The 56,555-nt window shown below is 66.8% G+C and carries 53 protein-coding genes and 1 pseudogene (2 of these 54 running past the window's edge); 28 read left to right on the forward strand and 26 right to left on the reverse strand.

All coding sequences use genetic code 11. The features are described from left to right. The 5 genes in view from F5544_RS08515 to F5544_RS08535 are tightly spaced (at most 41 nt apart) and all read left to right on the forward strand, a layout consistent with a single transcriptional unit that may run on beyond the window. Positions 1 to 372, forward strand: the 3' portion of a protein-coding gene (locus tag F5544_RS08515) for a roadblock/LC7 domain-containing protein (RefSeq protein ID WP_167472679.1). The gene continues 45 nt to the left of window position 1, outside the view; only the last 372 of its 417 coding nucleotides appear in the window; its start codon lies off the left edge, out of view; it ends in the stop codon at positions 370 to 372. Between the two features lie 13 nt (positions 373 to 385). Continuing rightward, a complete protein-coding gene (locus tag F5544_RS08520) occupies positions 386 to 763 on the forward strand; it encodes a DUF742 domain-containing protein (protein ID WP_167472680.1) in 378 nt (125 codons plus the stop codon). Further along, complete coding sequence (locus F5544_RS08525) at positions 744 to 1,364, forward strand: GTP-binding protein (protein WP_167472681.1); 621 nt, start codon at positions 744 to 746, stop codon at positions 1,362 to 1,364. Before F5544_RS08520 ends, F5544_RS08525 begins: the two co-directional genes overlap by 20 nt. After that, positions 1,361 to 2,641 (forward strand): cytochrome P450, encoded by a 1,281-nt coding sequence (locus tag F5544_RS08530; protein WP_167472682.1) that lies wholly within the window; start codon positions 1,361 to 1,363, stop codon positions 2,639 to 2,641. The genes F5544_RS08525 and F5544_RS08530 overlap by 4 nt, the downstream gene beginning before the upstream one ends. Positions 2,642 to 2,682: 41 nt before the next feature. Next, positions 2,683 to 3,870: a cytochrome P450 family protein gene (locus F5544_RS08535; RefSeq protein WP_167472683.1), complete on the forward strand. Its 1,188-nt coding sequence runs from the start codon at positions 2,683 to 2,685 to the stop codon at positions 3,868 to 3,870. On the opposite strand, the gene F5544_RS08540 is transcribed toward F5544_RS08535, so the two are convergent. The 3 genes from F5544_RS08540 to F5544_RS08550 form a co-directional block, all read right to left on the reverse strand. After that, entirely contained in the window at positions 3,867 to 4,577 is a 711-nt protein-coding gene (locus F5544_RS08540; protein WP_167472684.1) for a Mut7-C RNAse domain-containing protein, read from the reverse strand. The genes F5544_RS08535 and F5544_RS08540 overlap by 4 nt on opposite strands. 56 nt (positions 4,578 to 4,633) lie before the next feature. Continuing rightward, positions 4,634 to 5,947, reverse strand: a complete 1,314-nt coding sequence (locus tag F5544_RS08545) for a hypothetical protein (RefSeq protein WP_167472685.1) — start codon at positions 5,945 to 5,947, stop codon at positions 4,634 to 4,636. A gap of 175 nt (positions 5,948 to 6,122) precedes the next feature. After that, positions 6,123 to 6,872 carry a hypothetical protein gene (locus F5544_RS08550; RefSeq protein ID WP_167472686.1) on the reverse strand — a complete coding sequence of 250 codons (750 nt, stop codon included), beginning with the start codon at positions 6,870 to 6,872 and terminating at the stop codon, positions 6,123 to 6,125. A 242-nt stretch (positions 6,873 to 7,114) separates the two neighbouring features. On the opposite strand from F5544_RS08550, the gene F5544_RS08555 reads away from it, so the two are divergent. Both F5544_RS08555 and F5544_RS08560 read left to right on the forward strand, forming a co-directional pair. After that, positions 7,115 to 7,720: a ClpP family protease gene (locus tag F5544_RS08555; RefSeq protein ID WP_167472687.1), complete on the forward strand. Its 606-nt coding sequence runs from the start codon at positions 7,115 to 7,117 to the stop codon at positions 7,718 to 7,720. Next, positions 7,717 to 8,313 (forward strand): ClpP family protease, encoded by a 597-nt coding sequence (locus F5544_RS08560; RefSeq protein ID WP_167472688.1) that lies wholly within the window; start codon positions 7,717 to 7,719, stop codon positions 8,311 to 8,313. Before F5544_RS08555 ends, F5544_RS08560 begins: the two co-directional genes overlap by 4 nt. Positions 8,314 to 8,353: 40 nt before the next feature. On the opposite strand, the gene F5544_RS08565 is transcribed toward F5544_RS08560, so the two are convergent. Next, positions 8,354 to 8,770 carry a helix-turn-helix domain-containing protein gene (locus F5544_RS08565; RefSeq protein ID WP_167472689.1) on the reverse strand — a complete coding sequence of 139 codons (417 nt, stop codon included), beginning with the start codon at positions 8,768 to 8,770 and terminating at the stop codon, positions 8,354 to 8,356. 171 nt (positions 8,771 to 8,941) lie between these two features. Between F5544_RS08565 and F5544_RS08570 the strand changes: the two genes are divergently transcribed. Next, a complete protein-coding gene (locus F5544_RS08570) occupies positions 8,942 to 10,435 on the forward strand; it encodes a flavin-containing monooxygenase (protein WP_167472690.1) in 1,494 nt (497 codons plus the stop codon). An 89-nt stretch (positions 10,436 to 10,524) separates the two neighbouring features. Here the strand turns inward: F5544_RS08570 and F5544_RS08575 are convergent, their stop codons facing one another. Continuing rightward, a complete protein-coding gene (locus F5544_RS08575) occupies positions 10,525 to 12,102 on the reverse strand; it encodes an ATP-binding protein (protein ID WP_203217502.1) in 1,578 nt (525 codons plus the stop codon). Between the two features lie 206 nt (positions 12,103 to 12,308). On the opposite strand from F5544_RS08575, the gene F5544_RS08580 reads away from it, so the two are divergent. Continuing rightward, the gene (locus tag F5544_RS08580) at positions 12,309 to 13,016 is read left to right on the forward strand and encodes an MBL fold metallo-hydrolase (protein ID WP_238847155.1); all 708 of its coding nucleotides are present in this window, start codon (positions 12,309 to 12,311) and stop codon (positions 13,014 to 13,016) included. A gap of 3 nt (positions 13,017 to 13,019) precedes the next feature. Here F5544_RS08580 and F5544_RS08585 read toward each other — a convergent pair whose 3' ends face one another. Further along, positions 13,020 to 13,940 carry an LLM class flavin-dependent oxidoreductase gene (locus F5544_RS08585; RefSeq protein ID WP_167472692.1) on the reverse strand — a complete coding sequence of 307 codons (921 nt, stop codon included), beginning with the start codon at positions 13,938 to 13,940 and terminating at the stop codon, positions 13,020 to 13,022. A 237-nt stretch (positions 13,941 to 14,177) separates the two neighbouring features. Between F5544_RS08585 and F5544_RS08590 the strand changes: the two genes are divergently transcribed. Further along, positions 14,178 to 15,527, forward strand: coding sequence for an extracellular catalytic domain type 2 short-chain-length polyhydroxyalkanoate depolymerase (locus F5544_RS08590; protein ID WP_167472693.1), 1,350 nt, complete (start codon positions 14,178 to 14,180; stop codon positions 15,525 to 15,527). Positions 15,528 to 15,574: 47 nt separating this feature from the next. Here F5544_RS08590 and F5544_RS08595 read toward each other — a convergent pair whose 3' ends face one another. After that, on the reverse strand, positions 15,575 to 16,921 hold the full coding sequence (locus F5544_RS08595; protein ID WP_167472694.1) for a tannase/feruloyl esterase family alpha/beta hydrolase: 1,347 nt from the start codon (positions 16,919 to 16,921) through the stop codon (positions 15,575 to 15,577). 271 nt (positions 16,922 to 17,192) lie between these two features. On the opposite strand from F5544_RS08595, the gene F5544_RS08600 reads away from it, so the two are divergent. Both F5544_RS08600 and F5544_RS08605 read left to right on the forward strand, forming a co-directional pair. Next, positions 17,193 to 19,154 carry a helix-turn-helix domain-containing protein gene (locus F5544_RS08600; protein ID WP_203217503.1) on the forward strand — a complete coding sequence of 654 codons (1,962 nt, stop codon included), beginning with the start codon at positions 17,193 to 17,195 and terminating at the stop codon, positions 19,152 to 19,154. Between the two features lie 60 nt (positions 19,155 to 19,214). After that, the gene (locus F5544_RS08605) at positions 19,215 to 20,810 is read left to right on the forward strand and encodes a carboxylesterase/lipase family protein (RefSeq protein WP_238847424.1); all 1,596 of its coding nucleotides are present in this window, start codon (positions 19,215 to 19,217) and stop codon (positions 20,808 to 20,810) included. Between the two features lie 5 nt (positions 20,811 to 20,815). Here F5544_RS08605 and F5544_RS08610 read toward each other — a convergent pair whose 3' ends face one another. The 3 genes from F5544_RS08610 to F5544_RS08620 form a co-directional block, all read right to left on the reverse strand. Then, a complete protein-coding gene (locus F5544_RS08610; RefSeq protein ID WP_167472696.1) occupies positions 20,816 to 22,042 on the reverse strand; it encodes a cytochrome P450 in 1,227 nt (408 codons plus the stop codon). Between the two features lie 109 nt (positions 22,043 to 22,151). Beyond that, on the reverse strand, positions 22,152 to 23,342 hold the full coding sequence (locus F5544_RS08615) for a S1C family serine protease (protein WP_167472697.1): 1,191 nt from the start codon (positions 23,340 to 23,342) through the stop codon (positions 22,152 to 22,154). Between the two features lie 66 nt (positions 23,343 to 23,408). Further along, a complete protein-coding gene (locus F5544_RS08620) occupies positions 23,409 to 24,245 on the reverse strand; it encodes a phosphatidylinositol-specific phospholipase C domain-containing protein (RefSeq protein ID WP_167472698.1) in 837 nt (278 codons plus the stop codon). A 262-nt stretch (positions 24,246 to 24,507) separates the two neighbouring features. Here F5544_RS08620 and F5544_RS08625 point away from each other — a divergent pair, with 262 nt between their 5' ends. The 3 genes from F5544_RS08625 (at position 24,508) to F5544_RS08635 (ending at position 26,459) form a co-directional block, all read left to right on the forward strand. Continuing rightward, positions 24,508 to 24,966 (forward strand): DUF2231 domain-containing protein, encoded by a 459-nt coding sequence (locus F5544_RS08625; protein ID WP_167472699.1) that lies wholly within the window; start codon positions 24,508 to 24,510, stop codon positions 24,964 to 24,966. Between the two features lie 67 nt (positions 24,967 to 25,033). Then, positions 25,034 to 25,468, forward strand: a complete 435-nt coding sequence (locus F5544_RS08630; RefSeq protein ID WP_167472700.1) for a MarR family winged helix-turn-helix transcriptional regulator — start codon at positions 25,034 to 25,036, stop codon at positions 25,466 to 25,468. A gap of 13 nt (positions 25,469 to 25,481) precedes the next feature. Next, the gene (locus F5544_RS08635; RefSeq protein ID WP_167472701.1) at positions 25,482 to 26,459 is read left to right on the forward strand and encodes a zinc-binding dehydrogenase; all 978 of its coding nucleotides are present in this window, start codon (positions 25,482 to 25,484) and stop codon (positions 26,457 to 26,459) included. Here the strand turns inward: F5544_RS08635 and F5544_RS08640 are convergent. The 3 genes from F5544_RS08640 to F5544_RS08650 form a co-directional block, all read right to left on the reverse strand. Then, entirely contained in the window at positions 26,456 to 27,535 is a 1,080-nt protein-coding gene (locus F5544_RS08640; RefSeq protein ID WP_167472702.1) for an alpha/beta hydrolase family protein, read from the reverse strand. The two genes, F5544_RS08635 and F5544_RS08640, sit on opposite strands and share 4 nt — an antisense overlap. Positions 27,536 to 27,801: 266 nt before the next feature. Beyond that, a complete protein-coding gene (locus F5544_RS08645; protein ID WP_238847156.1) occupies positions 27,802 to 28,548 on the reverse strand; it encodes an LGFP repeat-containing protein in 747 nt (248 codons plus the stop codon). Positions 28,549 to 28,700: 152 nt separating this feature from the next. Next, positions 28,701 to 28,949, reverse strand: a complete 249-nt coding sequence (locus F5544_RS08650) for a hypothetical protein (RefSeq protein WP_167472703.1) — start codon at positions 28,947 to 28,949, stop codon at positions 28,701 to 28,703. 223 nt (positions 28,950 to 29,172) lie between these two features. Between F5544_RS08650 and F5544_RS08655 the strand changes: the two genes are divergently transcribed. Continuing rightward, on the forward strand, positions 29,173 to 29,433 hold the full coding sequence (locus F5544_RS08655) for a hypothetical protein (protein WP_238847157.1): 261 nt from the start codon (positions 29,173 to 29,175) through the stop codon (positions 29,431 to 29,433). 1,006 nt (positions 29,434 to 30,439) lie between these two features. Here F5544_RS08655 and F5544_RS08660 read toward each other — a convergent pair. The 7 genes from F5544_RS08660 to aguA form a co-directional block, all read right to left on the reverse strand. Beyond that, positions 30,440 to 33,043 (reverse strand): DUF5682 family protein, encoded by a 2,604-nt coding sequence (locus tag F5544_RS08660; protein WP_238847158.1) that lies wholly within the window; start codon positions 33,041 to 33,043, stop codon positions 30,440 to 30,442. Continuing rightward, positions 33,040 to 34,152, reverse strand: a complete 1,113-nt coding sequence (locus F5544_RS08665; RefSeq protein ID WP_167472705.1) for an ATP-binding protein — start codon at positions 34,150 to 34,152, stop codon at positions 33,040 to 33,042. The genes F5544_RS08660 and F5544_RS08665 overlap by 4 nt, the downstream gene beginning before the upstream one ends. A 10-nt stretch (positions 34,153 to 34,162) precedes the next feature. Further along, complete coding sequence (locus F5544_RS08670; RefSeq protein WP_167472706.1) at positions 34,163 to 35,599, reverse strand: vWA domain-containing protein; 1,437 nt, start codon at positions 35,597 to 35,599, stop codon at positions 34,163 to 34,165. Next, positions 35,596 to 36,978 (reverse strand): hypothetical protein, encoded by a 1,383-nt coding sequence (locus F5544_RS08675; protein ID WP_167472707.1) that lies wholly within the window; start codon positions 36,976 to 36,978, stop codon positions 35,596 to 35,598. Before F5544_RS08675 ends, F5544_RS08670 begins: the two co-directional genes overlap by 4 nt. Then, the gene (locus F5544_RS08680) at positions 36,978 to 37,481 is read right to left on the reverse strand and encodes a hypothetical protein (RefSeq protein WP_167472708.1); all 504 of its coding nucleotides are present in this window, start codon (positions 37,479 to 37,481) and stop codon (positions 36,978 to 36,980) included. Before F5544_RS08680 ends, F5544_RS08675 begins: the two co-directional genes overlap by 1 nt. A 68-nt stretch (positions 37,482 to 37,549) precedes the next feature. Continuing rightward, the gene (locus tag F5544_RS08685) at positions 37,550 to 38,155 is read right to left on the reverse strand and encodes a VC0807 family protein (RefSeq protein ID WP_167472709.1); all 606 of its coding nucleotides are present in this window, start codon (positions 38,153 to 38,155) and stop codon (positions 37,550 to 37,552) included. Continuing rightward, on the reverse strand, positions 38,152 to 39,249 hold the full coding sequence (gene aguA / locus F5544_RS08690) for an agmatine deiminase (protein WP_167472710.1): 1,098 nt from the start codon (positions 39,247 to 39,249) through the stop codon (positions 38,152 to 38,154). Before aguA ends, F5544_RS08685 begins: the two co-directional genes overlap by 4 nt. Before the next feature lie 113 nt (positions 39,250 to 39,362). On the opposite strand from aguA, the pseudogene F5544_RS47450 reads away from it, so the two are divergent. Together F5544_RS47450 and F5544_RS47455 are read left to right on the forward strand one after the other, a co-directional pair. Then, positions 39,363 to 39,758: pseudogene (locus F5544_RS47450) on the forward strand (TetR/AcrR family transcriptional regulator); the annotation flags it as partial. Further along, positions 39,722 to 39,922 (forward strand): TetR family transcriptional regulator C-terminal domain-containing protein, encoded by a 201-nt coding sequence (locus F5544_RS47455; RefSeq protein ID WP_428847168.1) that lies wholly within the window; start codon positions 39,722 to 39,724, stop codon positions 39,920 to 39,922. The pseudogene F5544_RS47450 and the gene F5544_RS47455, both read left to right, overlap by 37 nt. 6 nt (positions 39,923 to 39,928) lie before the next feature. Here F5544_RS47455 and F5544_RS47460 read toward each other — a convergent pair whose 3' ends face one another. Beyond that, on the reverse strand, positions 39,929 to 41,188 hold the full coding sequence (locus F5544_RS47460; protein WP_428847127.1) for a helix-turn-helix domain-containing protein: 1,260 nt from the start codon (positions 41,186 to 41,188) through the stop codon (positions 39,929 to 39,931). A 202-nt stretch (positions 41,189 to 41,390) separates the two neighbouring features. Here F5544_RS47460 and F5544_RS08700 point away from each other — a divergent pair, with 202 nt between their 5' ends. Next, a complete protein-coding gene (locus F5544_RS08700) occupies positions 41,391 to 42,386 on the forward strand; it encodes a DMT family transporter (RefSeq protein WP_167472712.1) in 996 nt (331 codons plus the stop codon). A gap of 9 nt (positions 42,387 to 42,395) precedes the next feature. Here the strand turns inward: F5544_RS08700 and F5544_RS08705 are convergent, their stop codons facing one another. Next, positions 42,396 to 43,397 carry an LLM class flavin-dependent oxidoreductase gene (locus F5544_RS08705; protein WP_167472713.1) on the reverse strand — a complete coding sequence of 334 codons (1,002 nt, stop codon included), beginning with the start codon at positions 43,395 to 43,397 and terminating at the stop codon, positions 42,396 to 42,398. A gap of 20 nt (positions 43,398 to 43,417) precedes the next feature. Between F5544_RS08705 and F5544_RS08710 the strand changes: the two genes are divergently transcribed. Next, positions 43,418 to 44,080: a TetR/AcrR family transcriptional regulator gene (locus F5544_RS08710; protein ID WP_167472714.1), complete on the forward strand. Its 663-nt coding sequence runs from the start codon at positions 43,418 to 43,420 to the stop codon at positions 44,078 to 44,080. 16 nt (positions 44,081 to 44,096) lie between these two features. Here the strand turns inward: F5544_RS08710 and F5544_RS08715 are convergent, their stop codons facing one another. Both F5544_RS08715 and F5544_RS08720 read right to left on the reverse strand, forming a co-directional pair. Further along, positions 44,097 to 44,606 carry a dihydrofolate reductase gene (locus F5544_RS08715; RefSeq protein ID WP_167472715.1) on the reverse strand — a complete coding sequence of 170 codons (510 nt, stop codon included), beginning with the start codon at positions 44,604 to 44,606 and terminating at the stop codon, positions 44,097 to 44,099. A gap of 158 nt (positions 44,607 to 44,764) precedes the next feature. Further along, positions 44,765 to 45,292 (reverse strand): phosphatase PAP2 family protein, encoded by a 528-nt coding sequence (locus tag F5544_RS08720; protein ID WP_167472716.1) that lies wholly within the window; start codon positions 45,290 to 45,292, stop codon positions 44,765 to 44,767. Between the two features lie 229 nt (positions 45,293 to 45,521). Between F5544_RS08720 and F5544_RS08725 the strand changes: the two genes are divergently transcribed. From F5544_RS08725 to F5544_RS08745, 5 genes are all read left to right on the forward strand, one after another. Continuing rightward, entirely contained in the window at positions 45,522 to 46,475 is a 954-nt protein-coding gene (locus tag F5544_RS08725) for an ABC transporter ATP-binding protein (RefSeq protein WP_167472717.1), read from the forward strand. Between the two features lie 138 nt (positions 46,476 to 46,613). After that, complete coding sequence (locus F5544_RS08730) at positions 46,614 to 49,022, forward strand: phosphoketolase family protein (RefSeq protein ID WP_167472718.1); 2,409 nt, start codon at positions 46,614 to 46,616, stop codon at positions 49,020 to 49,022. A 106-nt stretch (positions 49,023 to 49,128) separates the two neighbouring features. Further along, a complete protein-coding gene (locus F5544_RS08735) occupies positions 49,129 to 50,061 on the forward strand; it encodes a phosphotransferase (RefSeq protein ID WP_167472719.1) in 933 nt (310 codons plus the stop codon). A 350-nt stretch (positions 50,062 to 50,411) separates the two neighbouring features. Beyond that, positions 50,412 to 50,810 carry an STAS domain-containing protein gene (locus F5544_RS08740; protein ID WP_342760415.1) on the forward strand — a complete coding sequence of 133 codons (399 nt, stop codon included), beginning with the start codon at positions 50,412 to 50,414 and terminating at the stop codon, positions 50,808 to 50,810. Between the two features lie 192 nt (positions 50,811 to 51,002). Continuing rightward, positions 51,003 to 51,758, forward strand: coding sequence for an ATP-binding protein (locus tag F5544_RS08745; RefSeq protein WP_167472721.1), 756 nt, complete (start codon positions 51,003 to 51,005; stop codon positions 51,756 to 51,758). Between the two features lie 23 nt (positions 51,759 to 51,781). Here F5544_RS08745 and F5544_RS08750 read toward each other — a convergent pair whose 3' ends face one another. Continuing rightward, positions 51,782 to 53,644, reverse strand: coding sequence for a CheR family methyltransferase (locus F5544_RS08750; protein WP_167472722.1), 1,863 nt, complete (start codon positions 53,642 to 53,644; stop codon positions 51,782 to 51,784). A gap of 22 nt (positions 53,645 to 53,666) precedes the next feature. Further along, on the reverse strand, positions 53,667 to 54,680 hold the full coding sequence (locus F5544_RS08755; RefSeq protein WP_203217504.1) for a chemotaxis protein CheB: 1,014 nt from the start codon (positions 54,678 to 54,680) through the stop codon (positions 53,667 to 53,669). Between the two features lie 209 nt (positions 54,681 to 54,889). Between F5544_RS08755 and F5544_RS08760 the strand changes: the two genes are divergently transcribed. The 3 genes in view from F5544_RS08760 to F5544_RS08770 are tightly spaced (at most 6 nt apart) and all read left to right on the forward strand, a layout consistent with a single transcriptional unit that may run on beyond the window. Continuing rightward, entirely contained in the window at positions 54,890 to 55,228 is a 339-nt protein-coding gene (locus F5544_RS08760; RefSeq protein WP_167472723.1) for a WXG100 family type VII secretion target, read from the forward strand. Continuing rightward, a complete protein-coding gene (locus F5544_RS08765) occupies positions 55,225 to 55,524 on the forward strand; it encodes a WXG100 family type VII secretion target (protein WP_167472724.1) in 300 nt (99 codons plus the stop codon). The genes F5544_RS08760 and F5544_RS08765 overlap by 4 nt, the downstream gene beginning before the upstream one ends. Positions 55,525 to 55,530: 6 nt before the next feature. Continuing rightward, positions 55,531 to 56,555: the 5' portion of a hypothetical protein gene (locus tag F5544_RS08770; protein WP_238847159.1), read on the forward strand. It continues 280 nt past the right edge of the window; only the first 1,025 of its 1,305 coding nucleotides appear in the window; it begins with the start codon at positions 55,531 to 55,533; its stop codon lies off the right edge, out of view.

Consider the following 56,555-nt stretch of genomic DNA (forward strand, 5'->3'; position numbering starts at 1 on the left):
CTGCTGACCCGGACTCCGCACGCCCGGCATGCCCTGCTGCTATCCAGCGACGGCCTGAAGATCTGCCACACACCGGAATTGAGCGTCGACAAGGCCGACCAACTCGCCGCCATCGCGGCGGGCATCCAGAGCCTCTCGCACGGTGCGTCGGTGGAATTCGGCGACGGCCGCAGCGGTGTGCGCCAATCCATGACCGAGTTCTACGGCGGCATCCTGTTCATCGTCGAGGCCGGTAGGGGCGCGCATATCGCGGTGATCGCCGCCGAGGAGGCCGATGCGGGCCTGGTCGGGCACAACATGCGTGAGCTGGTGGAACAGCTCGGCGACCATCTGTCCGCCGCGCCCCGGGTGACCGGCGCGGGCACACGGTGACCGGGAGTAAGCCGTGACCAGGGGCAGACCCGGGCGCGACGACGACCCGGACCGGCTCTACACGCTGACCGGCGGCCGCAGCAGGCCGGACTCCGATGCCTTCGACCTGGTCACCCTGGTGGTCAGCGAATGCGAACCGGTGCCGGGCATGCAATCCGAACATGTCGCCATCCTCGATATGTGCCGGGCCCCGACGGCCGTCGTCGAGATCGCGGCCGAGCTGCGGCTGCCGGTCGGCATCACCACCATCCTGCTGTCGGATCTGCTGCACGCGGGCAAAATCTCCGCCCGCCATCCGCAGGCCCGGGTGAATTCACCGGGCATGCCGTGGGAGACGCTGCCCGACGCATCGACACTCGAGAAGGTGCTCATTGGACTCCGCAGTCTTTGATCCTCGGCCCGCCCGCGCCGACGCACCGCTACACAGCAGCACCAGCAATGGACTGAAGATCGTCATCGTCGGCGGTTTCGGCGTCGGCAAGACGACCATGGTGCGTTCGGTGAGCGAGATCCGGCCGCTGGACACCGAGGCGACGATGACGAATATGGGTGTCGGCGTGGACGATCCGACGGGTGCGCCGGGAAAGAACACCACCACCGTCGCTTTCGACTTCGGCCGCATAACCATCGACGCCGAGAACGTGCTCTACCTGTTCGGCGCGCCCGGACAGGAACGCTTCTGGTTCCTGTGGGACCGGCTGTTCGCCGGTGCGCTCGGCGCCATCGTGCTGGTGGATCAGCGCCGGATCGCCGACTCCTGGTACGCGATCGACCGGCTGGAGCATCAGAAGACGCGATTCATCGTGGCGTGCAACAACTTCGGCGATACGCACCGGCCGGATGAGGTGCGCGACGCACTCGACCTCGATCCGCAGGTGCCGCTGGTGGTGTGCGACGCCAGATCCCGCGAATCCTGCAAAGAGGTACTGATCACCCTGGTCGAACACATCTACGCGGCCCGCACCGACACCCGACCGGAGACGATTTCATGACAACGCCGAGCCCCGCGCAGGCGGGCGCCAAGCACTGCCCCGTCGCACCCGGGAATGCGGTGCCGTTGAGCGGCCCGCGCTTCCACACCGACCCGCATCACCTCTACCGCGAGATGCGCCGCGATCACGGACCCGTTGTCGCCGTTGAACTTCCGGGTGGCATCCCGGCCTGGCTGGTCATCGGATATCGCGAATTGCACCAGGTGACAAGCGATCCCGAGCTGTTCCCGCGCGATGTGGGCCTGTGGAATCAGTGGCCGAACATTCCGGAGGACTGGCCGCTGCTGCCGATGGTCGGCACGCCCCGGCCGTCGATCTACTTCACCGCGGGCGCCGAACATCGCCGGCATCTCGCGATGGTGGAGCCCGCGCTGGAATCGGTGGATCCGTTCGAATTGCGGCGCGACTGCGAGGAATTGGCGGATCGGCTGATCGATTCGTTCTGCGGCCGCGGCGAGGCCGACCTGGTCGCCGATTTCGCGGTGCCGCTGCCGGTGCTCACCCTGGCCAGGGTGCTCGGCTTCCCGGACGAGGACGGGCCGGATCTGGCCTGGTCGATGCAGGCGCTCGCCGACGGCGGCGCCGATGCGCACGCCGGTTACCTGCGCTTCACCGAACATATGCAGCGGCTGCTGGCGAGCAAGAAGGCAAGGCCCGGTAACGATCTCACCTCGCGGATGCTCGCCTATCCGGCGCCGTTCACCGACGAGGAGTACATGAACGACCTGCAGGCGATCACCGCCGCCGGTCATCTGCCGACCTCCGACTGGATCGGTAATTCGGTGCGGCTCATGCTCACCGACGATCGGTTCGCGGCCGCGCTCGGCGGCGGCAGGCGCAGCATCGGCGAGGCGATGAACGAGGTGCTGTGGGAGGACACCCCGACCCAGATCCTCGCGGGACGCTGGGCCGCGCGCGATACCCGCTTGGCGGACAAGGTGATTCGCGCCGGCGATCTGCTGCTGCTCGGCCTGGCCGGTGCGAATGCGGACCCGCATGTGCGCCAACATCTTTCCGGTAGCGCCGAGGCGATCAGCTCCGGTAACAGCGCGCATTTCGCGTTCAGCTACGGCGAGTACCGCTGCCCGTTCCCGGCGCAGCAGATCGCCGAGATCATCGCGCGCACCGGTATCGAGGTGCTGCTGGACCGGCTGCCCGATATCGATCTCGCGGTGCCCGCACAGAATCTGGTCCGGCGGCCGTCGGCCTTCCTCCGCGGTATGACTTCACTTCCCGTTCGTTTCACCCCTGTTCGTGCCGTCGGAGGTACACCGTGACTCAAAGTTGCCCACACGCAGAGCTGATTGCGATCGATCCGATGGTGGGTGATCTGGCGGGGGAGACCGCGCGACTGATCGCCGCCGGCCCCATCACGCGGATCGATCTGCTCGGTGTCCCGGCCTGGACCATCACCGAAACCGCCTTGGCCAAAGAGCTTTTGGTGGATCCCAGGCTGATCAAGGACATCAACGCCTGGTCGCTGTGGGCCAGCGGCGAGGTGACCGAGCAGTGGCCGTTGATCGGCATGATCAACGCGGGCCGGTCCATGTTCACCGTCGACGGCCCCGAGCACCGGCGACTACGCATCAAGACCACCCAGGCGCTGACGCCGCGCAGGCTCGAGGACATCCGCCCGGCCATCGAGCGGCTCACCGCCGAACTCCTCGACGACCTGGCCGCGGCGGCGGCCGGTGGCGAGGTGGTCGATCTCAAGACCGCATACGCCTACCCGCTGCCGATGCGGGTGGTCAGCGAGCTGATGGGGGTCGATCGCGCGGACCACCCGATGCTGCTCGACTCGTACAAGAAGTTCTTCTCGCTGCTCACGCCGCAGGACGAGCGGCTGGCGATCATCCAGATGCAGCACGAATATTTCACCGAACTGGTCCGGGCGAAGACCGCCGAACCGACCGACGATCTGACCAGCGCGCTCATCCAGGCCGAGGACGGCGGCGCGCGGTTGACCGAGGAAGAGGTGGTCGGCAACCTGAAGGCCATGGTCGCCGCCGGGCACGAGACCACCGTCGGGCTGATCCTCAACGCGGTGCGCGCGCTGCTCGGCGATCCGGCGCAGCTGGCCAAGGTCCGCGCGGGCGATGTCGAATGGAAGCAGGTGGTCGAGGAGACCCTGCGCTGGGATACGCCGACGACCCATCTGCTGATGCGCTTCGCCACCGAGGACATCACCGTCGGCGATACGGTGATCCCGAAGGGCGACGGCGTAGTCATGTCCTACCGCGCGATCGGCCGCGATGCCGCCGTGCACGGCGAGGATGCCGACGAATTCGACGTCACCCGGCCGACGGCCAACCGGCACTTGGCATTCGGCTACGGACCGCACGTCTGCCCCGGCGCCGCGCTGTCCCGGCTGGAGGCGGTCATCGCGCTGCCGGCGCTCTTCGAACGCTTCCCGGATCTGCGCTTGGCGGTGCCGGCCGAGGAACTGCGGAACCTGCCGGTGCTCACGCAGAACGACCTGGCCGCCTTCCCCGTATACCTCGCTTAGCTGCCGTATTTGGCCATGGCGCGTGCCACGATCGAGTCCAGGCTCGCGTGGTGTGCGCCTTTCCAGTAGACGTGGTCGCATTCGACGCATTGTGCGAAGGAGTCGTAGGTCTGGCCGGTTTGGTCGGGCAGTCGCAGGGTGTGTTTGTCGGCGGCGCGCAGGAGTCCGTTGCATGCGGTGCAGCGGGTCCACGGCCGTAGTTCCGGTGCGAATCGGGAGAGTACGTCGTCGAGCTGTTCGTCTGGGCGGTGACTGTAAACGTATGCGCCCGCGTGGATTTCGCGTCGGCGCAGCAGGCCGCGGTCGCGGGAGAGCAGTATTCGGTGCTCGGCGGCCGAGCGCTGTGCCAGCGCCGCGTCGCCGATATCCGGCTTCTCGTACGCCGCATCGATGCCGAGCAGCCGCAGCCGCCGCGCCAGCGTCCCGAGGTGGATATCGAGCAGGAACCGGATCGGTTCGGCATACCGCTGCGGGCGCACGACCGCACCGACCGTCACCTTCTGCCCGGCGCGCGGAATATGCGACACCGCGACCGCATCCCCGTCGACGGCGAGCGCGCCCACCTCGGTGAGCGGCATCCCCAATGCCTCGACGACATGCCCGAGCGTCGAAACCCCGTCCACCCGAGCGCCGAATCGCCCGCCCCGCTGCCCGACGAACACCAGCAACTCGTCCGCCACCTCGACTGTTATCTCCCCGGAGCCCACGCCGCCAGCATGCCAGGTGATGCGCCGGGCCGCCCGGGAGTTTCCCGGTGCCGGGATCAATCGCGATAGCGGAGCACCACGATGCCCTGCGCCGGATCCCCGGTGGACCCCGCCACGACGATGCGGCCGTCCGGCTGGATCGCCACGCCGTTGCCGTGTTCGGCCCGGCCGCCCGGATCGGTCGAAACCCGGCCGTTGTCACCGAAACCGGTGTCGGGTTTGCCGTCGGTGGTGTAGCGGGCGATGGCGATATTGTCCCCGGCGCCGTGGCTGGTGCCGACGACGACGATCTTGCCGTCCGCCTGTATCGCGACCGCCCGCGCGCTATCGGATTTGCCGCCGAAGTCGGTGGTCGCCTTGCCCGCGTCGCCGAAGCCGGGGTCGAGCTTTCCGTCCGGGGTGTAGCGCAGTACCGCGAAATCGTCGCCGTGCGCCGGATCCTGTGTGGATCCGGCGACGATGATGCGGCCGTCGGTCTGGACCGCCACCGCGTTGCCGCGATCCGCCTGTGTGCCGAGATCGGTGGAAACCTTTCCGTCGGTACCGAATCCGGTGTCGAGTTTGCCGTCCGGGGTGTAGCGGGCGAGCGCGATATCGTCGCCGGAGGTGGCGCCCTGGGTGGTGCCGACGGCCAGGATCCGGCCGTCGCTCAGCACCGTAACCGCCGCCGCCACATCGGATTTGCCGCCGAAGTCGGTGGAAACCCGGCCACCGTCGCCGAAGCTCGGGTCGGGTTTGCCGTCGGGGGTGTAGCGGACCAGCGCGAAGTTGTCGCCCTGCACCGGATCCCGGCTCGATCCCGCGACCACGATGCGGCCGTCGGGCTGGAGCGCGAGGGCGTTGCCGCGATCGGCCGGTGTGCCGAGATCGGTCCTGACCTTGCCGCCCGCGCCGAATCCGGTGTCCGGATTGCCTTCCGGGGTGTAGCGGGCGAGCGCGATATCCTCGCCGGTGTCGGCGCCCTGGCTGGTGCCCGCCACCAGGATTTTGCCGTCCGGTTGCGAGACCACCGCCGCCGCGGTGTCGGATCGGCCGCCGAAGTCGGTGGATACCTTGCCGCCGTCGCCGAAGCTCCGATCGAGATTTCCGCCCGCGGTGTAGCGGACAATGGCGAAGTTGTTGCCGTGCACCGGATCCTGTGTCGACCCGGCGACCACGATGCGGCCGTCGAACTCGATGGCCACCGCGACGGCACCGTCGGCGGGCGAACCGAAGCCGGTGCCGACCCGGCCGCGATTGCCGAATCCTGGGTCGAGCGTCCCGGCGACGGAGGCGGTATCGGTGGCGCAGGAACACAGGGCCGCCGCGAGAGCTGAGGCAAAGGCTATGTGGCGCAATGATTTTGCCGTCGACCGTGACGTGCGCAGCATTTGCGCTACCTCATTTCAAAATTTGAAGGGGTAGAACACAATTCGGCGGACCACGAAAAACGATCACAGTATGACCGCGGGTCACGCCCGGCACGCCGATTTGGCGGAGAATCGCGTCATCGATCGCGGCGACGTACCGGGCCGCCGGTTCGTAACGCGGACAATGGGTTTGCCGCTATTTGCGCGGCGGCGTCTCGGCGGTGCCGACCGTCCAGCCCGCGGCACGCAGCGTTTCGACACCCGCGTGGATCCGGGGGTGTCCACTGCCACCCGGCGCCCAGATCGACCAGTGGATCGCGATGCGCAGCGACAGTTCGAAGAACTGCCTGCCGAGCTGGAATTCGATCGGCGCGTCCAGGGTGTTGCGCCGCGGGCCGCACACCCAGTGCGCGCCGTCGAGGTTTTCGACCGGATGGTCCAGGGTCCAGATGCGGTCCTGTACCGAGATCGAGCCGTCCTCGTTCAATCGGCTGGTCGAGGGCAGGCGCACCATGCTGGCGCGGACCCACAGGTAGTCCCAGTTCATCCGGACACCCGCAGGATCGGACCCCACCGCGTTCGCGACGAAGCCGGATACCGTGTCGTAGTCCAATTCCTCGGCGACCGTGACCTGCTCGTCGGCCCAGAGCGGGCGGATCTCCAGCCCCTCCGGCGGCCGCGCGCTGCGCAGGACCCGGTACGGCGCAGCGGGTTTCGGTTTGTTCATCGGCCAGTCGAAATCATCCTCCCAATAGGCGGTGGACAGGCCGATCAGCAGCGGGCGGCAGAACAGCTCCGCGAAGTCGAATATCGCGCGCAGTGCGATGCGGGTGACCTCGGAATCGTCCGCGGCGTTCTGGGTGTCGTACCGCAGGAAAATCCCGTGTCCGGGTGACTCCAGCAGCCGCGGCAACCCTGCCGCGTCAGCGTTTTGCGCGATGTTCACTCGTCCAGCATGCCAGTGCCGTGCGGGGTCCGTCGCCGCGAACAGGTCTACCGACCGGGATGTAACGCGGTCCGACCGCCTGGTCAGCGGTAATAGCTGGGATGACTCGGTAAAAATTGGATCGATTGCGGCACAGGGTGATTGACGAATCGGACCGCGGTCCACCGGATTGCTGCCGTGAGCAGATCTGCTGTGGGCAGCGTGCCGAGATTTTCCAGGTGGAAGTACGGCACGGTAGGGGCATGGCTCAGGAAGATAAGACTCCGCTATTCAGTTGGCGCTCCCGCGAGCAGTTGCTCAGCCGCCGCATCCTGGTGCTCGACGGACCGCTCGACGACGACAACGGCACGCTGCTGATGACCCAGCTGCTCACGCTCGCCGCCGAGGATCCGGAGGCCGGGATCTCGCTGTGGATCAACTCACCCGGCGGCTCGGTGCCGTCGATGCTGGCGATCCGCGACATCATGCGCCTCATTCCGTGCGAGGTGTCCACGGTGGCGATGGGCACCGCCTACAGCGCCGGGCAGTTCCTGCTCTCCTCCGGCACACCCGGCAGGCGGTTCGCCCTCTCGCACAGCCGGATCCTGATGCATCAGGGCTCGGCGGGTATCGGCGGCGCCGCCGTCGATGTCGAGGTGCAGGCGGATGACCTGCGTCACACCGTGCAGACCGTGCTCGGCCTGATCGCCGCGGACACCGGGCAGACCTATGAGCGGATCTACGAGGATTCGCTGCACGACCGCTACTTCACCGCGGTCGAGGCCAAGGAGTATGGCTTCATCGATCACATCGTCGAATCGTTCGGGCAGGTCGTGCCCCAGCGCCACAAGATTGGTATCTCGGCATGAGCACTTACACCATTCCCAATGTCATCGCCCAGCATCGCGGTGGCGAGCGGATCACCGATATCTACTCGCATCTGCTCGCCGAGCGCATCATCTACCTCGGCACCGGTATCGATTCCGGTGTGGCCAACGCGCTGATCGCGCAGCTGCTGCACCTGGAATCGGAGAGCGCGGACCGGGAGATCAACCTCTATATCAACTGCGAGGGCGGCGATCTGTCGGCGGCGCTCGCCGTCTACGACACGATGCAGCACATCCACGCGCCCGTGCTCACCACCTGCGTCGGACAGGCCATCGCGGTCGGCGGACTGCTGCTGGCCGGCGGCGCGCCCGGACAGCGCGCGATGCTGCCGCATGCCCGAGTCGTGCTGCAGCAGCCCGCAGCCAGCGGGCGCGGCACCATTCCAGATCTGATCCTGGAGGCCGACGAGCTGGTGCGGATGCGCAGTGCGATCGAGGCGGTGCTGTCCAAGCACACCGGTCAGACGGTGGAGCGGCTGCGCCATGACACCGACCGGGACCGGGTGTTCACCGCGCAGGCGGCGGTGGAGTACGGGCTGGTGGACCGGGTGCTCGAGCCGCGGGCACTGGGCTGAGCGCCGACCAAGCGGGTACGGGACCGCTGGACTCGTCCGATCAGGCTGCCAGCAGCATGAGCGTCGGCGCGGTGCCGGATTGCGGTGCGCGCCGGGCGAATTCACGGTCCGTACCCGCCGCCATCGAGCGCAGCATGGCGGCCCGGCGGCGGCGCGCCCGCAGTTCGTCGGCCACCTGCTCGGTGAGCCCGCCGAGCGAGGTGCCGAGCGCACCCGCCAGCGCGGCGATCATCTCGCTGGACGGTTCCTTGCGGCCGCGCTCCACCTCGGACAGGTACTGCGGCGACACTCCGGCCCGCCCGGCCGTTTCGACCAGCGTTTCCCGCTGCTCCTTCCGCAGCGTTCGCAGCTGGTGCCCGAGTACCTCGCGCCACAGCGGTTCGCCGTCCTGGTCCGCTCGGCTCGGCCGGTCGTCGCGCCCGCCGGGGATCGAATGCAGTCGGGGATGCTCGGTCATGATCCGAGCCTAAATCCCCGGTCGTGCGGGCGGCCCGCCATTACGCTCTGGGCGTACACGCCGGCCCGTCGTAACCCAACAGCAACTAGACGTTACTTCTGATAACAGGTATTCTGCGTGTGTCCGCGGACACCGATGCCCGCGGTGTGACCAGACGAAACGAGTACCTCAATGACGCGGCATATCGACGTGCTGATCATCGGCGCCGGGATATCCGGTATCGGAATGGCCTGCCATCTCACCCGGGAAAAGACCGGGCGCGACTATCTGATCCTCGAGCGCCGCACGGCCATCGGGGGCACCTGGGATCTGTTCCGCTATCCCGGAATTCGTTCCGACTCGGATATGTACACCTTCGGCTACGACTTCCGGCCATGGCACGGAACCAAAGTGCTCGCCGATGGACCGAACATCCGGGCGTACATCGCCGATACGGCGGCGGAATACGGTGTCACCGAACATATTCGGTTCGGTCGTAAGGTCACCGACGCGAGCTGGTCCTCCGCCGAGAACCGCTGGACCGTCGAGGCACACAACGAGCAGACCGGCGAAATCGAGCATTACACCGCCGATTTCGTCGTCGGCTGCACCGGGTACTACGACTACGACAACGGGTACCGTCCGCGATTCCCCGGCGAGGAGAACTTCCGCGGACAGATCGTGCATCCGCAGCACTGGCCGGCGGATCTGAACTACACGGGTAAGCGCGTCGTCGTAATCGGCAGCGGCGCAACGGCTATCACGCTCGTCCCGGCGATGAGCCGCGACGCCGCACACGTGACGATGCTGCAGCGCTCACCCACTTACATCGCCGCGCTGCCCGCCGACGATCCGGTCGCCGTCGGCCTGAAGAAGGCGCGGGTGCCCGCCACGCTCGCGTACAAGGTCGGCCGCGCGCGCAATATCGCGTTGCAACGGGCCAGTTTTCAGCTTTCCCGCACCAATCCGGCGCTCTCCCGCAGGCTGCTGCTCGCGGCGGTGCGGGCGCAGGTCGGCCCCGGAATCGATATGCGGCACTTCACGCCCGACTACAACCCGTGGGATCAGCGGCTGTGCGTCGTGCCGAACGGCGACCTGTTCAAGGTGCTGCGCCGCGGTAAGGCCTCGGTCCTCACCGATCGGATCGAGACGTTCACCGAAACCGGCATCCGGCTCGCCTCGGGCGAGGAACTGGACGCCGACATCGTCATCAGCGCGACGGGGCTGACGCTGCAGATGCTCGGCGGCGCGACGCTGACCGTGGACGGCGCACCCGTCACCCTCCGCGACCACATCGCCTACAAGGGCGTCATGCTCGACGGCATCCCGAACGCCATGGTGGTGATCGGCTACACCAACGCCTCCTGGACGTTGAAGGCCGACCTGGCCGCCCAGTACTTCTGCCGCATCCTCAACCACATGCGGTCGCGCGGCTACACGAAATTCGTCGCGGTGGCCCAAGACGGCGACCGCTCCGACCAGTCACTGATGGGCGGCGCCCTCACCTCCGGCTACATCAAACGCGGCGAAGACGTGATGCCCCGCCAGGGCATCCGCGGCCCATGGCAGGTCATCAACAACTACTTCCGCGACCGAACCCTGCTGCGCAAGGGCCCAATCGAGGACGGCGTCCTCGAATTCACCACCGCCCACCACCAGTCACTCGCCGAATCCCGCATCGCCTAGGATTCCGGTCGGTCGCGGCAACCGCGTCTTTGTAAGGGACACAACTGAATTGGCGATGGCCGTGGTTGTCGTCAACTCGCACACTCGGTTCAGGCGCGCAGCAGGGTGACGGTGCGACCGCCGGGGGTGTGCGCTTGATCGAACCCGGTGCGGGTCGCGATCGGTGCGGCGGTGGGGCGGCGGTCGAAGATCACCAAAGTGCCGGTGTCCAGGCCGAGTCGGTCGAGGTAGCCGTCCAGCTGAGTCAATCCGTCGTTCAGCGGATCGGCCTGGTGATCGGCCCATACCTTCAGCTCGAGCGCTTCGCGTTGTTCGAGCTGGTGGCCTTGGTCATCCGAATATGGTTGGCGGACAAGAAGATCGATTCGGCCTCGGCCGACGCCGACTTCGCGGTCGATATATCCCGCGCCGTTGACGATCCGATGCAGGTATGCCATCAGCACCAGCTGCGCGGCGACTTCGTGATAGTTCTCTCTGGCGGCCAGAATGTCGCCATGCTGGATCCAGAAGGTGGTGAATTCCCTCAGCAGGCGCGGGAAGTCGATGCGGCCGTCGGGGAATCGGAAGCTCGACGGCTCGGCGGTGATGGACGCTTCCGTGGCGTCGCCGAGAACTCGGACGATTACTTCCTGATAGATCGGATTGGCGATCCGCAACTGCTTGCCCTGTGCGACCAATCCGAGATCTCGTACGTAAGTGATGTCGTCGTCGAACTCTGGGATCGGCTTGGGTATCGCGCCGACGAGGATCGGTGTCAGCACCCGCTGCACCCTCGGGTCGTTCAGCTTGTCGACCAGCGAATCCAAGTGCGTGGCTCGGCTCAGGATCAACCGCTCCTTGGCTTGTTCGACATGATCGATGGTGATCGTCTCCCGTACCCGCATCTTGCCGGTGATCTCCCAGGCAAGGGCGTTGACCAGCCACGGCTGGCCCTGGGTGTAGTAGAACGCCAGATCGAGCGCTTTGTCGTCGAACTCCTGCCCGGTCTCGGTGGTGTGCTGCCGATACAGTTGGCACGTCTCGGTTTTGGTGAAGTCCCCGACCCGGATCGACTCGATCTTTATGTTGAACGGGCTCGCGGTCCCCAACCGCTTGGGATCGCCGCCAGACGCGGCCTTGTACTCGCGGACATCGCGCAATCCGCACAGCACGACTGAATGGACGAAGTGCTGGCGGCTCTGGGTGTATCCCGCTCGCAACTGCCGCAGGACGCTGATCAGGCTGTCCCCGCGCAGCGCATCGATCTCGTCGAAGAACAGCACCAGCGGCCGTGGGCACTTGGTTACCCATGCAGTCAGGCCTGTTACGAGCCGAGAACCAGGTGCCGCCTCCGGCCATGGGTCCGGCGGCAGGAGCTCCGGAGCCCAGCCCTGCAATTCTGCGGTGCGTCGAATCTCGCTGAGGAGCACTTCCTCTACGGCGGTGTAATCGTCGCGGAGGGCCTCACCCAGTTCGCACGAGAATGACAATGCCAGAAAGTGGCCTTCGGCCGTCAACTCCCGCGCCAACCCGAGTAGCGCGGTCGTCTTCCCCGATTGCCGTGGCGCGTGCACCACGATGTAGAACCCGAATTCGATATACATCCGGGCATCGGGCAACCGCTCCTCGGCGGGAATCATGTAGTGCAGGTCCGGTAAACACGGACCCGCCGTGTTGAAGTACCTCACCAGCACACCGTACGTCGTGCGGTCTGCCATGGGGTGTGGGAGCTGATCACGGCGCGATCGTATCTGCCGCAACGGACGCCTAGGTCCCGAAATGTGGCGGCGAATGCTCTGGTGGGAGTGGGGTTCCGGGTGGATAGGGTGGCGGGGTGAAGGTGCATCACCTCAATTGCGGGTCGATGGTTGGTGGGCTTGTCGACCATTGTCTGTTGGTCGAGGCCGACAGGTTTCTGGTGCTGGTGGATACCGGGTACGGGCTGGACTGTGTGCGGCAGCCTGCGCAGTGGCTGGGGTGGACTCGGCATGTGGTTCGGCCGCGGTTGGCCGAGAGTGAGACCGCGGTGCGACAGGTCGCGGCGCTCGGCTTCGATCCCACCGATGTGCGCCACATTCTGCTGACCCACCTGGATTACGACCACACCGGCGGGCTGGCCGATTTCCCTTGGGCCACCGTGCACGTGCACGAGCCGGAGTTTCGTGCGGCGATGCGGCCGGATTTCGTCGGGCGCATCCGCTATCAGCCGCGGCACTGGGCGCACGGGCCGAAATGGGAGCTGAATTCCGTTGCGGGCGGCGATAATTGGTTCGGCTTCGAGTCGGTGCGGGAATTACCCGGCCTGCCTTCGGAATTCCTGGTCGTCCCGCTGATCGGGCACAGCAGAGGACATGCCGGGGTCGCCGTCGACACCGGCGACGGCTGGTTGTTGGACGCCGGGGATTCCTACTGGTCCGATGACGAAATCGGCCCCGCCCCTTCCCGTTTCGACCTGGGCGCACTGGCGCGGGTACCGATGGCGGCGCTGCCATCGGTGTATCGGGCGAATATCGCGCGGCTCGCGGAGCTGCGGCGGACACACGGTGGCGAGGTGACGATGTTCTCGGTACACGATGCGGCCGCCTATCATCGGCTGCGCTGAGCCTCAGAGCCGCGGCATGACCTCTGCCGCAAGGCGTTCCATTTGCTCGGCCTGCTGCTCCATGGGGTTGAGCAGGATCAGCTCGGCGCCCGCCTCGGCCACCGCGCGCAGGCCCGCCACCACATCGTCGGGTGTGCCCGCCACCGCGGCCGGCGCGAAAGTGCCCGGCGCGGCGAAGGTTCCGTACATGCGGTCCAGTGCGTCGCTGATCCGCCGTCGCGCGACCGCCGCGTCGTCGTCGACGGCGAGGTACACCCGTTTGGCGATCGGGAAATCGCGACGTCCGCTGTCCGCGAGCACCTTTCGCAATATTTGGACCTGCTCGGCGAATTTCTCGGTGGTCGTCGATCCCGCACCGAAGAACCCGTCGCCGTAGCGCACCGCGCGCCGGATCGCGTTCGGATGCGAACCACCCATCCACAGCGGCGGGTGCGGCCGCTGGAACGGTTTCGGCTCCTGCGTCGCGCCTCGCAGCTGCCAGAACCGCCCATCGAAATCTATTGTCTGCCGCGTCCAGAGCGCCTTCATCAGGTCGATGCCCTCGGTGAACCGGCCGACCAACGTCTCCGGATCCACCCCGAAGGCCGCCAGCGCCCGGCCGCGGCCGCCGACACCGACGCCGACTTCCAACCTGCCGCCGCTCAACTGGTCGACGGTGGCGATGCTCTTGGCCAGATGCACCGGGCTGTGCTGCGAGCTGACGAAAACCGCGCAGCCCAGCCGCAGCGTGCTGGTGCACGCCGCCGCGTAAGCCAGCGTCTCCAGCGGTCCGAAATGCGGCATGCCACCGAGCGTCTGCTCGGTGGTCCATCCGCTCTCGAACCCGAGTTCCTCTGCGCGCGTCAGATATTCGCGCATTCGCACGGGCTCGAACTCCCCGTGCGAGAAGTATTGCGGCAATGCTATCGCGAACCGAAGTGCCATGGATCAGAGCGTAGTCCCTGGCGCCGACGCCCAGGTCTTGTCGGCGCGACGGATGCGGCACCTGTGAATATTCCGGCGGCCCGCGAGGATTTCCTCGCGCGTGCTGGCGGAACGCGGCCGGATGGTTGTCGGCGGACACAATTCGAGCTGTGGAAGTGGGCTTGCGGCACGTGGTTTCGCGGGGTGCGGGAGAGCACCATGGCCTCCCATGGCAGCGCCGGATGAAAGGCCCATTCGATGAAACGATTTCTACTGGCGGTCGCGGCCCTGTGCTCGGGTATCGCGACCGGCGTCGCATTCGCGGCCGTGCCATCGCCTACTCCGGGGACGCTATCCGGATATCACGTCGGGGCCGTATATGTGGCCGGTGTGTCTTCGGGTGGGTATATGGCAAACCAATTGCACGTCGCCTATTCGGGGACGTTCAAGGGTGCCGGAATCTTCACCGCGGGACCGTACGACTGCGCGCAGGACTCCGTCTACACCGCACAGTACGCGTGCATGGCCACCTTTCAGACCCGCAAAACGCCCGCCGAACTGGAACAGGAGACCCGTGATCGCGCGAATTCCGGTGTGCTGGATCCAGTTTCGGGTCTATCCGGTTCGAAGGTCTACCTGTACCACGGCACCGGCGACACCACCGTCGCCGCCGCGGTGAACGACGACCTCGCCACCTACTACCGCGATCTCGGCGCGAATGTGGTGTACGACAACGCGTCCGGCGCCGGGCACGCGTGGGTGAGCCCGCTCGGCCCGGTGGCCTGCGCGAGCACCGCCGCGCCCTATATCAACAACTGCGGCAACGATCCCGAGCACGATATGCTCGCGCAGCTGCTCGGCAGCGTGCGGGCCCCGAACACCTCGGCACTCGGCGGGCAGCTGATCGAATTCGACCAGAACCAGTATGTGAGCGGCGGCAGCGCGGCATCGATCAGCATGGACGGCCACGGATTCGCCTATGTGCCCTCCGCCTGCGCCGGTGGCACCACGTGCACCTTGCTTGTCACGCTGCACGGCTGCAAACAGGGGTACAGCTACGACTCGATCGGCGACACCTTTATGAAGGACGCCTATCTGAACGAATACGCCGACACCAACAATCTGATCGTGCTGTATCCGCAGGCGATAACGCAGTCGTCGAGTAATCCGAACGGGTGCTGGGACTGGTGGGGTTATACCGGCGCCGCCTACGCCGAACATGCGGGCCCGCAGATGAAGGCGGTGATGGCGATGGTCGGCGCGCTGACTTCGACGACTCCGCCGACGACCACGACGGTTCCGCCGACGACCACGACGACTCCGCCGACGACCACGACGACTCCGCCGACGACCACGACGACCCCGCCGACGACCACGACGGTTCCGCCGACCACGACGACGGTTCCGCCGACAACCACCACTCCGGCCCCCGTCTGCGTGACCGCGTCGAACTACGACCACGTTCAGGCCGACCGCGCCCATGTCGCCCTCGGTTCCACCTACGCCAACGGGTCCAATGACGCGATGGGACTGTGGAATACCTTCACAACCCACACCCTGCGCCAAACCGGCCCCGACTACTGGGTGGTCGCCGACGGCCAGTGCTGACAATCAACGGCCCGAAACCCATTGGTTTCCGGGCCGTTTCGCTGACTTCAGGAGTCCAGCGCGCAGGTATTGGCGAGATCGCCGGTCGCCGGGCGAGGGACCGTCGCGCTGACCGGCGGTTCCTGCCCCGCGGTGATCCAGCCCTCCAGCGCGGCGAAAGCCGTTCGGAAGCAAGGCAACAGCGGCCGCAACAGGTCCCGGTGCGCGTCGTACAGCCCGTCGGTGTGATTGCCGCCCTCGACGCCGTAGTACCGGTGCAGATCCGCACGTCCCTGATCGCGGATCATGCCCGCGTAGACATCGGAGTCGGCGGCGATGGGCAACAGTGCGTCGAGCGTGCCGTGCACCGTGATGAGCGGCCGCTGAATACGCCCGGTCAGCGCGACCTTCGACATCGCCGCGCGCACGCTCGCGGGACGGGACAGATAGTCGTAGTCGGCATCGCAGCCCGGAGTCCCGCTCTGGCAGAACGGATTTTCGGTCGCGGTGTAGTCCGGATCGAATTCGCGGCGGTAGATCCGCTGGGTGAGATCCCAATAGTTGCGGTAGTGGTAGTCCCAGAGCGGTTCGGATCCGGCCGGGAAGCCCGCCGCGAGCATTCCGGCGCGTGCCGCCGGATCATGTTGGCTCCCCGGATAATTCCGTAGCGCGGCGGGAAGGAAGGTCAGCACGTTCGGCCCGTCGGCCTGCCACAGCGAACCTTCCCAGTCGATGCCGCCGTCGTAGAGCCACGGCACGTTTTCGAGCTGCCAGCGAACCAGGTAGCCGCCATTGGACTGGCCCGCGACATAGGTGTGCGCCGCGGGCCTGCCGTAGCGCTGCGCGACGGTTGTCTGCGCGGCGATCGTCAATTCCGTTACGCGACGGTTCCATTCGGCCATCGCGTCACCAGGTTCGGCCTCGCCCTGGAAGAACGCGGCGCCGGTATTGCCCTTGTCGGTGGCGGCGTAGGCGTAGCCGCGTGCGAGCACCCAGTCGGCGATGGTGAAGTCGTTGGCGTACTGCCTGCGGTTCCCCGGTGTTCCGGCCACGACCAGCCCGCCGTTCCAGCGTTCCGGTAACCGGATCACGAACTGACTGTCGTGATTCCAGCCGTGATCGGTATTGGTCGTCGAGTTGTCGGGGAAGTAGCCGTCGATCTGGATGCCGGGTACGCCGGTGGGGTTGCGCGTCTCGGCGGGCTGCAGGCCGTCCCATTCGGCCGCGATGGTGTGACCGGAGGCGACGGTGCCCGAGGTGGTGAGATCGGCGAGGCAGGCGGCGACCTGCATTTCGGCACCGATAACCTTTGGCGCAGAACAGTTTTCGGGTTGCGGCTCGGCGTTCGCTGACCCCGCGCCGCAGAGCAGTACGGTGGTGAAGGCCAGGGTGGTGATGTGCCGGGACGGCGGCATGACGGCTCCTCGTTATCGGCGGAATGCCGGAATTCTGCGGACTTGCCGCCGGTGGAAACAGGTGATGCGCCCACACATTTGCCGACCCGGTGATGGCTCGGGCAGACATCGCGGCGGCCGAGTTCGCCCCCAGCTCATCGACTCGATATGTGTGCGACAGTGATAAAGCGGCCGAAAAATATGGCCACAGAACACATCGCCCAGCCATATCACGCGGATCTAGTGTTCCACATCACATCTCGGCGCCCCGAGGGAACGGATGGTGGGCAGGATGCGTGTCGACACCGGGTCGGCGGCTGGACCGAAGGTGGTTGCGCTGCCCACAATGACCGTCATGACCTGCGAGATCTTCCTGCAGCTGCTCGAAAGGGAAGCGCCCGCCGTGGAATTCGAGGCACCGCTGTTGGAGGCCAGGGCCGCGGGTGCGCCCGCCGCCACCATCGCCGCACTGGAATCGGCCAAACTCGCCGCACTCCGGGTGCGCGCGCTGCTGGAGCGGCGTGCCCGCCGGGAGGCGGAGCTGGCCGCATTGTTCGACACCGCAAGCGATCTCGCCGCGCTGCGCGATGTCGACGCGGTGCTGGCCGCGATCGTGCACCGGGCGCGCAGGCTGCTGCGCGCCGATGTGGCCTACCTGACCGTGCCGGATCCGGTGCGGGGCGATACCTATATGCGGGTCACCGACGGCGCCGGATCGCCGAGGTTCCGGGCCACCAGGCTGGCCATGGGCGACGGTCTCGGCGGGCTGGTCGCCCAGACCGGCGTGCCCTATTCGAGCGCGGATTACTTCGCCGACAACCGCTTCCGGCACACCACCGAAATTGATTCGGCGGTGCGGGAGGAAGGTTTGGTCGCCATCCTCGGCGTGCCGATGAAACTGGGCGACCGGGTGATCGGCGTGCTGTTCGCCTCGCACCGAGACGCGAAACCGTATGCGCCGGAAGAGATCGCCCTGTTGGTCTCGCTGGCCGCGCACGCGACCATCGCACTCGACTCCGCCCGCAGACTCACCGAAACCCGTTCCGCGCTGGCCGAACTCAGTGCGGCGAACCGGGCCATGCACGCGCACTACGACACCGTGGAACGCGCGGCCCAGGCGCACGACCGGATGACCGATCTGGTGGTGCGCGGCGGCGGTGTCGCCGATATCGCGGCGGTCGTCGTCGATATCCTCGGCGGCGAACTGCTGGTGCTCGACGCCGACCGCCGCCGCATCGCCGAGCTGCGCGCGCCGAGCCCCACACCGGCGGACCCGCTCGACGACGACCGTCTGGTCGCCGAAATCGTCGCCACCGCAGGCAGACTCGGCCGCACCGCCAGAACGAGCGAGCTGTGGGCCGCGCCCGCGGGCACCGGCACCGACCCGCTGTGCACCCTCGTGCTGCGCCATCCGGGGGAGCTGTCTCCGTCGGATCAGCGGATCCTGGAGCGGGCCGCGCTGGTCACCGCGCTGCTGCTGCTGTTCCGGCGCAGTATCGCCGAGGCGGAGGGGCGGGTGCGCGGCGAACTGCTCGACGATCTGATCGGCGGCCGCGTCACGGGCCGGGACGACCTGCGCGGCCGGGGTGCGCTACTCGGCATCGACCTCGATCGCCCGCATGTGCTCGTCGTCGCCGAACACGGCGGGCAGCGCCGCGCCGACGCGTGGACGACGGCATACACCGTGACGAGGCAGGGTCTGGCCGCCACCCGTGGCGATCACGCCTACCTGCTGCTACCCGGCGACGATGCGTCGGCGGCGGCCAGGCAGGTCGCCGCCGAACTGAACGTCATCCTCGAAAAGCCCGCGACCGTAGCGGGTTCCGGGCCGGTCGAGCTGCCGGGTGGTGCGCAGGCCGCGTGCGCGGAGGCACTGCGGTGCATCGAGGTGCTGCACGCGCTCGGGCGGCGGGGCGCGTCGGCGGGGGCCGCCGATCTCGGATTCGTCGGGCTGCTTGTCAGCCAGGGCGGTGACGTGCTCGCCTTCCTGGACCGGATGCTCGGACCGGTCCTCGAATACGACCGGCGGCGCGGCACGCTGCTGATCCGCACGCTGGAAACCTATTTCGCGACCGGCGCGAGCCTGCGCGACAGCGCGCGGCGGCTGCACATCCACGTCAACACCGTCGCCCAGCGCATCGAGCGGATCACCGGCCTGCTCGGCGCCGGCTGGCAGCAGCCCGACCGCGCACTGGAAATCCAACTGGCCCTTCGCCTGCACCGGCTCCGGGAGACCTCGGTGCTCCTCCGCTGACGTCGTTGCCCGATCCGCCGGTCGAAAACGGTGTAACCCCATACAATCCCTCGCGTGCCGATGAGGACTTTCGGTCCGCACATGCGGGCGTTGGCGTCATTGCTTGTGGTTCTCGGCTGGATGATCGCGCCCGCGGTCGCGCATGCGCGACCGGCGCCGGACGTCGTTGTCACCGACGCCGGTGCGGTGCGCGGGATCGGCAATTCGCAATATCGGCAGTTCCAAGGGATTCCGTATGCCGCGCCGCCGGTCGGCCCGCTGCGGTGGCGGCCACCGGTCGCGCCCGCACCGTGGGACGGGGTGCGCGATGCGACGCGGCCGGGCCCGGACTGTCCGCAGGGCACGGGCGGCAACGAGGACTGTCTCTACCTGAATGTTTGGGCGCCCGTTGATATTCCGGCTCGGCTGCCGGTCCTGGTGTGGATTCACGGCGGCAGTCTGAGTATGGGCAGCGGCGCGCAGTACGGTGCGGAGAAGTTCCTGACCAAGGGCGATGGCCCGCTGCTCGTGGTGACCATCAACTACCGGCTCGGCACCCTCGGCTATCTGGCGGACAAATCGCTGGAGGAGCCGAACGGTGATGTCGGCAACTACGGTTTCATGGATCAGCAGCTCGCGCTGGACTGGGTGCATCGCAATATCGCCGCGTTCGGCGGCGATCCGGATCAGGTCACCATCGCGGGCGAATCGGCGGGCGGGCAGTCGGTGTGCACCCAGCTCGCCGCCCCGGGTTCCGACGGGCTGTATCGCGCGGCGATCATGCAGAGCGGTCCGTGTATGTGGTGGAAAACCAAGGCGCAGGCCGAATCCGCGGGCGCCGATGCGGTGGCGAAGCTCGGCTGCGCCGAAACGCCGAGCCCCGCTGATTGTTTGCGCGCGCTGCCGGTGGAGCGGATCTTGGCGGTGAACGATCAGGTCGGCGGCACTGTCGGCACGCCGTTCCTGCCGGAGAGCCCGTGGGACCGGGCCAGCGGCGCGAAATTGCCGCCGGTGCCGGTGATCTACGGCGCGAACCACGACGAGCGCGCCCTCTGGACCTATCTGCAATACGGCATCCCGGTAACCGGCCACCCGCTGACTCCCGGCGGATACCGTCAGGCGCTCACCACCGCACTGGCCGACCAGGGCAACGGATTCCGGGTGCCCGCCGACCAAATCGACGCCGTGACAGCGCAATACCCGCTGAGCGATTACCCGCAGCCGGTCGAGGCGCTCACCAGGGCGTGGAGCGATCTGACCTCGTGCCTGATCGCGCGGGAAGGTCCGATGCTGGCCCGGCGCGGCCCGGCCTACGTCTACGAATTCGCCGACCCGAATCCGCCCGCGCCGCCGAGTCCCTTCCCGCTCGGCGCATTTCACGCCGGCGAACTGGCCTACCTGTGGAACCTCGGCGGCACTCCGGTGATCGGTCTCGCCATCGACAGCCTGATGATGACCGAGGAACAGCGGGCGCTGTCGGACCAGATGGTGCGCTACTGGAGCCGCTTCGTCATCGCGGGCACACCCGATCCGGCGGACCTGCCCGCAATGCCGGAACGCTCGACCAACACCTTGATGTCATTGCGCCCCAACACTTCCGGCCCGATCCAGGTGGACGCCTTCAATACCGACCATCGCTGCGACTTCTGGTCGAGGGTGATCCGGATGCCGTACTGATCCACTCAGTCGAAACGCACCTGCCAGCGCTTGATTCCATTGATCCAGCCCGAGCGCAGCTGCTCGGGCTCGGAGATCTGAGTGATGTGCGGTATCGCGTCCGCGATCGCATTGAACATCAGATCTATCTCCAGCCGAGCCAGATTCGCGCCGAGGCAGTAGTGCGTGCCCGCCCCGCCGAAGCCGACATGCGGATTCGGATCGCGCAGCACGTCGAAGGTGAACGGCTCGTCGAAGGCGTCCTCGTCGAAATTGGCCGAGGCATAGAACATTCCGACCCGCTGCCCTTGCCGGATGGTGACGCCGCCCAGGTCGGTGTCGCGCGTCGCGGTGCGCTGGAAGACGCTCACCGGAGTGGCCCAGCGCACGATCTCGTCGGGTGCGGTGCGCGGCCGCCGCTGCTTGTACAGCTCCCACTGGTCCGGATTATCCAGAAAGGCCTTCATGCCGTGGGTGATCGAATTGCGGGTCGTCTCGTTGCCCGCCACCGAGAGCAGTACGACGAAGAACGCGAATTCGTCGGCGGTGAGGTGTTCGCCGTCGATATCGGCCTGTATCAACCGCGTCACGATATCGTCGGCCGGGCAGCGATCTCGTTCCTCGGCCAAATTCCATGCGTAGCCCATCAATTCGAGCCGCGCGGTCAGCGAGTCCCCGGCGAATTCCGGATCGTCCGAGCCGATCATCTGATTCGACCAGTGGAAGATCTTGTGGCGATCCTGCCGCGGCACGCCGAGTAGTTCGGCGATGGCCTGTAGCGGCAGTTCGGAGGCGATCAGTTCGACGAAGTCGCCGCCGCCGGTTTCCTTGGCCTCGTGCACGATTCGCGCCGCCTGTTCGGTGAGCGCGGCGCGCAGGCCGGCCACCGCGCGCGGGGTGAACCCGCGCGAGACGATCCGCCTGCTCTTGGTGTGCGCGGGCGGATCCATATTGAGCATGATCATCCGCTGCATTTCGATCTGTTCGCGGGTGATTTCGGGCTGATAGCGAATGATCGCGGTGTTCTCGCTCGACGAGAAGAGTTCCGGCCTACGCGAAATCTCTTTGACGTCTTCGAGTTTCGTCACCACCCAATAGCCGCCGTCGTCGAATCCGCTGACACCGGCGGGCTGTGGATTCCACCAGATCGGTGCGCAGCGGCGCAGTTCGGCGAATTCTGCGGCGGGCCGTCGCCGCGCCCAGAGATCGGGATCGGTGAAATCGAAACCGGGCGGTATCGCGGGCGCGGCCATGCCTGCACCTCCATGCTGAAACGTGTTCTACAAATCGATTCAAGCACTCGCGCAATGGATGTGGGCGCGAATGGGCAATGATTTGGAAACGCGTTTCAGTAGATTGTTCTCAGCCAACCGGCCCGGTCCCGAGTGCGACCTGGCCGCTCTGCTGCTGCGACATCTGATCGATCCAGGTGAGGGTGACCGAATCATTCGGATGGTCGCGGTCGAGCAGGTGGGTCAGGTCGGTCGCCGACTCGACGGCCCGGCCATCGACCGCGGTGATCACGTCACCGGCCGTCAGACCCGCCTGAGCGGCCGGGCCGTTGCGCACAACGCCGCGGATCAGCGCGCCGGAACCGTTGGTGTCGCTCACCGTGACGCCGAGGAAGGCGGTCGGGCCGATGTGCACGGTGTCGGAGGCCTTGCCCGCGGCGATGTCCTCGGCCACCGCCAGCGCCCGGTTGATCGGGATCGCGAAACCCTCGCCGCTGGTCATACCGGCCTGTTGGAACCGGTAACCGGCCGATGCCGCGGTATCCATGCCGACGACGGTGCCATCGGCCGCGACCAGCGGGCCGCCCGAATCGCCCGGTTGGATATTCGCGGCGACCTGGATGAGCCCGTTCAATTGTTCGGAGCTGCCGCTGGATTCGTCGCTCGCGGTGATGGTGCGCCCGAGCGAGGTGACCCGGCCCGCCGCGACGCTGGGCGCCCCACCGACACCGCCCGCGTTGCCGACGCCCGCGATGGTGTCGCCGACCGCGACGCGATCCGAATTGCCGAGCGGCGCTGTGGTCAGGCCGCTCGCGTTCACCAGCTTCAGCACCGCGATATCGTCGGCGCGGTCGTAGCCGACGACCTTCGCGTTATAGGTCTTGCCGTTGCCGATATCGGTGACCGAGATGGCGGTCGCGCCCGCGACGACGTGATTATTGGTGAGCACCTCGCCGTCGGAGGTCAGCACGATGCCGGTGCCCGCGCCCTGCGCGCCCTGTAGGCCCAGCTCGGTGTTGACGTCGACCAGTCCGGGTGCCACCTTCGCCGCCGCGCTCGCGATACTGCCCGGATTGGTCCGCGCGTTCGACACCGGCTGCGCCGAATAGGGTTTGGCGTACGCGCCGGGCTCTTGCGGTGCGCCGTGCGCGATGTAGCCCCAACCGGCGGCGGCCGCGCCGACGGTCAGCGCCAGGGCGGCGGCCCCGAACGCCAGGCCCGCGGTGCGGTGATCGCGCTGCTCGACTTGGGATGGCTGTGCTGGTGGCTGCGGCGCACCGGCGTAGTGCCAGTCGTGCCGCGGCCGGTAATCCTCGCTCATATTTCTAGATAACGCGGCTTTCCTGAGAACTCGCTGACGGGTCTGTCCGCATTCCCTGATAACGAATTATCGAAGATCGTTGCAGCTCACGACGGCGGTGATCAGTTGGTCGGTCTCCGGTTCGGACAGGCCGAGCCGGTTGACGTAGTCGCAGACGATGACGCCGACGCCCCGGCCGCGCCCGGCGTATTTACCGAGCAGTTCGGGCACATGCGGGTTGAGTTCGTCGGCGTAGGCGAGCGGAGTCCACCGGTTCGAAACGGCGCCGGAGGCGCTCACGCTGTTGACGAACAGCTTCGCGGTCGAGCGCGCGCGCTGGCACCGGTCGAGGTGGCGGCGGATGCAGGCCAGCTTCTGTTCCGGTGTCGGATCGTCGTAGTCGTCCTGGAGGTCGACGCGGGTCTTGTCGAACCGGATCCCCTCACCGATATAGGGATTGCCGGACATCAGCACCACCTTGCCGCGCGCCTCGGCCATGGTGGGAAAGGTGCTGGCGAGGTGGAAAAGTTTGCGGAATCCGCGCCGGTCGAGGTGGTCGCGGAAGGCGGTGCAGAACCGCAGTTCGTCACCGGAACCCTCCTGCCGGATGCGCAGCAGCAGCGTTTCGCTCGGCAGCTGATCCAGGAACGCCGCACAGGTTTCCAGCACATCGGCCAGCGTCTGCCGCTGATCGACCGGGCCGCTCTGCACCTCCAGCCCGCCGCGCGGCAGCACCCGGCAGCGGATATCGAGGTACCGAATGCCATGTGCCAGTTGCCATCCGATGGATTTCTCCTGGTGCTGGGCATAGCCGAAGGGTTCGCCGTCGCGCAGCGCCGCAGAGCGGTCCGAACCGGGAATGGATACCTCGGTGACGCTGAGCTCGTCGGAGATCGCCGACATCCAGTTCAACAGCTCGACCATGCCGTTCCCCTCTCCCCGGAACCGACAGCCACCGCTTCGAACGCTAGAACGCGCAAAGCCACTGCGCCAGCGGACAATTCGCGGACACTTCGATGCCGTGCCGGGTCAGCGGTCGAGCGGCGTTACCGAACCGAGTTCCGCTGTTACCGAACCCCGGTACGCGACTCGCCGTGATCTCAATGCGAACACGCATCCGATCGCCAGGAAGTTCCGAGCGAGCCGGATGAGACTGTTCGGCAACGGCCATCGGTGAGAGGTTTTCATGACGACGATCAACGGTCTGCCAGCGCACGTTCTGCTGGTGCACGGACTTGTGGTGCTGGTGCCGCTGACCGCGGTACTGCTGATCCTGTGCGCGGTGTGGCGCGGGGCGCGCGAGCGGTTCATCTGGTTGGTCGTCGCGCTGGCCGCGATCTGCGCGGTGCTCACGCCGATCACCACCGAGGCGGGTGAATGGTTGGAGCATCACATCGGCAGCACGCCCGCCATTCGGGACCATGCCGAGCTCGGCGACACGCTGATCTATTTCACGATCACGCTGCTGATCGCCGCGGTGCTGCTGGCGGTGGTCCATCTGCGGGAGCGGCGCGGCAGATCGCTCGGCGCGCCCATCGTGGTCGCCGTCGCGATTTTGGCGATTGTCGCGGGCGCCGCCGCGACCGCCCAGATCTACCGGATCGGCGATTCGGGTGCGCACGCGGTTTGGGGTACGCAGTCCTGAGCGGCTGTGACTCGTGCCACCGGCAATTATATTGCGCACAACATTATTGCTTACTACATTGTAGGACGTGGCTGATCCGCTGACCCTCGACGCGCAGGTGTGCTTCCCGCTCTACGCGGCACTGCGGGCGATCAACGCGGCCTACCGTCCGAAGCTCGACGAGCTCGGCCTCACCTATCCGCAGTACCTGGTGATGCTCGCGCTGTGGGAGCGGGACGGGCGCAGCGTCGGCGAACTCTGCACGGCCCTTGGGCTCGACACCGGAACGCTCTCCCCGCTGCTCAAGCGGCTACAGGGGGCGGGCCTGGTCGAGCGGACCCGGTCGACGGCCGACGAGCGCCGCGTCGAGATCCACCTGACCGAGGCGGGTCGCGAGCTGCGCGCCGCCGCATGCGGTCTGCCGGAGCAGCTGGCCGCGGCCACCGGCCTGTCCATCGAAGAGCTCGGCACGCTGCGCGACCTGCTGCGGCGGATGACCCGGGCGCTCGCCGAGCGAAGCTGAAAAGGAGCCGTCCATGCGTGCAGTCGTCATCGAACGATTCGGGGAACCCGAGGAGGTTTTGACCACCGCGGAGCGCCCGTTGCCCGAACCCGCACCCGGCGAGGTGCGAATCCGTTTGGCGCTGAGCCCAATTCACAACCACGATCTCGCGATCGTGCGCGGCGTCTACGGCTACAAGCCGCAGCTGCCCGCCGTTCCGGGCACCGAGGGCGTCGGCCGGATCGATGCGCTGGGCGATGGCGTGACCGGTCTGGAAATCGGTCAGCGCGTTGCCGTTTCGGGCGCGCAGGCGGTGTGGGCCGAATACTTCGTCGCCAAGGCCGCGCAGCTGGTGCCGGTGCCGGATGCGGTATCGGACGAGACGGCGAGTCAGCTGCTGGCAATGCCGTTGAGCGCCTTGATGTTGCTGGAGGACCTGCGGTTGTCGGCCGGTGACTGGATGGTGATCAACGCGGCCAACGGCGCGGTCGGTCGTCTGGTGAATGTGCTCGCGCGGCAGCGCGGCATCAACGTGCTCAATCTGGTGCGCGGCCCCGCCTCGGTGAAATCGTTGCGGGAGTTGGGTTTCGAGCCGGTGATCGATACCGAGTCGGCCGACTGGCTCGTACAAGCGGCCGCGGCGGGCGGACCGATCGCCCGCGCCGTCGATCAGGTCGGCGGGCCCGCGGCCGACGATCTGCTATCCCTGCTCGCGCCCGGTGGTGAGCTCATCTCCTTCGGCGCGCTGTCCGGTAAGCCGCTCATCGTCAATCCGGGTGGGCTCATCTTCAAACAGGCCGTGGTGAAAGGCTTTTGGGGATCGAAGCGGGCCGAGGAGATCGGCGCGGACAACCGCCGCAGGCTGATCACCGAACTGGTCGGCCTGGCCGCCCGCGGCGAGCTCCGGCTCGATATCGAGACCAGCTATCCGCTGGAGTCGGCGGGCGAAGCCGCCGCGGCCAGTGAGCGGCCCGGCCGCAATGCGAAAATCGCGCTGTCCGTGCGTGATTAGGTAGGCCTCGGCAGGACGCGGCCGAGGAAGTCGACGACATCCGGCCAGGCCGCGTCCACCACGCCGTCGTGATCCGCGGCGGGATAGGTGCGGAACGTGAAATCGACTCCGTTCGCTCGCAGCTGGTCGGTCAGCGCCATACTGGCCGCGATCGGAACGGTGATATCCGCCATGCCGTGCGCGATCAGGATCGGCCGCGAATACCCGGCGGTCGGCACGGATGCGTACCGCCGCAATCGGTCTCGCAGTGGTCCCGCCGACAGTGGTTGCGCGAGTACCGATCCGAGCGTTTCGGTGCCCACCCGCTGTGCCCATTCCGGGCCGCAGCTGAAGGCCATCCGGTCCAGCAGTTCGGCGCCGTCCGTGGTGAGGTAGGGCCCGAGATCGAAATCCGGTGCGCCGACCCGCATTCCGTCGAATACCGCGGCCACCAGCCCGACCACCGGGGTCAGCACCGGCAGTGCGGGCGCCTGCGGGCCGAACATCGGCAGCACATTCTCCACATTGGATGCGGGCGCCAGGGCGACGATGCCGCGGAAATCCAGTTCCGGCGCGTAGCCGCCGGCGAGGTATCCGCTGTTCAGCGCCGCGTGCCCGCCCTGTGAAAGCCCGGCCACCGCCCAGGTATTCGACAACCTCGGGTCGGCGTGCCGAGCCGCTCGCACCAGGTCGATCGTCGCCGTCGCCTCGGTGCGCGACTGCAGGTAGGGGTGCGCCGTTTCCGCGCCGGGGCCGAGGCCGACATAGTCCGGCGCGACCACCGCGTAACCGAGATCGACCAGGCGGCGCAGCAATTCGGCGTCGAAGCCGGGGCGAGCGGTGAGCCCGCAGGCCGGGCCGAGACCGCGGGTGCCGTGATCCCACGCCACCACCGGCCAGCCCTGCCGCGGCGCGGGACCATCCGGTACGGCGATGATGCCGGTGGCGATTGTCGTTGCGCCGGTGGGACTTTCGGTGACGTACCGGATTGTCGCGGTGCCTGCGATGCCGCCCCAGTTCGCGCCCGGCGCGTACGAGGCGACCGAACCGGTCTCGGCCGATTCCGCGTGGGCTGTGAATACGTTGCCCGCCAACATGATTCCGGCCAGTGCGATGACCCCGATACATCGCAGAGCGGCGAATCGTATTCCGCTATATCCAATTATCTTGGGGCTCAATCCAACCTCGATCCTCGAGCACGATCGGTGACCGAATTTAGCGCCACTCGACCGCATGTCGCCGAAACCGGCGACATCTAAAGGACCGATCAGTTGGAATGAACTGTTACGACATCATTTTTGGGGGCCTAGGGCGCGCCCTCGAAGTCCCATCCGGACTTTGCGGACGCGCCCAGGCCGAAAGATCAGGGAGTCCAGGTGATTCGGCCGCCCTGGAAGTCCTGCGCCTTGCCGCCGTTGTAGTCGTATTCGTCGCTGGTGGGGAAGCCGTACGAACCGTTCTCGCCGCCGCGCAGCGCCCAGTTGTCGCGGATCGCGCCCCAGACGACGTGCGCGCCGGTGCGGGCCGACCAGTAGATCGCGCCGCCGGGGAAGAGGTTGTACCGGCCCTTGTTATTGGCGGCGGAGGCCTCATCGGAGATGGGGAAGCCGAGCGGACCGCTCTCCCAGCCGTACGCGGCCCACTTGTCCCGGATCGCGCCGCCGATTTGGTGCGCGCCGGTGCCGACCGACCAGTACACCGAGCCGCCCTGGAAATGGTTGTAGCGGCCGGGATTGTTCGGCGTCGACTGCTCGTCGGTCACCGGAAAGCCGAGTACGCCGGACTCGCCGGCGAGACCGCGCCACTTGTCCCGGATCGCGCCGCCCACCTGGTGCGCGTCGACGTCGCCGCGCCAGTAGATCGCGCCGCCGCGCTCGAAGGTCTGGAATCGGCCGCCCGCGGCGGCGTCGAGTTCGGCGGAGGTGGGATCGCCGAAGAACGCGCCGCCACCGAGCTGGTCGTATTTCACCTCGATCGCGCCGCCGACATCGAACGGCCCGATCGGGCGCGCCGCCGCGGTTCCCGCGACGGTGGTGAGTACGGCGGCCGCCGCCGTCACGGCCAACGCGCCGCGCGCGGTCGAACGGTTTCTCGAACGTAGCGATACCACGGGCTCTCCTCGATCGAAGGTGTTCGGTGGCGCAGGCGGCGGCCCGTGCTCCGCTGCACATCCGGTCGCGCGCCTGGTCGGGCCTGCGGCGCGACCACGCACTGTATCGGCGGCCGTTGCCGAATCGTTACCGTGGCCCCTGGTTCTGCGGGCTATTCCGGCAGTTCCGGATCGCCCAACTCCTCGAGATCCGCGAGCCGGGTATGCACGAACGCCGCGACCCGATGCCGCGCGGCAACTGACAGCCGCTCGATATCAGCACCGGACAATACATTCGGCCCCAACCCGGACCCCGCCCCGGGTTCGCCCGCATCGGGCACCACCGCCAAATGGTCGGCCCGCGGCACCGACATCGGCCGGTCCGGCTCATCCGGATCGGCCGCAACCGCGGTGCGAACCATGCGCCGACCATAACCCCGGCCACCCCTCCCGGTCGAGGACCAAACCCGCCAAACCAACCGGTACGACACAACATTGGCTACTTTCACGCCCGAAAGCCATGGCTGGTTGCGGCAGTGGGGTGCTATCGTTCCGACGTCGCCGGACTGTCCGGTATGGCCGGTATACCTGGGGGGTTCCGTGTTCAATTGGTATGTAGCGCTTCTCGCGATCAGTGGCGTCGTCATGATCGCGATGGCCCTGGCCAAGGACGGGCAGAGCCAGACTTCCCGCATGCTCAACGGCATCTTCGGGGTCGTATACCTCGGCTACGCCGCCTATCTCGTCTTCCTCTTCGACGGCGGCTCATACCTGATCTTCTTCCAGGCGTTCATCCTGCCGGTGCTGATGGTGGTCAACTTCCTTCGAACCCGAACCCCACGCCCGAAACTGACCGAGACCCAGAAGGCATGGCGCGACCACCAGCGCTCCAACGGAGGGCAGTAGCGATTCCGGCGAACCGAGCGCTATCGGACCTGCGCAAGCGCCTGCGGATTGCGGATCCGCGCAAGTGGCCGCCTGCGTGGTTCGGAACTATCGAGGGCGACGGTACGTCCATTGCCGCACGAAGTGAGGAACTACTCGGCGACGATTTCGGACGGTAGCCGCAGTCGTCCGCGACCAGGGACTACAGCCACCGTGTCGAGCTCTGCACAGGACCCTCATTCGGCTGATCGGTCGCTGTTGGTGCCGACGCCGATTCTCGGCGAGGTGGGATATCTGCTCGGAAAGTTCGGCGGGGTGCGGGTGGCGGCCGTGATTCCGCGGTCGGTCGGCGAACGGGATTTCATCACCGTCGATCGGACCGAATCCGACTTTCGGCGCGCGGCGGATTCGATCGAGCGGTACGCCGGTCCTGCCGCCTGGGCACCTCCGATGTGGCGATTGTGGCTGTTGCGGAGAGCGAATGGGGTTTGCCGAGGTGGTGACGTTGAATCATCGCCACCTCGAGGTGGTTCGGCCGTCGCGTGCGCGGGCGTTGACACTGTCGCCGTGATGCTGCTCGACCGGCGAGCGGCCGCTCGCCGGTGGTTCGGCGGGGTGCCGCAGATGGCGGGGTGCCGCAGATGCGGTCGGCCGCCGGTCGGTGAGCCCGGGTGGCGGCCGCCGCGGTGTGGTGGTTCGGCGGTTCGGCCGACGCTTGTGCGGGTGTTGACACTGTTGCCGTGATGCGGCCCGACCGGCGAGCGGCCGCTCGCCGGTGGTTCGGCGGGGTGCCGCAGATGGCGGGGTGCCGCAGATGCGGTCGGCCGCCGGTCGGTGAGCCCGGGTGGCGGCCGCCGCGGTGTGGTGGGCCCGGCCGGTCAGTTCAGACCGAGGGAGATGGTTAGGGCTTCGGCCGTGGTGGGGTAGGTGGTGAGCAGCGGGTTCGAGGTGGTTGGGGTCGGTTGGGACCAGGTGGGTTCGTGGCCCAGCAGGATGGCCAGGGCGTCGCAGGTGGTGGGGTGGGTGGTTAGGAGGTCGGTGGTGGGGCCGCGGGGTGCGGGTGGGAGTTGTTCGGGGGTTCGGGGTTGGCCGACCACGGGGGTGTCCAGGTGTCGATGGCGGTGACGGTGGGTGGGAAGGTGCGGGCCGCTTCGCGGACGAGGGCGGGGACCATGTCGGGGGCTTGGTCGCGCAGTGTGGTGATGAGGGTCGGCAGCCAGGGGAGGAGTACGCGGTCGGGGAGGCGGCCGAAGGCTTTCGAAAGAAGTTCGACGACAAAGGGTTTCAGTGTAGGGGCCGGATCGATGGCCTGGACGAAGCCGCCGATGTACTGCGGGAAGGACGGCAGTACGAGCGGATTGGCCAGCATGGCGTCGCAGCGCTCGCGCAGCTCGGCGAGGGTGAGCAGGCCGAGTTGGAAACGGGCCGCCCAGAGCAGGGCCACCTTGGCCGGAGCCTCCGGATGTGATTGGCGCACCGCGAGTTCCAGCTGTGTGTGGTCGCAGCCGAGGGACAGGGCGAGATGCTCCATGCCGAACAGGAAGCCGAGCATGGCCGCGACCTGACCGGTGCCGGTGTCCTCGGCGGTGAAGGAGGTGGGCAGCAGCGTGCAATAGTGGGCGTAGCCTGCGGTGACGAATCTGCCGCACCACTCGGGTAACCCGTCGGCGGTGGTGCGGAAGTAGTTGAGCAGCAACCTGATTCGGCGTAGCACCAGCGGCGCGTCGTCTACGCTGCGTTCGGCCGCGAGCAATTCGACGGCGCGGGCGCCGAGCTCATCGGCGAGCCGGGGCGAATTCAGGTACAGCAGCGCGTCTTCCACGGCCGAAAGGGCGATGGCGGCGGTCGCACCGGATTCGTTGACCGCACGCCGCAACCGCTGCTCCAGCACCTGCTCGACGGTGACGCCCTCGTAGCCGAGCTCCACCAGGGAGCGCTGATATTTGCCGAGCCCGAGATCCCAGCTCTCCTGAATGGATTTCTCGCCGAGCGCCCGCGAACCCATGATCGGCCGGATCGAGTCGTCGGGCAACAACTTTCGCAGCAGCCACAACAGATCCGAGCAGGGTTGCAGCGCCGGATCGGCGCGCAGATCGAGCAGCGCCCGCTGTATGGTCCGCTTGGAAAGGTCGAGGCCGAGCGGCCGGAGCCGGTCGAGCACATCGCGGGCCAGCGGCGGCAGCGCCGCATAGCCGACCTGGCCGATCCGGTCGCCGCCGAGCAGGATCTCGCACAGCCGCGCCACATCGCGCCTGCCGGGCACCCGGTCCTTCTCGATGCAGGTGACGGCGGCGTCCTGGAAGTCGTACGGGGTCGGCCGGGCGCGGTTGCGCATACCGGCCAGCAGAATCGACGTCTCGAATACCGCGATGGCATCGGCGGTGCTGGCCAGGTACCCGTTGCGGCGGGCGAGCCGCACGATATCGACCGACCACTCCAGGAGTTCGGCCTCGTCGAGCGGATCGAGAACCGGCGGCCGCGACAGAAATCCGGACAGCCGGTCGCCCGCTTCCGCATCGGTGGCCACCACGCTGCGCGTGCGCTTGGTCTTCGTCTGTCCACCGGGCTGTCCGGCCAGCTCGAATGGTTGTAATTTGTTGCGCCGCAAGGACTTCGACCAGGTAGCCGCGGCGATCGACACCGCACCGCCGGTCAGCCCGAACTGCGCCTCGATGGCCGAGTGACTGGATGGGATCAGCCCGTAATGCCATTTCGTCGCCGAGCGCGGCGTGATCTCGAACGGCACGTCGGCGGACAGCCCGAACTGCTCGATCCGGCTGGCGGCATGCGCGGCCCCGCACACGTACATGCACCGCGCCGGATCGGCGCCGGTGGCCGCCAGATGTTCGCGCATCCGGGTCCACATGTACCGTTCCCGGTCCTCGTCGACGGCGGTGCTGTCGCGGCGCAGCCTGCGGAACAGGCTGCCGATCAACACCATCACCTGGCGGTAGGTGTGGTAATCGGCGTCGGCCAACGGCTGTTCGACGTACTGGTCCCACCACTCGGACCAGTGCCGAACCTTGCCGTGGTGCAGCAGGTACTGCTCGAGTTCGGCGAATCGCGGTCGCAGATCCCCGATCTCGATGCCGACGGCCTCGCCGTGCAGCCCGCCGTCCTTCGCCGCGGAATCATCCGACTTGTCGTCTTCCCTTGGCGCCCACTGGAATACGTGATCGGTCGAACGATCCACCAGCACCAGTTCGACACCCGGCGTATCCAGCGCGTACGCGATGGCCTGATATTCGGCCGAGGCCTGGGTGATCGGCGCGACGATCGACAGCGGCGACCACGCGGCGGGAAATCCGTCGAGTTCGGTGGCGAAAGCCTGCAGCGCCACCGGGAGCCGGCAGTTTCGCAGCTCGTCCAGCAGCGGTCGCAGATCCTCGCACAGTTCCAAATAGATTACTGTCGGCCGCTTTTCGTGCAGACGTCGCACCATGGCCAGCCCCGAGGCCGGCGAATGATGGCATACCGGAAAGATTTCCAGCTCCTCGCCGAGCGCCCGGTCCACATCGTCGACCATTCCGAGCAGCAGATCGCCCGGCACACCGGCGAATTCGGCGGCAGCGGCGGTCAGCTGCTCGCGCAGCGCCGCGAACGGGCTCGACCCGGGTATCGGTGCGTTCACGACAGGCTCGCGATCGCCGCGCGCCCGCCGTCGAGGAATTCGGTCCACGCCCCGCCCGCGTTCTTGCTGCGCGGTTCGACGACGCCGTGCAGGTATTTGTTCAGGATGGCCAGATCCTCCGGCGTGCGCCGGGCCAGCGATCCGACCAGCGATCCGGCCAGCGTCTCGGCGCGCAGCACCCGGTCGCCGAAGAACTGGCTGTGCAGGATCGCATCCTCGAGCACGCCGATCTGCTCGGCCGTCGACAGCGCCGATTCCAGCTTGTCGTCGTCGCCGGTGGCGGCCGCCGCGGCGCTGCGCAGATCGGCGAAACTTTCCAGCAGGATATCCAAAAGCGTTGGTGGCAGCTCCAATTCGATCTGATGCCGGCGCAGCAGTTCGGCGGTGCGGAAGCGCACGATCTCGGCCTCGCTGCGTTTGTTGGACACCACCGGAATACGCACGAAATTGAATCGGCGCTTGAGCGCCGACGAGAGGTCGTTCACGCCGCGGTCGCGGCTGTTCGCGGTGGCGATGACGGCGAATCCGGGCTGTGCGAATACCACGTTGTCGTCGTCGAGTTCGGGAATCGACACGTACTTCTCGGACAGGATCGAGATGAGTGCGTCCTGCACATCGCTGGTGGCGCGGGTCAATTCCTCGAAACGGCCGATCACGCCCCGCTCCATCGCGGTCATGATGGGCGAGGGGATCATCGACTCGCGCGACTGCCCCTTGGCGATGACCATCGAGATATTCCACGAGTATTTGATGTGATCCTCGGTGGTGCCCGCGGTGCCCTGGACGACGAGGGTGGAGTTGCGGCTGATCGCGGCGGCGAGCAGTTCGGCGAGCCAGCTCTTGCCGGTGCCGGGATCGCCGATGAGCAGCAGGCCGCGATCGGAGGCCAGGGTAACGATGCTGCGCTCCACGAAACTCCGGTCGCCGAACCATTTCTGATCGATCTGCCGGTCCAGGCCGTCGGACCGCTCGGAGCCGAGTATGAACAGCCGCACCATCTTCGGGCTGAGCCGCCAGGCGAACGGTTTGGGGCCGTCGTCGATGGACTCCAGCCAGTCGAGCTCCTCGGCGTACTTGGTTTCGGCGGGTGCGCGCAGGACGTCGTTCATGGTGGCTCTCCTAGTCGAGAAAGTTCTTGAGTTCGTGCACGAGTTTCTGGATGTGCCCCGAAAGCACCGGGGCGCCAAGGTTTTTGAAGCGCTCACGGAACCATGGGTTGACGCTCTGCTGTCCGGAGCTGTTCACCGAGCCCACCGGGATGAGCTTCACCCCGGAGCGGTGCACCGCCTCCATACTTTCGAACAGCTGCTGGCACTCCCATTCGTAGAAATCCGAAATCCACACCAGCACGGTATTTTTCGGATCGGTGATCTTCGGCTGGGCGAGCGTCATGGCGACCCGGCCGTCGGTGCCGCCGCCGAGCTGCGTGCGCAGCAGCACCTCGAAGGGGTCGTGCACCCACGGGGTCAGGTCGAGCGCCTGGGTGTCGTAGGCGACGAGATGCACGTCCACCTTCGGCAACCCGGCGAAGATCGAGGCCAGGATGGTGCAGTTCACCATGGCGTCCACCATCGAACCGGACTGGTCGACCACCACGATCATCTTGGCGGGCACGGTGCGTTTCGCGGTCCGGTGGTAGAAGAGCCGGTCCACGTAGAGGCGCTCGTCCTCCGGATTCCAGTTGGTGAGGTTCTTCCAGATGGTGCGGTCTATATCGAGGTTGCGCAGTATCCGCTTTGGCGGCACCGAGCGGTCGATGACACCCGCGCTGGCCTGGCGCACCTGGGTGCGCAGCACCTCGGCGACCTCGTCGACGAAACGCCGGATCAGCGCCTTGGCATTGGCCAGCGCGACGCCGGACAGATTGTGTTTGTCCCGCAGCAGCTGTTCGATCAGCGACATGCTCGGGGTGAGCTGACCGGCCAACCTCGGGTCCGCGAGCACCTCGCGCAGGCGCATTCTATCGACCAGACCGGCCTCCAAATCGCCCAGCACGCCGTGTATTCCGGCTGCCTTGCCGGATCCGAGTGCGCGCCGCAGCCAGTTCGCATCCGCCTGCCATCCGGACAACTGCGCGGCGCTCACCGCGCCCGAGCCGGTCGCGAAGATATTGAGCAGGAGTTTGGCGGTGAGTGCCGCGGTCCGAACATCGGCCGCGCTGCGTAGTTCTGCCGCGTCACCGGGGTGAGGCGCGCCGACGGGGTCGATGGGTGAATCGGCATTCGCGATGGTCGCGGCGGCGATCGGGCCGGATTCGGCCGCGGTATCGCTTGCGTCGATGGTCGAACTATCCGGGTCACCCTCCGAGTCGATTGCGGCAGAGTCGTTTTCGGATGAACCACCGAGATCCAGCGACTCGAATTCGGGTCCGAGCTCCGGAAACCGCTGCACCACCGTATCGATGGATACGCTCGGGTCGAGCAGGGCGATGGGCAGTCCAAGTTCTTCGATGATGCCGACGCTCGCGGCGTCGAGCGTCGGCTGCGGGTCGCCGGTGAATATTCCGGCCAGCAGGCGCCAGTAGAGAACCTGGCGGCGGGTCTCGTGGCTGTTCATTTCCGCAGCAACCTTCCCGCCCGCTCGCGCAGCACAGCCACCGCGTCACCCGATTTGGCCTGTGCCTTGGCGACTTTCGGGTCGGTCGGCCCGCATGCCCAGTCGCCGCCGTGCAGCGCGACCGGTTGGCCCTTCGCCTTGCGCTGGATCGCGAGCGGACGCAGGCTCCAGCGACCATCCCAGCGCAGTAGGCCGATACACGCGGTGGAACCGGTGACCGCCGCGGCGGTGAGCGGCCCGCTCGACGGCAACCGATCCAGCTCGAGGGTGAGTCGATGTCCGTCCAATTCCATTGCGCCGTCGGCGATTCGGTATCCCTCGACCAGCACCGGCTCGGCGAGGTGCACCGGATCGCGGTCCAGCGGTGCGGCCGCCGGTGCCGTGGCGGCCGCGAGTTGGATCCGCGCCGTCGCGAACGGGTCCGCCGCATCGCCGAGCTGTGCTCGGTCGTCGTGCCAGATCAGGTCGCCGGTGGCCGTCAGCGGCATATCGGTCAGCTCCAGTGCGCGATGTTCGGCCAGCGCGGTGCACAGATGTTGGTGTGCGCCGAGCAACTGCCAGACGGCGGGCCCGACGATCGTGTCCACCTTGGCGGCCGAGACGCCGACCCGCACCCGGCGCGAATCCGCGCCGGCGGTTTCCAGGACGCCGTATACCTGTGCCTGTACCGCGGTGCCGTGCTCGTGCATATCGACGCCGAGGATGAGCAACCGGCCGGAGACCGCCTCCGCCGCAACGGAATCGCCACTGCGCCAAGTCAATAGGAGTGCCCGCGCCCACAGGTCGGCCCAGCGGCGCGCCGGTAGCCGATCCATCGTCGCGATCGGGCAGGAGGCGGCGAGTTCGGCGGCGAATCCGTCGAGCAGCACCGCGAGCCTGCGCCGCGCCGGGTCGGCGAGCAGTGCGGCGACGGTCTGGTCCGCCGATGACACCAGGTCCAGGTCGACACCGCGCCAACCCGTGATGGCCAACTCGCCCAACCAAGACCGGCAGCCGATCGCGAGCTGACCTGGCACACAGCCACTTTCGTGATCGCCGTGATCCCACGCCGCTCTACGACGGTTCAGTGCGGTATCGAACCGGTCCAGCAGCGCGTCGTGCGTCGCACCGAGCAGGGCGGCGCGCGCCGCGGCCAGCGCGGCCAACTGGTCCGCGCCGATCGCGCCCGCGTTCACCTTCGCCACCGCTTCCGAAACCGGAACGGCCAGTGGGGATCTGGCGACCGCACCGGCCAGCGCGTGCAGTGCCGCTGCCTGCCGATCGCCGACTCTGGCGAGGCCGTCGGCCAGCGCGTCGTCGAATCCGGACAGCACATCCTGGGCGGCGGGCACACCCTCCGGCGAGCCGCCGAGCAGTTCGCCCAATTGCGCGCCGAACATCAGCGCACCCCCGCGGCCGGGAACCAGTGCAGTTCCGGGATGGGTGTGACAGCGCCGGGCAGCTCCAGATAGGCCAGATGCCGCAGGAACCGGTCGAATACCGCGGCGGCCGGTGCCGGTTCGCGAGTTCCGTTGAGACAGTTGGCAAGCCGAGCGCCCTCGGGCACCTCCACCCGCAGGTACTTCGCCACCCGGTCCAGCCCGTATTGCAGCACCGCCTCGTCGCACAGGGCGTCGAGATGTTTGCAGGTGTACGAGCCGGACAGACCGCCACACGGCCGATTGTTGTTGGTGCTACAGCTCAACCCGTGGGTGCTCGCTGTCACCGAGGCCACGTAGACCCGCGAAATATCGGACCCGCTGGATACGACGCCCTGCAGCCTGCCGTCGGCGAGCTCGACGAACGGAACCTTCGCCAACTTGCGCGGCGCGACGGCGGGCAGCACCGCCACCACCGCCGCACGTGCCCAATCCGCTTCGGCATCACTCGAATTCGAGACCATCGTTTCCCTCCCGTTCGGTCGCGATGTCGTTGAACGTAGGCGATGCCACCGACAAGTTTCGCCGAGCGTCAGCGGTACTGGCGTTCGACGACCCGTTCCCGCGCGCGACGGCGCCGCCGCCGGTACCAGATCGTCCAGACGATCAGCACCGCGATCAGCACCAGCTCGACCGCGGGTGAGAGTCCGGCGCTGACCGGGATGGGCAACAGGAAGATCAGGGCGACGCGCACCAGCGACTCCGCCGTCAGCGCGCAGCCCCATACCGTGGTCTGCACTCGGTGGTCGATCAATTGACTTGGGCTAGTGGTGGTTTCGCCGTGCAACCGGCGCGCGAGATAGGCGGTGGCGGGTTGTGTGGTTAGGCAGCTGACGAGGAAGGCGAGGCCCGCCGCGGCGCTGACGATCGGGTCGCGCAGTAGTACCAGGCGCGGATCATCGGTGGCCGCGGCCAGCGCGAGCATCAATGCGTAGGTGGCCATCATGATGAAGGCGAGCGCATCCACCTTGCGGGTGCGGACCATGCCGACGCCGAGCCAGAGACCGGCGGTCACCGTCGCGATGACGAGCGAGCGGACCACCTCGACACCCGCCGCCTGGGTGAGGTAGAAGGCGGCCGGTGAAACGCCGAGATCCAAAGCGAGCCAGGCGATCCTGCGCAACCCCGCCGGTTTCACCGCGGGCTGCCGACCAGAGCGGCAGGCAATTGCCTTGTCGCGCAATGGATATTGCCGCCGCCGAGTAACAGATCGCGGGTCGGGATCGGGACGGTGTCCCGCTCCGGGAACATCCTGCCGAGGATCGCGACGGCCTCGTCGTCGGTCGCCGGATCGAGTTGCGGAACCAGTACCGCGCCATTGGCGAGATAGAAGTTGCAGTAGGACCCCGCCAGCCGATTCCCGGTCTGGTTCAGCGAGGTGCCGATATCGGTGCCCGAATTCTCCTCGGCGGTCATATAGAGCGGCCCTGGAATCGGAATCTTGGTGACGGTCAACGGATTTCCGTTCGCATCGGTCTCGCGTTCGAGAATTTCCAATGCCGCCGCGCTGCGGGCGAACTGCGGATCGCGCTCGTCATCGGTCCAGGCGAGCAACAGATGTCCCGGCGCGACGAAGCGCGCCATATTGTCGATATGGCCTCGGGTGTCGTCGTCGGTGAGACCCCAAGGGAGCCAGAGCAATTTGTGCACCGCGGCGAAATCCCTTACGGCGCGGGCGATCATCTCGCGGTCCGGATGCGGGTTGCGGGCCGGATCGAGGACGCATTCCTCGGCGACGATGCCGGTGCCGAGACCGTCGACATCGAGCATTCCACCCTCGAACACCACCGGCGCCCGGTACTGATCGAGCCGTTCCAGGTCGAGGACCTTCGTGGCGTAGGCGTCGTCGAGATACCATTCCGGAAAGCGTTGGCCGTAGCCGTTGAACACCCATTTGACGCCGCGCAGCCCGCCGCGATCATCGACGACGAAGGTCGGCGCGGTATCGCGGGACCACACGTTCACGGTGGACGTCTCCACCACTCGGACCGCAGCGCTCAATACCAGTCGCGCGTGCTTGTACTGGGCGCTGGATACGGTCACCGTCACCTGCTCGCCGACCTCGGCGATGGCATTGGCGATGGCGGCGACGGCCCGCTGTACGGGTTTGGCGCCCTCGCGCCAGACGTAGGTGTTCTCCGGCCAGGCCAGATAGCAGCCGGAGTGCGGTTCCCATTCGGCGGGCATCCGGAAGCCGTCGGCGGCCGGTGTGCCGGTGAGTTCGGTTCGCATCGGTTCTCCTCCTCGCTCATACACACGTATGACAATTTGACGGTAGGAGATGCGACCGGCTAATACGATCGTATGAAAGTAGGACGTGGCGCCCTACGAGCGGAGGAGGCGCGATGACCGATCGACGCGGCCGACTGCTGGACCGCCTCGCCGAGGCCATCGCCGACGGCGGCATCGAGGGCGTCAGCATCCGCGACCTCGCCGCTCGCGCGCAGGTCTCGATCGGCACCGTGCAGTACTACTTCGGCACCAAGGCCGATCTGCTCACGGCCGCCTGGCAGCACATGCGCGACCAGGCCGACGCGCGCCTGCGCCGATCCGGGATCGCCGACCTCGAACCCGGCGAAATGCTGTTCGGCCTCGCCGAATTCCTATTGCCGCCGACACAGGAGGACCGGCTTTCCCGGGTGTGGCTGGCGCTGGTCGCCCGCGCCGCGCACGACCGGCGGATCGCCGAGGTGCACCGGGAGCAATGGCGGGAGACAGAGGATCTGCTCGCCAGGGTTTTGGCCCGCGCCAACCCGGCCGCGAAGCCGAATCACGCGATGCCGCAGCGGAATTGCTCGCGCTGCTGGACGGGTTGGCCATCGCGGTGCTCACCGAGCCCGCGCGGGTCGCGCCCGAACGGGCCCGGCGCATCGCCCGCGGCTGGGTCCGCGCCTGGCTCGGCTGAGCCGGGTCAGTGCTCGAAAATGCCGTCCCGCATGCTCGGCGGCAATCCGATGATCAACTGCGACACCTGCCTGCGCACCTGGCCGACCCGCAGTTCGGTCGGCAGCGACTGCCACACCCGGCGGATCAGCTCGCGGGCGTGATCGAGCTGTCCCTGGCGTTCCAGCAGCGCGGCCAGATCCAGATCCAGCAGCGAGCGCCCGACCTGATCCTTCTGCGCCATCGGCAATTCCAGCACCCGGTTGCGCAATTCCTCGGCGGCGCGCCAATCGCCGATCGAACTCAGCGCGTGCGACTGATGCCAGCGCAGGATGTATTCGGAGGTGCCGAGGTTGTCGTCGGCGGTGGACTCCGACGGCAGCGCGGCGAACAGCCGGTCGGCGTTGGAGATCGCGACGAAGGTCTCCCGGCGTCTGCCGATCCTGGCCTGGATGCCCGCCTCGGCCAGCAGCCCGAAAACCGTTGCCGGAGTCGGTTCGGACCCGCTCGCCGCCTGCGCCGAGCGGGCCGCGGCCAGGCCCTGGTCGAGCGCGTGCCGGTAGCACTCGTGTCCGTGCGCCAGATGCCCGTCCAACCAGGCCTCCAGCAGCGGATCTCCGGCGCGGCGGGCGGCCCGGCGCGATTTGTAGAACCACGGGAAGGTGTCGTGGATATCGGCGACATCGTTGAGCCGGAAGGCGACGAATCCGGCGAGAATGGATTCCACCCTGCGCAGCCGCCGCTGCACCTCGGGAGTTTGATCGGACAGCAGCAGCTGCTGAATCCTGGCCAACTCCCGGATCCGCGCCGGAATGTATTCCGAAGGCGGCAGCACGTACACGAGATAACCGCTGCGCTCCGCGCTCTCCTCCAGGGCGCGCAGCGATTCGGTCGTGCTGGTGATCGCTTGGGGCCGTTCGGGTTTCGACAGCGACGGCGTATCCGGTTCGGAGTAGTCGCTGCCGAAGCCGAGCCGGTCCGGGCGAGTCCGGTACAACCGGCATAGGGCGTCCAGGAATTGATAGGACGGCATGTCGAGGCCGGTCTCCCAGCGCGAAACGCTTTGATGAGACAGGCAGCGTCCCGCCGCACCGCCCGCGACGAGCAGCGGTTGCAATCGTTCAGCGACCTCGACGAGGGTGTAGCCGTGCGCTATGCGGTGCGCGCGCAACAGCGAAACCCCGCAATGTGATCGAACCGCCTGTACCGTTTCCCAAGTCGAACCTCCGGCGGCGGCTTGTTCCCGCGCGACCTTGCGGCCGCACGCGAAACTGTGCTGGCTCCTCACGGCATCTCCAGATCATGGGCCTGTTCCCCTTTTGGCTGGACGTGCACCCTCGTCCGCTACTCGACGGTATCCCGGTAGCGGTCCCGCGTCGATGCCCGTACCGTTCTGCGCGCCATGCGTGCAAGTAAGTGGTGCCAGCTGGACTTGACAGCCACTGTCGGCTTACGGTGCACTCGCGGTTCCCTGACTCGGGCGCCTCTCCGTGGGTACCCTGAGTGGCATAGACGGGACCGCGATCAGTAGCAAGGTCGTCGACCTGCGGGGCGTCGGGGCGTTGGTGTTGCTGACAGCGTCGTTCGCGATGAATACGGTGTTCGCGCGCTTTCTCGACAGCGGTTTCACCGTCGCCCAGCAGGTCTATCTACGCTCGTGTGTCGCCTTCCTGCTCGCGCTGCTCGCCTTCTGCCGCTGGATCCGCTGGCGCACCGTGCTGCGATCGGGCAAACGGGAATGGGGAGTGCTGGCCGTTCGCGCGATTCTGCTGTATGTCGTTGGCACCACGCTGTTTTCGAAGGCGGCGACGCTCACCACCGTCGGTGACGTCTCGTTCATCGCCGCCCTGCCGCTGGTCGCGGCGCTGGGGCTGCTGCTGCGGCGGGTGCGGGTGACACCGCCGCGGGTGATCTTCCTGCTCGGCTCGGCGGCGGGGGTCGCGATCCTGTCCGGCGTCGGCGTCGGCGTGGGGTCGTGGAACATCGGCAACCTGATCGCGCTGATCGCCATGCTGGCCATGGCGTTCAGCTACCTGGGTCGCGACTGGCACGACGGCACCCTCAACAATCACGAGATCACCGCGCTCACCGTCGGATTGGGCGCCGCGGGTGTCGCGCTCACCTCGGTGCTGCAGGGCGATGGCATGCCGCACGTCCACACGCACGCCTCCGCGGCCGTCCTCTGGGCCGCCATCGCCTGCGCCGGACTGCTGAACGTGCTCAACGTATTCCTGATGAATTACGGCTTCGAGCGCGTCGACCCGGTGCAGGGCGGCAACCTGCTGACCCTGGAATGCGTCTGGGGTCTGCTGTTCGGATTGATCTTCTACCAACAGATTCCGACGATCAGCGGCCTGATCGGCGGCGCGGTCATCGTCGGCTGCGCGGTGGGCTTGAATATGGCCGATCGATCATCCGCTCCGGACAGACCGCCTCCCGAAATCGGATCGGTCGAAGAGATTTCGGAGCTCACCCGGGTCGAATAGCTTCAGGCGCTATGGGCGGATCTCAGCGGGTATGCGAATCAGCGGAAGTACGTCCTCGATGAGGCGGGTGAGTTGGGTGCGCTGATCCCATGAGGTCAGGCGGAGCACGAGGGTGACGGGGCCGAGGCCCGCGGCGGTGTCCACCAGAGCTTGCAGGTCGGCGGCGCAGCGCTCGGGTGGGCCCGCGGCGGTCCACGCCTCGACCATCTCCGCGGGGGTGCCCTGGTATTCCTCGTGCTCGGCGATGAAACGTGCTGCGCCGTCGAGACATTCGGCTCGGTCGGGGCCGATGGCGACATTGTGCAGGAAGGCTACCGGGAAGGTTTCCGGCGCGCGGCCCGCGTCGATCAGCGCGGCGCGCAGCAGCGGTGCCAGTCCCGCGACGAGGCCCGGCCAGGAACTGGCCGTCATCCAGCCGTCGGCGAGCTCGGCCACTCGGCGCAGCGCGCGTTCGGCGAACTTCGGCTGCCATGGATTGGCGGCGATGAACACCGGGCACGGGGCTTGCACGGGGGTTGGCTGTATACGAATCCCGTTGTACCGCACGAACTGTCCGGCGAAGTCGAGCTCGTCGCCGGTCCACAGCCTGCGGCAGAGCTCCAGGTTCTCACCCATTCGCACGGCCCGTTCGCGGTCGGGAATCCCCCAGTGCGCGCCCTCGCGGGCGCTGGCTCCGTCGCCGACCAGGCCCGTGCAGACGGCGAGGGTCATCCGGCCGCCGGAGAGCCGGTCCAGGCTCGCCCACTGGTAGGCGAATACGGCCGGATCGCGCACCGGGAAGCTGGCCATGCACGCCACCCCGAGCCGGACCCGGCGGGTGCGGCCCGCGAGTGCGCCGAGCAGGGTGAGCGAATCCGCGCGCGGCTGTGCGGTGAGGCTGTCGCCGACCCAGATCGAGTCCAAACCATTTGTGGTGTCAATGGTTTCGGCCAACATCAGCAGATCGTCGGTGGACAGGCGGTCGAGCAGCGCGCCGCGCTGGGGGAGTAGGACTCCCACATTATCCAACATGGTTGGATAAACTAACCGCCATGCCGAGACCTCGCAAGGAAAATCAGCTGGAGCTCGCCGCCGTCGCGGCGGCCGCGCGGCAGGTGTTCGACGCATCCGGACTCGCGGGGACCACCATGCGCCGCGTCGCCGAAACCCTCGGCGTCGACGCGTCGTCGCTGTACTGGCATGTCCGCAATAAGGACGAACTGCTGGATCTGATCGCCGACGAACTGCTGCGCGATCTCCCGCTGCCCGATCGGAGCCTGCCGTGGCGAACCCGGCTGGAGCGGCTGCTCACCGGCTATCGAAAGTGGTTGCTGCGCAACCCCGATGCCGCGCGTCTGCTCGCCGGACGGCTGGTGCTCGGCCCGAATACGCTGCGGGTGCTCGAGTTCATCTGCGGTTCACTGCTTTCCGCCGGATTGAAACCCGAAGCGGCGGCGCAGTCTTCGCATCTGGTCGTGGCATATGTGCTCGGGTTCGTACTTCAGGAGATCGGGCCGATGAACGCGGCGGAGGCGCGCGGCGCGGTGCCGGAGACCGTGTTGGCGGAGACCGCTGCCGTGCTGAGATCCCTTCCGCCCGAGGAGTTTCCGTCGGTGGTGGCACTTGCCGAACATCTGGTGGCGCCGACCATGGACGAACGCTTCGACCGTGGTCTGCGGGCGCTGCTCGGCGGTCTCGCCGTCGAAGATTCGTAAGTCGTTGTGCAGCAGCCTATTTATGGGCGTAACTGCGGAACATGTAGGTGTCCTTGCCGTTTGTGGACAGCTTCGGGGCCGTGGTGAAGCTCATCAGGAATTCGCCCGCCGGAATCTCCGGGGCGCGCACCGTGCCGTCGACCTGCGCGCCGACCTCGGTGACGGCCAGTACGCTCGCGAAAGGCATTGCCTCGCGCAGTATTTCGCCACCGCCCATGATCCACACCTCGGCCGGATCGGTCAGCGCCAGCGCCTCCTCGACGGATCCGGCGCGCTCGGCGCCCTGCTGGAACCAGTCCGGATCGCGGGTGATGACGATCGTGCGCCTACCCGGCAGCGGACGGTCGTCGGCGGGCAGCGAATCCCAGGTCTTGCGGCCCATGACGACGATCTGGCCGCTGGTCACCTCGTCGAAATGCGTGATGATCTCGGGCACCTGCCATGGAATCCGGCCGCCCGCGGCGATCACCCGGTCGCGGGTCTGCGACCAGATCAGTCCGATGATTCGTTTGCTGGGTTCGGTCATGGGCAAACCACCACCACCTTCCACTCGCCAATAGCTTACCTTCGCTAAATAGTTTGCGCATCCTTCCAGCTAACCCAGCCAGTGGTGTGCATCACATTGTTCGGTTGGTGCCCAAGGGGATCCGAGACCGATGTGGCCGACTCGGTGACAGCACGGACCTAATGCGTTGCGCGCCTGATGGTTCGGGTCACCTGGACTACCGCCACACCGACGACCAGGCCTAGGGGCCAACCGGCCAGCACATCGGTCGGCCAGTGCGCCCCGAGGTAGACCATGGCGACGCCGATCAGCGCGAGGCCCGCCGCCAATGCGGCGACGGCCCAGCCTCGATAACCCGGCGGCCACGGCAGCACGGCGTAGAGGGCCACCGCGAGCGCGGCCGTCATCGCGGCGACCGTCGACGGCATCGAGAAGGCGCCGACGTTGGCGACGGCGAGGTCCGCCGGTGGCCGCGGCCGGGCGATCAACAGCTTCAGTGCCCGGGCCAGCGCCTGCGCGAGCAGTACCGAGGCGCCGATCGTCATCCCCTGCCACCACCAGCGTTTGGCGGCCACCACCGCGAGCCCGACGAATCCGGTGAGCGCCTGGATCGCGTCATTGGTTCCGAAGTCCATCGCCCACCGCGCGACGGCGGTCAACGCGGGAACGCGATGCTGGGCAAGGAACGTCACGATGGTGAGGTCCACGTTTCGATTGTGCCGCGACAGCGCCGCTCGGATTCGGCCCGGCGAACCGCTCGGGATGACGAATTGCCCTTTCCCGATCGCTCCGCCCTGCATAGCATGTGCGCAGCAAGTGTTTTCTCCCGTTGCGTCTTATCCGGGATGCCGGCCGAGCCGACGGCCGTCGAATGCGACTCGCTCCGGTGGTCTCGGGCTACCTCCATAGCTGAACCCAGAATCGCGGTGTGAGCAGATGACAGCATTCCAAGATCGTCGCGGCGGATCGGACGACGACGAGGTCGTCAAGGTGCACGGATTGGTCAAGAGCATCGGGCGGGCCCGGGTGCTGGACGATGTGGGGCTGCGGGTGCACCGCGGTGAGATCCACGCCGTCCTCGGTCCCGACGGTGCGGGCAAGACCACCCTGTTGCGCATTCTGGCGGGCCAGTTGTCCTCCGATGCGGGCACGGTCCTGGTCTTCGGGGTTCAGCCGTGGCGGGAACCGAGCCTGGTGCACCGGCGTACCGCGATGGTGCTCGGCGAGGTGGCGCTGTGGTCGGCGCTCACCGGCGGTGCGGCGATCGAGCGGCTCGCCGCACAACACGGCGGGGTCGATCCGGAACGGCGCGACAGCCTGCTCGCCCTGCTCGGCCTCGACCCGTCCCGTTCGGTGCACCGCCATCACGGTGCGGAACGTCGGAAGCTGGCGCTGGTCGCGGCCCTGTCCGGCCGGGCCGAACTGGTGCTGCTCGACGAGCCGATGGCCGGACTCACCGAGCCGCAGAAGGATTCGCTGCGCCTGTGGCTGCGCACCCGCCGCGCCACCGATCAGACGGTGCTGCTCGCCGGACATGTGCTGTCCGAGCTGGAATCGGCCGCCGACCGGATCACCATCATGCAGCGCGGCCGGGTGGTGGACTCGGGCTCGCCCGCCGAGGTGCGGCAACTCACCAGAACCTTCGTCAGCGCCGAATTGGATTGTCCCGCGCCGGATCTCGAGGACCTCGCGGAGGTGCACAATTTCGTCCGGTATCGCAATACCGTGCACTGCGAGGTGGACACCGACCATCTGGATCAGGTGCTGCGCCGGTTGCTCGACTGCGGGCTGCGCAGCCTGACCAGCCGCCCCGCCACCCTGCAGGACCTGCTGCAGGGCGAACGGATGTCGGTGGGTCGGGTGCTGGCCGAACACGGTTCCGGCAGTTGAGTTTCCGGCGCGGAATATCCCGGTGATTCGCGGGTAATCCGCCGCAGGTGACCAACGGATGGACAGAAGACCCTGTCACGTTCCGTCGTCGACCGGAAGTCTTGATCCGTACCCGACGGTTGTCAGGAGGAATCGCATATGACCGATGGCGCCGCACGAACCGCAACGGCAACGCAACCGCTCTCCCCGCGCCAACTCGACGATCTCCACGCCTGGTGGCGGGCGGCGAATTACCTTTCGGTGGGGCAGATCTTCCTGATGGACAACCCGCTGCTGCGGGAACCGCTGCGCCCCGAGCACATCAAACCGCGCCTGCTCGGCCACTGGGGTACCACGCCGGGCCTGAATTTCATCTACGCCCACCTGAACCGGGTGATCACCGCGCGCGACCTGGACATGATCTATGTGATGGGTCCCGGGCACGGCGGCCCCGGCCCGGTGGCCTCGGCCTGGTTGGAGGGCACCTACAGCGAGGTGTATCCGGAGATCTCGCAGGACGCGGCCGGGATGCGGCGGCTGTTCACCCAATTCTCCTTTCCCGGCGGCATTCCCAGCCATGTCGCGCCCGAGACGCCCGGATCCATTCACGAGGGCGGTGAGCTCGGCTATTCGCTGTCGCACGCGTACGGCGCGACCTTCGACAATCCGGATCTGATCGTCGCCGCCGTCGTCGGTGACGGCGAGGCGGAGACCGGCCCGCTCGCCGCCAGCTGGCATTCCACCAAATTCGTCGATCCGCGCCGGGACGGGGCGGTGCTGCCGATCCTGCACCTCAACGGTTACAAGATCGCCAATCCGACGGTGCTCGCCCGGATCGAGCGCACGGAACTGGATCAGCTGCTGCGCGGCTACGGGTACACCCCGTACTTTGTCGAGGGTTCCGATCCGGAGCCGATGCATCAGGCGTTCGCCGCGACCCTGGACCACTGCCTCGACGAGATCGCGGCCATCCAGCACCGCGCCCGCCACGAGGGCGATCCGGCCCGTCCGCGCTGGCCGATGATCGTGTTCAGCTCGCCGAAGGGCTGGACGGGGCCGAAGACCGTCGACGGCAAGCAGGTCGAAAACTATTGGCGCGCACACCAGGTGCCGTTCGGCGACGCCCGCGCCGACGCGCACCGGGCGGTGCTGGAACATTGGTTGCGCAGTTATCGGCCCGAGGAGCTCTTCGACGCGAACGGCGCCCCGGTGCCGCGCATCCGGGACCTGCATCCGGTGGGCGATCGGCGGATGAGCGCGAATCCGCACACCAATGGCGGCGCCCTGGTGCGCGGCCTGGATCTGCCGGATTTCCGCGACTATGCGGTCGAGGTGAGCCAACCGGGCGCGACGCTGGCCGAGGCCACCCGCGTGCTCGGCGGCTTCCTGCGCGATGTGATGCGTGCGAATTCGACGACCTTCCGCATGTTCGCCCCCGACGAGAACAATTCGAACCGGCTCGATGCCGTCCTCGACGTGACCGATCGCGCCTGGAATGCCGAAACCCTGCCCACCGACGACCATCTCGCGCCCGACGGCCGGGTGATGGAGATACTGTCCGAGCACACCTGCCAGGGCTGGCTGGAAGGCTATCTGCTCACCGGACGGCACGGCCTGTTCTCCTGCTACGAGGCGTTCATCCACATCGTCGACTCGATGTTCAACCAGCACGCCAAATGGCTGCGCACCACCAATCGCATCCCGTGGCGCAGGCCGATACCATCGCTGAATTACCTACTGACATCGCATGTTTGGCGACAGGATCACAACGGCTTCTCGCATCAGGATCCGGGCTTCATCGATCATGTCGTCAACAAGAAGGCCGATGTGATCCGGGTATACCTGCCGCCGGACGCGAATACCCTGCTCTCGGTGGCCGATCACTGCCTGCGCAGCCGCCAGTACGTGAACGTGATCGTCGCGGGTAAGCAGCCCGCGCCGCAGTTCCTCAACATGGCGGACGCGATTGTCCACTGCACCAAGGGAATCGGCATCTGGGAGTGGGCGAGCAGCGATGCGGGCGAGCGTCCTGACGTGATCATGGGCTGCGCGGGCGACGTGCCGACCATGGAAACGCTCGCCGCCGTCGACATTCTGCGAGACCTATTCCCGGACATAAAGATTCGCGTGGTGAACGTGGTGGACCTGATGCGGTTGCAGGACGATCGGGAGCATCCGCACGGCTTGTCCGACCGCGCCTTCGACGCGCTGTTCACCCCCGATGTCCCGGTGGTATTCGCCTATCACGGATATCCGTGGCTGATCCACCGGCTCACCTACCGTCGCGCGAACCATCACAACTTCCACGTCCGCGGTTACAAGGAAGAAGGCACCACCACAACGCCTTTCGATATGTGCGTGCTGAACCAGATCGATCGCTACGATCTCGCGATCGATGTGATCGATCGGGTTGCGCGCCTGCAACCTACGGCCGCGCATGCCCGGGATCACCTGGAGAACAAGCTCATTCAGCACCGCGTCTACATTCGCGAGTACGGCGAGGATCCGCCCGAAATCGTCCGGTGGCGCTGGCGCAGCGCCGATCACCGGCCCGGCGACGGCGGGTGACCCGCGAGTCAGAGTTGTGGTGCGCCATTGGGCATCTCGTCGCGGGCGAGACTCGCCGTGGTAATTCGCTTGGCCGGTGCAGGCCCGCGGCCCTAACGTTCGTCGGATGGATATGAGCGGCCATATCGAATTGCCCGACGGCGCACTGGACAAGGTGGTCGCCGCGCTGCGTGCGTCGTCGCATCCGGAACTGGCGGCGGGGGAGCTGTCGCTGCTCGGCGCCGGAATGGACAGCCTCGCGCTGCGGCTGGACCACGACGGCGAAACGTATGTGCTGCGCTGCCCCTTCGGTCCGGACGGTGCCGAGGGGATCGCGCGGGAGGCGGCCGTGCTGCCCGAACTGGCCGCGACGCTGACGCTGCCGATCCCACGGTTTCTCCTCACCGCGCCGAATCCTCTTGGGCCGGGCCAGTTTTGCCTCTATCCGGCGGTGCCGGGCGAGTCGCTGTCCGAGGCGGAATGGCTGCGGCGCGGCCTGCCGGACTCCGCTGTCATAGTCGGGCAGATCGCGGAATTCCTCACCCAGTCGCATGCGTTCCCGGTGTCGCGGGCCGAACAGCTGGGTGTCGAAATCCGGGATATGCGAACGGATTTCACCGAAGACCTGGATCTGGTCCGGGATCGGGTGCTGCCGTTGCTCGCGCCCGCGTCCGCGCGGGAACTGGAGCGATCGTGGACGAACTACCTCGGTGACGACCGCAACTTCGACTATCGGCCGACGCTGACGCACGCGGATATCAGCCCGGATCATCTGCTCGTCACCGGGGACCGGATCAGCGGCGTCATCGATTTCGGCGACCTCACGATCGGCGATCCGGACTACGATCTGGTCTACCTGTGGACCGATCTCGGCCCGGATTTCGTCGCGAAGGTGCGGCGCCATCGGGGGCTGCCGCTCGACGACCGGCTCTCGGCGAAACTCGGTTTCTGGGCAAAAGCGGATATGACGATCGACGTGTTGCACGGCTTGGAAAACGCGATGCCCGAATTCACCGAGCAAAGCCTGCAAAACCTTGCCGAGGTTCTCGAACGGTCATGACGCCGAACGGTTTGTACGGAATATGAATTCGCCGGCGCGCAATATTGCGAACACCATGATTCGGTAAGTGCCCTATATGCAGCTCGTAGCGATTTTCGGTCATACCGGCGCCGGTCGCGATCGTCGTGCTGAACCGCAAAGCGGCTGGGCGGCAACCACATTCACCGTATACGCCCGGTGGCAACAGTCGGTAGCCCGCAGCCGGACTCGATAATTCGGCGGATGGAAGCGCCGACTGTGGCTAGACTGCTCCGTGTCCACGGTTGAGCAGGCAGCCGTACGGGCATTTCGTCGCGAGCGGCGCGGCTGGGGTGGGTTGCGGTTCTCGTCCGAGTGATCGGAGCGATGACATGGGTGAAAGCTTCACCTACTGTGGGCCGGGTTTGACGGTCGTCACGAAGCTTTCCGAGGCTGGTGTACAGGTTTGTCGGGTACGAGGGGAAGTTGATGTAAGCAACGACCGGCTCCTACGGGATGCGCTGCGATCCATGGCGGTCGCGCCGATCGTCGTCGATCTGACCAGGGTGAGCTTCCTATCCCTGTGCGGCGTGGACGTGCTGCTCGCCGCCGCGCTGCCGGGACGGCGGGTGGAGCTGGTGGTGACCGCTCGTCCGCTGTTGCGAATCCTGGAGCTGTCCGGCGCCACCGCGCATCTGCGGGTCTACAACTGCCTGCAGGACGCGCTGACGGCGCAATCGGTCGGCGGCGTGCCGCTGCTCGCGCTCGATGCGGTCGACGAAAGATGTTGATCGGCACACCATTCCGCCGGTACGCCGGCGCCACCTCGAATATTCACGCACAGGTTCGGGACGGCGATGAGGGGGTACGGCGCACGTGTGGACAGCAGCCGAGCAGGGTCGGGGGGCCACAGCGGTATCCCTCCGGTCGTGCGCGGGTCTGCGAACGACTTCGTCGCCAGCGCGGGTTAGGTTTGATCGGATGTGTTGAACAGCCCGATACGGTGGGAACTGACCGATCTGGCGGACTGTGCGGTCGTGCGGCCGCGCGGCACGCTGGACATGGAGAGTTATCGGTCGTTCCGTGACGATCTGCTGAAGTTCGCGTCGGATCAGCCGCGCGCGATAATCGTGCTGGTCGACGAGCTCGACGTGCGTTCCGAACCGCTGTTGACCGCGTTCACCAGCGCCTGGATGCGGATCGGTGACTGGCCATCGGTGCCGATCGTCGTCGTCGCCGAGGGCGACCGGCTGCGCGGTTGTCTGCAAGCCAGCGCCATTCAGCGTTTCATCGCGATATACGCGGACATGGATGCCGCACTGGATGCGCTGGAACGGCCGCTCCGCCGCAGGCGCACGGTGGTGCCGATGGTGCTGGCCGCCGACACCGCGTCGCGGGCGCGGTACCTGGTGCGGGAGATCTGCGACCATTGGAACATTCCGGATGTCCGGATCGACGCGCAGTTGATCATCACCGAATTGGTCGAGAACGTCATACGGCACACCGAAGCCGTCGAGATCGTCGTGCGGCTGGAACTGCGGACGCAGCTGTTGACCGTCGCCGTCGCCGATCGGGATCCGCGGGAGGCGGTGCTGATCGAGCCGGATCCGGGCCGGAGGCGGCACGGTTTGCACGTGGTGGCCGGGATGGCCCGCGCGTGGGGCTGCCTGCCGCAGTGGCCGACCGGAAAAGTGGTGTGGGCGACGCTGCCGACCGGCCCGCGGCGTCAACTCTTCTGAGCCGCCGCCGGTCGATGAAGGGTTCAGCCCTGTTCGGCGTCTTCGATCGGTTCGAGCACCAGGATCGCACCGGCCGGCGCGCCCGCTCGATCGCGCAGCGATGTGCACACGACGCGCACCACGACGGGACGGCCGCGGCGGTTGATGCCTTTCAGCCTGACCTCGTGACGGTAGTTCGCATCCGTCAGCGCGGGCCGCACGATCGGGCGCAGCTCCGAGACCGGCAGCCCGATATCGAGATTGAGCAGATGCTCGCCCTCGGCCTCCTCCGGCCGCAGCCCCCACAGATCCTCCGCGCCCGCATTCCACACCACGATGCGCATCGAGGTGTCCACCACCAGGATCCCGCCCGGCCATGAACTCATGACCGCGGTGAAGAACTCGTTGACCTCGTCGAGCTCGTTACTGCGTTCGCGCAGTTCGGTATTGATGGTCTGCAGCTCGTCGTTGGTGGACTGGAGTTCCTCGTTGGTGGTCTCCAATTCCTCGTTGGTGGACTGCAATTCCTCGTTCGTCGTCTCCAATTCCTCGACGGTGGACTGGAGTTCCTCGTTGGTCGTCTCCAGCTCCTCGTTCGTGGATTGCAGCTCCTCATACGCCGATTCCCGTTGCGCGTTGGCATGATTCAGCTCGGCGAGCAGCCGGCGCGCGGCCGTGACATCGTGGAAGACCACGGACACGCCGAGCATGATCTCGTTGGCCAGCAGCGGGCTGACGTGCACCTCCAACGTCAGCACCTCGCCGGGGCCGCGCTGCCATTCGATATCCTTCATCCGCAGCGCGCGGCGTTCGTTGCGCACCTGATCGATGTAGGCGCGCAATTCGACCGGCCGGTAAGACAATTCGAGATCGCGCAGCGGACGGCCGACATCGCGGTCGTGCAGACCGAACAGGTGCTTGGCCTGCTCGTTGGCCAGCGTGAGCACATCGTCGTCAGCGAGTACGACCTGTGCTACCGGCCCCGCCGAAAAGACAAGGCTGCGCAACGTTTCCACCTGTTCGATCTCGCGGCGGTCGGGGATCATGGTGCGGCCGAATACGGATCCGACATCGATCCGCGAGGTGGCCATCTTGCGGAAGACCCGCCGCTTCAGATCCACCGGGTCGAAGATGCGGCTGTGACCGAGTAGCATCTCCGCCTTGCCCAGGAACAGAATTCCCCGCGGGCACAACGCGAAATGGAACTTTTCCAGGATTTTGGTCTGGGTTTCGACGGTGAAATACATCAGGGTATTGCGGCACGCCAGCAGATCGATCCGGGAGATCGGTGCGTCCTGCACCAGATCGTTGCGTCCGAATATCACCGAACGCCGCATGTCCTTGCGGAACGAGAACCGAGTGCCGATCGGCTCGAAATAGCGCTGGATCAGCTCCGGCCCGAGCGGGGCCACTTCCTTGTCGGTATAGGTCGCGTGCCGGGCGGTGGTGAGCGCGTCCTCGTCGACATCGGTGGCGTAGATCTTCACCCGCTGCCGGAATTCCTCGATGCCCATCGCCTCGGCGAGCACGACGGCCAGGCTGTAGGCCTCCTCGCCCGAGGCGCAGCCCGCGCACCACACCCGCACCGGATCCTCCGGTCCGCGCTCGGCCAGTATCGTCGGCACCACGCTGGTCTGCAGGTAGTCCCAGGCGTCGGGGTCGCGGAAGAATCCGGTGACATTGATCAAGATGGTGTTGAACAGCGCGACGAATTCATCGGAATTGGCTTGCAGCACATCGAGATATTCGACGTAGTCCTCGACGCCGAGCTGCGCCATCCGGCGATCGACGCGGCGCATGAGACTGCTGCGCTTGTATCCGGTGAAATCGAATCCGCGCGTTTCCTTCAGGTACTGCAGGATCTCTTCGAAACCGTGTGTGGCCGCGGGCGCCTTCTCCTGATCCACAATGCATAACGTACCGGCATGCTCAGCCGCCGTTGTGCCCGACAAGCAACTTCTGCAGAGTTTCGATGGCGCTGGCCTGTTCGGCTCCATGATCGGCGAAGCGGCGGGCCAGTTCCTCGTCCCCGCGCCGGAGCGCGTCGACGCTCATCTTCTCGGCCAGCTGCTGTTTCTCCCGCAACGCGCGCAGCCCCGCCCAGAGCGCCTGTTCTGTCTGCATATTCTTTTCCATCAACAAAGCCTCCACCGTCCAGGCGTGGCCGACCCGGCAGCGAAACCGTTCCCCTCCGGGCAGCGTGAACAGCACGCCGCCGCAGTCGGGGCAGCTGAGCCCGGACGGTTCGGTCAACTGGGTGAGCTCCCGCGCATCCGGCTCCGAGCCCGCATCGATGCGCGTCTCCAGTTCGTCGAGTTCGGTATGCGGCCGATGGGCCGGATCCGGCCGCGAGCGTAGGCTTTTCGCGACCGCGGCGGCGAGTTCGGCCGCGGGCAGCACGAAATCGACCGGTACTCGGGCCAATACGCTTTGGGGCATGCCCGGGTAGAGCGCGTCCTCCGGGGCTTGGACACCGACCAGGCCGCCGCGCGACTTGATCAGCACCGCGCCCGCGGTGCCGTCATCGAGCGATCCGGACAGCACGACACCCGCCACCCGGGGCGTCCACGTCATCGCTGCCGACCGGAACAGCGCATCCACTCCGGGGCGATGGTGATTCTCGGTTGGCCCGTGCGACAACAGAATTCGATGCCGCGTCACCAGCAGATGATGGTCCGGGATCGCGACATAGATGGTTCCCGCCGTCAGCGGCTTACCGTCCGTGGCGCGCACGACGGACAGCGGTCCGACGCGACCGAGGATGGCGGGCAGCGCACTGAACGCGTGCGGAGCCATGTGCAACACCACCAGCACCGCGGCGGAAAGATCGCTCGGCAGGCCACCGACGAACTCGCGCAGCGCCTCGACACCCCCAGCCGATGCGCCGACCACGATCACGTCCGTTGGCGGTGAGATCGGTTGCTCCGCAGTCCGATCGCCCATATCTACCCACCCTACTCGCGATCCGCCCCACCTATCGGCCGTTACCAGCCACCGCACCGGCCCGCAGACGCCCGCAGCCGACGGTCGCTACGCGGCCGAAAACCATCGCGATCGCCTACCTCGAGCACGAGGTCGTGGCGCCGCGCGACGTGCGGATCCCTTCGTCGGCGTAGCGGCGTCGGCCCCTACCAGGCGACTATGATCGCGCTATGAGCAACGGGGGGACCCCAGCTTCTGGTCAGGACCTTTCGGTAGTACCCGAGAAGGTTCGTGAGGTCGGAAAATACGTTTATGAGTTGGCCGAGGCGCTTCGTGCCGCACTCGATTCCGCCGCCAAGGATGTCGCGTCGCTGACCGACGGTAGTTGGACCGGCGATGCGGCCGCGGAGTTTTCCGAGGGTTGGACCGAAGTCCACGATGGCGGCACTCAGATCATGACGGCCTTGACTGGTATGGCGGAAAAGTTAGGGGTTACCGCGGAGACGTACAGAGCCCGCGATGAAAGCACCGCTGCCGGGTTGAACACCTCGAGTCTGGATCTGCCATGAGTTCTGAGTTCTCGGTCGATCTGGACCATCTCGATCAGATCGTGGCACGCCTGTCGGGCCTGGCCGGGTTCGTCGGCGAGCATCTCGACGAGATCGACGAACGGGTGGCCACCCTGACCGGCGGCGATTGGGAAGGTGCTGCCGCGCGAGCGTATGCCGAGGCGCACGCACAATGGGCCATCGGCGCACGTGAATTCGTCGAGGGTGTACGTGAAATGAGTGCCGCGGCCAAGGCCGCGCACGCGCGCTATTCCCGTGCCGTCGATACGAACTACAAAATGTTCAATCAGGGATGAGCGACCGTGGGTGAACTGGTTATCGACTGGCAGGTCTACTACGAGGCCGCCATGAAATGTCACGCCCTAGCCGCGGATCTTCGCGTGGCCGACAAACCGGTTCATGACGCGGTCAAGGGTGAGTGTGCGGGCATGGCAGGGGATGCGCCGGGCTGCGAGCAATGGGGAAAGGCCTACGACAGCGCCGCCCAGACCACGATGCAGACCTGCACCAACCTGGCCGACGCACTTACAAACCTGGGCTACATGCTCTACGCGGCCGGATACAACTGGGCGCACGCCAACAAATCCAAACCGATGCCACATCGCCCCAAGGTAGTGGCTATGTCGGAATACAAGGTGTCGATTCCGACCTCGGTAGGCAAGAACGGAAACGGAGTCACCGAAGGCGACGGCAGTGTCCCGGGCTTCTACGATGCCCTGGTCGGGAAGATCCAGCAGGAATTCGGCCACGATCTGCCGAACGGCCATAAGGACAAGCTCGAAAAGGCCACATCCACCTGGAAAACATTCTCCGAACACGCCACGATCACCGGCGCTGCGGGCCGGATTACCGAGATCATCAACCTGTTCGACGTGATCAAGGATAAGAGTGGTGGCCTCGACGCCCTCCTCGGACACCTCAACACGACCAAGGACGCCGCGACACAACTTGCCGCCGCCACGGTGAACGTCGCCGCACCCGTCGGAGAGTACAGCACCGCGACCTCCGAGGTGCGCACCAAATTCAAGGATGCCGTTACCAATGCGCTGATAGCGGCCGGAGCGACTGTCGTCATCGGTATCGCGGCCACCTGGATTACCGCCGCTCTCAGCGATGTCGCTGCCGGTGCCGGTGTCGTGGTGATCGCCGGCAACACCGCCAGGGTGCTCAAAAGCGCGTGGGATACGAGCAAACTCATCAAGATAATCGGGTCTGCGGCGGCGGTCGCGGGTGCCACAGCCGCTGCGGTCACGGCGTTCAAAGACGTCGACCTCACCCAAGAAGCGACGAAACTCGCCGGTATCATCCTCATGAAGGTTTTCATCGA

This window comes from Nocardia arthritidis, assembly GCF_011801145.1.
GTDB classification, from domain to species: Bacteria; Actinomycetota; Actinomycetes; order Mycobacteriales; family Mycobacteriaceae; genus Nocardia; species Nocardia arthritidis_A.

Excerpts from the sequence above, each read along its gene's own strand:
- F5544_RS08530 (WP_167472682.1), top strand. The coding sequence starts at position 1,361 with ATGACAACGCCGAGCCCCGCGCAGGCGGGCGCCAAGCACTGCCCCGTC.
- F5544_RS08535 (WP_167472683.1), top strand. The coding sequence starts at position 2,683 with ATGGTGGGTGATCTGGCGGGGGAGACCGCGCGACTGATCGCCGCCGGC.
- F5544_RS08545 (WP_167472685.1), bottom strand. The coding sequence starts at position 5,947 with ATGCTGCGCACGTCACGGTCGACGGCAAAATCATTGCGCCACATAGCC.
- F5544_RS08555 (WP_167472687.1), top strand. The coding sequence starts at position 7,115 with ATGGCTCAGGAAGATAAGACTCCGCTATTCAGTTGGCGCTCCCGCGAG.
- F5544_RS08560 (WP_167472688.1), top strand. The coding sequence starts at position 7,717 with ATGAGCACTTACACCATTCCCAATGTCATCGCCCAGCATCGCGGTGGC.
- F5544_RS08565 (WP_167472689.1), bottom strand. The coding sequence starts at position 8,770 with ATGACCGAGCATCCCCGACTGCATTCGATCCCCGGCGGGCGCGACGAC.
- F5544_RS08570 (WP_167472690.1), top strand. The coding sequence starts at position 8,942 with ATGACGCGGCATATCGACGTGCTGATCATCGGCGCCGGGATATCCGGT.
- F5544_RS08585 (WP_167472692.1), bottom strand. The coding sequence starts at position 13,940 with ATGGCACTTCGGTTCGCGATAGCATTGCCGCAATACTTCTCGCACGGG.
- F5544_RS08590 (WP_167472693.1), top strand. The coding sequence starts at position 14,178 with ATGAAACGATTTCTACTGGCGGTCGCGGCCCTGTGCTCGGGTATCGCG.
- F5544_RS08595 (WP_167472694.1), bottom strand. The coding sequence starts at position 16,921 with ATGCCGCCGTCCCGGCACATCACCACCCTGGCCTTCACCACCGTACTG.
- F5544_RS08600 (WP_203217503.1), top strand. The coding sequence starts at position 17,193 with ATGCGTGTCGACACCGGGTCGGCGGCTGGACCGAAGGTGGTTGCGCTG.
- F5544_RS08605 (WP_238847424.1), top strand. The coding sequence starts at position 19,215 with ATGAGGACTTTCGGTCCGCACATGCGGGCGTTGGCGTCATTGCTTGTG.
- F5544_RS08610 (WP_167472696.1), bottom strand. The coding sequence starts at position 22,042 with ATGGCCGCGCCCGCGATACCGCCCGGTTTCGATTTCACCGATCCCGAT.
- F5544_RS08615 (WP_167472697.1), bottom strand. The coding sequence starts at position 23,342 with ATGAGCGAGGATTACCGGCCGCGGCACGACTGGCACTACGCCGGTGCG.
- F5544_RS08620 (WP_167472698.1), bottom strand. The coding sequence starts at position 24,245 with ATGGTCGAGCTGTTGAACTGGATGTCGGCGATCTCCGACGAGCTCAGC.
- F5544_RS08625 (WP_167472699.1), top strand. The coding sequence starts at position 24,508 with ATGACGACGATCAACGGTCTGCCAGCGCACGTTCTGCTGGTGCACGGA.
- F5544_RS08635 (WP_167472701.1), top strand. The coding sequence starts at position 25,482 with ATGCGTGCAGTCGTCATCGAACGATTCGGGGAACCCGAGGAGGTTTTG.
- F5544_RS08640 (WP_167472702.1), bottom strand. The coding sequence starts at position 27,535 with ATGTTGGCGGGCAACGTATTCACAGCCCACGCGGAATCGGCCGAGACC.
- F5544_RS08650 (WP_167472703.1), bottom strand. The coding sequence starts at position 28,949 with ATGGTTCGCACCGCGGTTGCGGCCGATCCGGATGAGCCGGACCGGCCG.
- F5544_RS08655 (WP_238847157.1), top strand. The coding sequence starts at position 29,173 with ATGATCGCGATGGCCCTGGCCAAGGACGGGCAGAGCCAGACTTCCCGC.
- F5544_RS08665 (WP_167472705.1), bottom strand. The coding sequence starts at position 34,152 with ATGAACGACGTCCTGCGCGCACCCGCCGAAACCAAGTACGCCGAGGAG.
- F5544_RS08670 (WP_167472706.1), bottom strand. The coding sequence starts at position 35,599 with ATGAACAGCCACGAGACCCGCCGCCAGGTTCTCTACTGGCGCCTGCTG.
- F5544_RS08675 (WP_167472707.1), bottom strand. The coding sequence starts at position 36,978 with ATGTTCGGCGCGCAATTGGGCGAACTGCTCGGCGGCTCGCCGGAGGGT.
- F5544_RS08680 (WP_167472708.1), bottom strand. The coding sequence starts at position 37,481 with ATGGTCTCGAATTCGAGTGATGCCGAAGCGGATTGGGCACGTGCGGCG.
- aguA (WP_167472710.1), bottom strand. The coding sequence starts at position 39,249 with ATGCGAACCGAACTCACCGGCACACCGGCCGCCGACGGCTTCCGGATG.
- F5544_RS47455 (WP_428847168.1), top strand. The coding sequence starts at position 39,722 with ATGGCGGGAGACAGAGGATCTGCTCGCCAGGGTTTTGGCCCGCGCCAA.
- F5544_RS08705 (WP_167472713.1), bottom strand. The coding sequence starts at position 43,397 with ATGTTGGATAATGTGGGAGTCCTACTCCCCCAGCGCGGCGCGCTGCTC.
- F5544_RS08710 (WP_167472714.1), top strand. The coding sequence starts at position 43,418 with ATGCCGAGACCTCGCAAGGAAAATCAGCTGGAGCTCGCCGCCGTCGCG.
- F5544_RS08715 (WP_167472715.1), bottom strand. The coding sequence starts at position 44,606 with ATGACCGAACCCAGCAAACGAATCATCGGACTGATCTGGTCGCAGACC.
- F5544_RS08725 (WP_167472717.1), top strand. The coding sequence starts at position 45,522 with ATGACAGCATTCCAAGATCGTCGCGGCGGATCGGACGACGACGAGGTC.
- F5544_RS08730 (WP_167472718.1), top strand. The coding sequence starts at position 46,614 with ATGACCGATGGCGCCGCACGAACCGCAACGGCAACGCAACCGCTCTCC.
- F5544_RS08735 (WP_167472719.1), top strand. The coding sequence starts at position 49,129 with ATGGATATGAGCGGCCATATCGAATTGCCCGACGGCGCACTGGACAAG.
- F5544_RS08740 (WP_342760415.1), top strand. The coding sequence starts at position 50,412 with ATGGGTGAAAGCTTCACCTACTGTGGGCCGGGTTTGACGGTCGTCACG.
- F5544_RS08755 (WP_203217504.1), bottom strand. The coding sequence starts at position 54,680 with ATGGGCGATCGGACTGCGGAGCAACCGATCTCACCGCCAACGGACGTG.
- F5544_RS08760 (WP_167472723.1), top strand. The coding sequence starts at position 54,890 with ATGAGCAACGGGGGGACCCCAGCTTCTGGTCAGGACCTTTCGGTAGTA.
- F5544_RS08765 (WP_167472724.1), top strand. The coding sequence starts at position 55,225 with ATGAGTTCTGAGTTCTCGGTCGATCTGGACCATCTCGATCAGATCGTG.